The sequence below is a fragment of the Lysobacter soli genome, assembly GCF_009755585.1.
Lineage (GTDB): Bacteria > Pseudomonadota > Gammaproteobacteria > Xanthomonadales > Xanthomonadaceae > Lysobacter_J > Lysobacter_J soli.
Genome location: NZ_CP046603.1, coordinates 286287 through 343957 on the forward strand (window position 1 = coordinate 286287; position 57671 = coordinate 343957).

At 68.8% G+C, this 57671-nt stretch carries 41 protein-coding genes and 2 pseudogenes (2 of these 43 cut by a window edge); 26 read left to right on the top strand and 17 right to left on the bottom strand.

All coding sequences use genetic code 11. The features are described 5' to 3' along the window. Both polA and GOY17_RS01245 read left to right on the top strand, forming a co-directional pair. A protein-coding gene (polA, locus tag GOY17_RS01240) for a DNA polymerase I (protein WP_157028958.1) crosses the window boundary here: on the top strand, window positions 1-419 show its final stretch. The gene continues 2356 nt to the left of window position 1, outside the view; 419 of the gene's 2775 nt are visible here — the last part of the coding sequence; its start codon lies off the left edge, out of view; the stop codon is at window positions 417-419. 556 nt (window positions 420-975) lie between these two features. Next, complete coding sequence (locus GOY17_RS01245) at window positions 976-1467, top strand: DUF421 domain-containing protein (protein WP_157028959.1); 492 nt, start codon at window positions 976-978, stop codon at window positions 1465-1467. Between the two features lie 9 nt (window positions 1468-1476). Here GOY17_RS01245 and hemF read toward each other — a convergent pair whose 3' ends face one another. Beyond that, complete coding sequence (gene hemF / locus GOY17_RS01250) at window positions 1477-2400, bottom strand: oxygen-dependent coproporphyrinogen oxidase (RefSeq protein ID WP_157028960.1); 924 nt, start codon at window positions 2398-2400, stop codon at window positions 1477-1479. Window positions 2401-2517: 117 nt separating this feature from the next. On the opposite strand from hemF, the gene GOY17_RS01255 reads away from it, so the two are divergent. Continuing rightward, a complete protein-coding gene (locus tag GOY17_RS01255; protein WP_157028961.1) occupies window positions 2518-4197 on the top strand; it encodes a DUF3300 domain-containing protein in 1680 nt (559 codons plus the stop codon). A gap of 28 nt (window positions 4198-4225) precedes the next feature. Then, window positions 4226-5122, top strand: a complete 897-nt coding sequence (locus GOY17_RS01260; protein WP_157028962.1) for a DUF2950 domain-containing protein — start codon at window positions 4226-4228, stop codon at window positions 5120-5122. A 217-nt stretch (window positions 5123-5339) separates the two neighbouring features. Here GOY17_RS01260 and GOY17_RS01265 read toward each other — a convergent pair whose 3' ends face one another. After that, a complete protein-coding gene (locus GOY17_RS01265) occupies window positions 5340-7754 on the bottom strand; it encodes a S9 family peptidase (RefSeq protein ID WP_157028963.1) in 2415 nt (804 codons plus the stop codon). A 157-nt stretch (window positions 7755-7911) separates the two neighbouring features. Between GOY17_RS01265 and GOY17_RS01270 the strand changes: the two genes are divergently transcribed. The 4 genes from GOY17_RS01270 (at window position 7912) to GOY17_RS01285 (ending at window position 14485) form a co-directional block, all read left to right on the top strand. Next, on the top strand, window positions 7912-9315 hold the full coding sequence (locus tag GOY17_RS01270) for a cytochrome ubiquinol oxidase subunit I (protein ID WP_157028964.1): 1404 nt from the start codon (window positions 7912-7914) through the stop codon (window positions 9313-9315). After that, complete coding sequence (gene cydB, locus GOY17_RS01275; protein WP_157028965.1) at window positions 9315-10328, top strand: cytochrome d ubiquinol oxidase subunit II; 1014 nt, start codon at window positions 9315-9317, stop codon at window positions 10326-10328. The genes GOY17_RS01270 and cydB overlap by 1 nt, the downstream gene beginning before the upstream one ends. Window positions 10329-10890: 562 nt before the next feature. Then, window positions 10891-11160 (top strand): YcgL domain-containing protein, encoded by a 270-nt coding sequence (locus tag GOY17_RS01280; RefSeq protein WP_157028966.1) that lies wholly within the window; start codon window positions 10891-10893, stop codon window positions 11158-11160. A gap of 37 nt (window positions 11161-11197) precedes the next feature. Continuing rightward, window positions 11198-14485, top strand: coding sequence for an ankyrin repeat domain-containing protein (locus GOY17_RS01285; RefSeq protein WP_157031550.1), 3288 nt, complete (start codon window positions 11198-11200; stop codon window positions 14483-14485). 344 nt (window positions 14486-14829) lie between these two features. Here the strand turns inward: GOY17_RS01285 and GOY17_RS01290 are convergent, their stop codons facing one another. Further along, entirely contained in the window at window positions 14830-16659 is a 1830-nt protein-coding gene (locus GOY17_RS01290; protein ID WP_157028967.1) for a monovalent cation:proton antiporter-2 (CPA2) family protein, read from the bottom strand. A gap of 106 nt (window positions 16660-16765) precedes the next feature. Between GOY17_RS01290 and GOY17_RS01295 the strand changes: the two genes are divergently transcribed. Both GOY17_RS01295 and GOY17_RS01300 read left to right on the top strand, forming a co-directional pair. After that, window positions 16766-17641, top strand: a complete 876-nt coding sequence (locus GOY17_RS01295; protein WP_157028968.1) for an energy transducer TonB — start codon at window positions 16766-16768, stop codon at window positions 17639-17641. A gap of 542 nt (window positions 17642-18183) precedes the next feature. Beyond that, window positions 18184-20112, top strand: coding sequence for a type I restriction-modification system subunit M (locus GOY17_RS01300; RefSeq protein ID WP_198173765.1), 1929 nt, complete (start codon window positions 18184-18186; stop codon window positions 20110-20112). 185 nt (window positions 20113-20297) lie between these two features. Here GOY17_RS01300 and GOY17_RS19110 read toward each other — a convergent pair. From GOY17_RS19110 to trxA, 3 genes and pseudogenes are all read right to left on the bottom strand, one after another. Next, a pseudogene (locus GOY17_RS19110) lies at window positions 20298-21356 on the bottom strand (DUF6538 domain-containing protein); the annotation flags it as partial. 136 nt (window positions 21357-21492) lie between these two features. Continuing rightward, window positions 21493-23160: a transcription termination factor Rho gene (gene rho, locus GOY17_RS01310; protein WP_115842697.1), complete on the bottom strand. Its 1668-nt coding sequence runs from the start codon at window positions 23158-23160 to the stop codon at window positions 21493-21495. A 303-nt stretch (window positions 23161-23463) separates the two neighbouring features. Then, window positions 23464-23790 (bottom strand): thioredoxin TrxA, encoded by a 327-nt coding sequence (gene trxA, locus GOY17_RS01315; RefSeq protein WP_115842696.1) that lies wholly within the window; start codon window positions 23788-23790, stop codon window positions 23464-23466. A gap of 297 nt (window positions 23791-24087) precedes the next feature. Here trxA and rhlB point away from each other — a divergent pair, with 297 nt between their 5' ends. The 7 genes from rhlB to GOY17_RS01350 all read left to right on the top strand — a co-directional run bounded on the left by rhlB (window position 24088) and on the right by GOY17_RS01350 (window position 30899). Then, entirely contained in the window at window positions 24088-25818 is a 1731-nt protein-coding gene (gene rhlB / locus GOY17_RS01320; protein WP_157028970.1) for an ATP-dependent RNA helicase RhlB, read from the top strand. Between the two features lie 139 nt (window positions 25819-25957). Then, window positions 25958-26644, top strand: coding sequence for a cell division ATP-binding protein FtsE (gene ftsE / locus GOY17_RS01325; RefSeq protein ID WP_115842694.1), 687 nt, complete (start codon window positions 25958-25960; stop codon window positions 26642-26644). Further along, a complete protein-coding gene (gene ftsX, locus GOY17_RS01330; RefSeq protein WP_232338497.1) occupies window positions 26641-27594 on the top strand; it encodes a permease-like cell division protein FtsX in 954 nt (317 codons plus the stop codon). Before ftsE ends, ftsX begins: the two co-directional genes overlap by 4 nt. Beyond that, window positions 27591-28430, top strand: a complete 840-nt coding sequence (locus tag GOY17_RS01335; RefSeq protein WP_115842693.1) for a response regulator — start codon at window positions 27591-27593, stop codon at window positions 28428-28430. The genes ftsX and GOY17_RS01335 overlap by 4 nt, the downstream gene beginning before the upstream one ends. After that, window positions 28427-29146 carry a uracil-DNA glycosylase gene (gene ung, locus GOY17_RS01340; protein ID WP_157028971.1) on the top strand — a complete coding sequence of 240 codons (720 nt, stop codon included), beginning with the start codon at window positions 28427-28429 and terminating at the stop codon, window positions 29144-29146. The genes GOY17_RS01335 and ung overlap by 4 nt, the downstream gene beginning before the upstream one ends. Window positions 29147-29413: 267 nt before the next feature. After that, window positions 29414-30289 (top strand): RNA polymerase sigma factor RpoH, encoded by an 876-nt coding sequence (gene rpoH / locus GOY17_RS01345; protein WP_115842691.1) that lies wholly within the window; start codon window positions 29414-29416, stop codon window positions 30287-30289. Between the two features lie 145 nt (window positions 30290-30434). Beyond that, a complete protein-coding gene (locus GOY17_RS01350) occupies window positions 30435-30899 on the top strand; it encodes a DUF1203 domain-containing protein (RefSeq protein ID WP_157028972.1) in 465 nt (154 codons plus the stop codon). On the opposite strand, the gene GOY17_RS01355 is transcribed toward GOY17_RS01350, so the two are convergent. From GOY17_RS01355 to tal, 3 genes are all read right to left on the bottom strand, one after another. Beyond that, the gene (locus GOY17_RS01355) at window positions 30883-32166 is read right to left on the bottom strand and encodes an NAD(P)/FAD-dependent oxidoreductase (RefSeq protein WP_157028973.1); all 1284 of its coding nucleotides are present in this window, start codon (window positions 32164-32166) and stop codon (window positions 30883-30885) included. The two genes, GOY17_RS01350 and GOY17_RS01355, sit on opposite strands and share 17 nt — an antisense overlap. After that, on the bottom strand, window positions 32163-33488 hold the full coding sequence (locus GOY17_RS01360) for an MFS transporter (protein WP_198173766.1): 1326 nt from the start codon (window positions 33486-33488) through the stop codon (window positions 32163-32165). The genes GOY17_RS01355 and GOY17_RS01360 overlap by 4 nt, the downstream gene beginning before the upstream one ends. 108 nt (window positions 33489-33596) lie before the next feature. Next, the gene (gene tal / locus GOY17_RS01365) at window positions 33597-34547 is read right to left on the bottom strand and encodes a transaldolase (RefSeq protein ID WP_115842687.1); all 951 of its coding nucleotides are present in this window, start codon (window positions 34545-34547) and stop codon (window positions 33597-33599) included. Window positions 34548-34716: 169 nt separating this feature from the next. On the opposite strand from tal, the gene GOY17_RS01370 reads away from it, so the two are divergent. The 3 genes from GOY17_RS01370 to GOY17_RS01380 are packed head-to-tail and all read left to right on the top strand — an operon-like array spanning window position 34717 to window position 38804. After that, entirely contained in the window at window positions 34717-35484 is a 768-nt protein-coding gene (locus GOY17_RS01370; RefSeq protein ID WP_157028975.1) for an NYN domain-containing protein, read from the top strand. 48 nt (window positions 35485-35532) lie between these two features. Then, a complete protein-coding gene (locus tag GOY17_RS01375) occupies window positions 35533-36306 on the top strand; it encodes a protein-L-isoaspartate(D-aspartate) O-methyltransferase (RefSeq protein ID WP_157028976.1) in 774 nt (257 codons plus the stop codon). Then, complete coding sequence (locus tag GOY17_RS01380; RefSeq protein WP_157028977.1) at window positions 36303-38804, top strand: polyamine aminopropyltransferase; 2502 nt, start codon at window positions 36303-36305, stop codon at window positions 38802-38804. Before GOY17_RS01375 ends, GOY17_RS01380 begins: the two co-directional genes overlap by 4 nt. Before the next feature lie 78 nt (window positions 38805-38882). Here GOY17_RS01380 and GOY17_RS01385 read toward each other — a convergent pair whose 3' ends face one another. Continuing rightward, window positions 38883-41081 (bottom strand): primosomal protein N', encoded by a 2199-nt coding sequence (locus GOY17_RS01385; RefSeq protein ID WP_157028978.1) that lies wholly within the window; start codon window positions 41079-41081, stop codon window positions 38883-38885. Between the two features lie 444 nt (window positions 41082-41525). On the opposite strand from GOY17_RS01385, the gene GOY17_RS01390 reads away from it, so the two are divergent. Both GOY17_RS01390 and GOY17_RS01395 read left to right on the top strand, forming a co-directional pair. Beyond that, entirely contained in the window at window positions 41526-42518 is a 993-nt protein-coding gene (locus GOY17_RS01390) for a sigma-70 region 4 domain-containing protein (protein WP_157028979.1), read from the top strand. Next, window positions 42508-43143: a DUF3106 domain-containing protein gene (locus tag GOY17_RS01395; RefSeq protein ID WP_198173767.1), complete on the top strand. Its 636-nt coding sequence runs from the start codon at window positions 42508-42510 to the stop codon at window positions 43141-43143. The genes GOY17_RS01390 and GOY17_RS01395 overlap by 11 nt, the downstream gene beginning before the upstream one ends. A 1317-nt stretch (window positions 43144-44460) precedes the next feature. Here GOY17_RS01395 and GOY17_RS19080 read toward each other — a convergent pair. Continuing rightward, window positions 44461-44773, bottom strand: a pseudogene (locus tag GOY17_RS19080) (DUF3667 domain-containing protein); the annotation flags it as partial. Between the two features lie 136 nt (window positions 44774-44909). On the opposite strand from GOY17_RS19080, the gene GOY17_RS01405 reads away from it, so the two are divergent. Next, window positions 44910-46286, top strand: coding sequence for an MATE family efflux transporter (locus GOY17_RS01405; RefSeq protein ID WP_115842681.1), 1377 nt, complete (start codon window positions 44910-44912; stop codon window positions 46284-46286). A gap of 120 nt (window positions 46287-46406) precedes the next feature. Continuing rightward, window positions 46407-48290, top strand: coding sequence for a signal peptide peptidase SppA (sppA, locus tag GOY17_RS01410; protein WP_157028981.1), 1884 nt, complete (start codon window positions 46407-46409; stop codon window positions 48288-48290). Between the two features lie 81 nt (window positions 48291-48371). Here the strand turns inward: sppA and GOY17_RS01415 are convergent, their stop codons facing one another. Next, entirely contained in the window at window positions 48372-48599 is a 228-nt protein-coding gene (locus tag GOY17_RS01415) for a hypothetical protein (protein ID WP_157028982.1), read from the bottom strand. A gap of 94 nt (window positions 48600-48693) precedes the next feature. Here GOY17_RS01415 and GOY17_RS01420 point away from each other — a divergent pair, with 94 nt between their 5' ends. Together GOY17_RS01420 and GOY17_RS01425 are read left to right on the top strand one after the other, a co-directional pair. Further along, complete coding sequence (locus GOY17_RS01420; protein WP_157028983.1) at window positions 48694-49470, top strand: SDR family oxidoreductase; 777 nt, start codon at window positions 48694-48696, stop codon at window positions 49468-49470. Between the two features lie 221 nt (window positions 49471-49691). Beyond that, window positions 49692-51746: a protein-L-isoaspartate(D-aspartate) O-methyltransferase gene (locus tag GOY17_RS01425; RefSeq protein ID WP_198173768.1), complete on the top strand. Its 2055-nt coding sequence runs from the start codon at window positions 49692-49694 to the stop codon at window positions 51744-51746. On the opposite strand, the gene GOY17_RS01430 is transcribed toward GOY17_RS01425, so the two are convergent. The 5 genes from GOY17_RS01430 to GOY17_RS01450 form a co-directional block, all read right to left on the bottom strand. After that, entirely contained in the window at window positions 51743-53620 is a 1878-nt protein-coding gene (locus GOY17_RS01430; RefSeq protein ID WP_232338637.1) for a CocE/NonD family hydrolase, read from the bottom strand. The genes GOY17_RS01425 and GOY17_RS01430 overlap by 4 nt on opposite strands. 149 nt (window positions 53621-53769) lie before the next feature. Next, entirely contained in the window at window positions 53770-54390 is a 621-nt protein-coding gene (locus GOY17_RS01435; RefSeq protein WP_157028985.1) for a DUF4124 domain-containing protein, read from the bottom strand. Beyond that, window positions 54390-55130, bottom strand: a complete 741-nt coding sequence (locus GOY17_RS01440; protein ID WP_157028986.1) for a DUF4124 domain-containing protein — start codon at window positions 55128-55130, stop codon at window positions 54390-54392. The genes GOY17_RS01435 and GOY17_RS01440 overlap by 1 nt, the downstream gene beginning before the upstream one ends. A 76-nt stretch (window positions 55131-55206) precedes the next feature. Then, a complete protein-coding gene (tsaC, locus tag GOY17_RS01445; protein ID WP_157028987.1) occupies window positions 55207-55770 on the bottom strand; it encodes an L-threonylcarbamoyladenylate synthase type 1 TsaC in 564 nt (187 codons plus the stop codon). A 130-nt stretch (window positions 55771-55900) separates the two neighbouring features. Then, a protein-coding gene (locus GOY17_RS01450; protein WP_157028988.1) for a DNA topoisomerase I crosses the window boundary here: on the bottom strand, window positions 55901-57671 show its 3' portion. Its footprint extends 728 nt past the window's final position; the window shows 1771 of its 2499 coding nt (coding positions 729-2499); its start codon lies off the right edge, out of view; it ends in the stop codon at window positions 55901-55903.

Here is a 57671-nt window from a genome sequence, read left to right on the forward strand (position 1 = left end):
TGTACTTCAGCCGATACCCGGGCGTGCGCGATTTCATGGAGCGCACGCGCCAGCAGGCGCGCGAGCAGGGGTACGTGGAAACCGTATTCGGCCGCCGCCTGTACCTGGACAACATCCACGCGCGGAACCAGGGCCTGCGCGCGGGCGCCGAGCGAGCGGCGATCAACGCGCCGATGCAGGGCACCGCCGCGGATATCATCAAGCTGGCGATGATCTCCATCGATGGCTGGCTGGCCGATCACCGCGACCGCGCGCTGATGGTGCTGCAGGTGCACGACGAACTGGTGTTCGAGGTCGAGACCGGTTTCGTAGACACCCTGGTGAACGAGGCGCGCGACCGCATGTCCCGGGTGGCCGGATTGCGGGTTCCGCTGCTGGTCGATAGCGGTATCGGCGCGAACTGGGACGAGGCCCACTGACCGTTCGTCGGAAGCCGGATCCGGCAGTTTTCGTGCCACGGCCGCCGGGAGGCGGATTTCGCGCGGAACGCGGGGAAAAACGTTTCCAATTCGGTGAATGCCTCCTGAATCCAACGAATTGTTAACCCGGATCTTCACGAACCATCCATGTACGGAATGGTCATATAGGTCGCGACAGGTGCAACGCCTGTCGCCGATCTCTCCCTCCCCTGGAGTGATCCCGGAGCGAAGGCCCCTCCCCAGGTCCCGCTCCCCAGCCCCGCCGGCCCCCCCTGCCTGCGGGGCTTTTTATTTCTGGCGTCGCCAGAAATAAACCCAAAGTTTCGCGTCGCAAAACTTTGGGCCCCCGCGCCGATGCTTCCGATCCCCGCGGCTGCCGCCGCGCCCCCTTACCAAGGGGGCTGGATTCTCCGGCTGCCAATCAGCGACTTCATTCCATATTCCCCGTCATCCCGGCGAAAGCCGGGACCCAGGCCGTCACGCCATCCGCTTGCCGTGAGTTCTCCTCCAGACGCTTTACCGCTAGCGTTCCCGCATCGCGGAAGCGGAGGCGGCCATGTTCGAGATGTCGATGCCGTGGTGGGAGTTCATCCTGCGCGCGGTGGTGGTGTACGTCGTGCTGCTGGGGATGATCCGGATCTCGGGCAAGCGGACGATGGGGCAGTTCACCGCTTTCGACATGCTGCTGATCGTGCTGCTCGGCAATGCGGTGCAGAACGCGCTGCTCGGCAAGGACACGTCGATGACGGGCGGGCTGCTGCTCGCGGCCACGCTCATCGTGCTGAACTGGTCGGTGGGCCTGCTCACTTCGCGCAGCCGCAAGATGGAGCGCCTGCTCGAAGGGGTGCCGGTCGTGCTTGCGCACAACGGAAACGTCTATCGCGACGTGCTGCGGCGCGAGCTGGTCAGCCGCTACGACTTCTCCAAGGCCATGCGCGAGGCAGGCTGCAACGACGTGGACCGCATCCACCTCGCGCTGCTGGAAACCGACGGTCGCATCACCATCCTGTTGCGCGAACCGCCGGGCGATGGCGACGAGGACGTCTGAGCTGCGCGATCAGCCCAGCTCGGCGAGCCAGTCGCGCGGGCGCAGGTAATCGGCCAGGCGCGCCTCGGGGCTGCCGTCTTCGGGTTCGAAGCCGTATTCCCATCGCACCAGCGGCGGCAGGCTCATGAGGATCGATTCGGTGCGTCCGCCCGACTGCAGGCCGAACAGCGTTCCGCGATCGAAGACCAGGTTGAACTCGACGTAGCGGCCGCGGCGGTACAGCTGGAACTGCCGCTCGCGTTCGCCGTGCGGCGTGTCCTTGCGACGCTCGACGATGGGCAGGTACGCATCGAGGAAACCGTCGCCCACGGCGCGCAGGTAGGCGAAGTCGGCATCGGCGTCCTCATGCAGGTCGTCGAAGAACAGGCCGCCGACGCCGCGCGTTTCGTTGCGGTGCTTCAGGAAGAAATACTCGTCGCACCAATGCTTGTGCTTCTCGTAGCGCGCCTGGCCGCCGAAGGGTCCGCACAGCTCGCGCGCAGTGCGGTGCCAGTGCAGCACGTCCTCGTCCACCGGATAGAACGGCGTGAGGTCGAAGCCGCCGCCGAACCACCACGCCACCGTTTCGCCATCGCGCACGGCGCGGAAGTGGCGCACGTTCGCGTGCGTGGTCGGCAGGTGCGGATTGCGCGGATGGAACACCAGCGAGACACCGACCGCGCGCCACGACGCGCCGGCCAGTTCCGGCCGCGCGGCGGTGGCCGACGGCGGCAGCTTCGTGCCGGAGACGTCGGAAAAGCCGATCCCCGCCTGTTCGAACACCGCGCCGTCGCGGAGGATGCGCGTACGCCCGCCGCCGCCTTCCGGACGCTGCCACACGTCCTCGCGGAAGCGCGCGCGGCCGTCGGCGTGCTCGATCGCGGCGCAGATGCGGTCCTGCAGGTCGGTGAGGTAGGCGCGGACGTCGTCGAAGGCCGGGGCAGGCGAGCTCATGTTCACAGGGACATAGCGGGGCAGGCGCGCATGATAGCCGCCGCCCGTTCAGGGGGCCGTCGAAGGACCGGCGTTGCGCCGGGGCCATCGACGCTCTTCAGGTGTGGGAGGTGTGTGATGCGCATGCTCCGCCCGTGTGTGCTGTCCGCCGTTCTCGTCGCCGCGCTGTCGGCGACCTCGTGCAAGCGCGAGGCCGCGCCCGCGGCCACCACTGCGCCGGCACCCGCCGCTCCCGCGCCCGCCGCCACGACACCGGCCGCGACGACCGCAGCGCCGGCGCAGCGTGTGTTCGCGCAGGAAGAGCTCGACCAGATGGTCGCGCCGATCGCGCTGTATCCCGATTCGCTGCTGACGCAGGTGCTGATGGCGGCGACGTATCCGGGCAACGTCGCCGACGCCGTCGCGTGGTCGAAGGCGCACCCCGACGCGAAGGGTGACGCCGCGGTGAAGCTGGTCGCGGACCAGCCGTGGGATCCGAGCGTGCAGTCGCTGGTCGCCTTCCCGCAGGTGATGTCGACGCTTTCGCAGGATCCGGGCTGGGTGCAGCGCCTGGGCGATGCGTTCCTCGCGCAGCCGGGCGACGTGATGGACGCCGTGCAGCGGCTGCGTCGCGCCGCGCAGGCCGCCGGCAATCTGCAGAGTTCGGAACAGCAGAAGGTCACGGTCGTGGCGGCACCGCCCGCACCGGCGCCGGTCGTGGTCGAGGGGCAGGCGCCACCTCCGCCGCCGCCGACGCAGATCATCCAGATCGAGCCGGCCAATCCCGAAGTCGTCTACGTGCCCAGCTACAACCCGACCACCGTGTACGGGTCATGGCCGTATCCGTCGTATCCGCCCGCGTACTACCCGCCGGCACCGGCGTGGTATCCGGGCAGCGTGCTCGCCGCCGGCCTCGCGTTCGGCACCGGCGTCGCGGTCGCCGATGCGCTGTGGGGCGACTGGGACTGGCATGGCGGCGACGTCGACATCGACGTGAACCGCTACAACAACATCAACGTCAACCGGCAGATCGACGCGAGCCGCAGCACGTGGCGGCACGACGCGAATTTCCGCGGCGACGTGCCGTATCGCGATGCGCGCAGCCGCGAACAGTTCGGCCAGCAGCGACTGCCCGGCGCCGACCAGCGCCAGCAGTTCCGCGGGAACGATGCGGCGCATCAGGCCAATCGCGATCGCGCGCGGCAGGAGATGGAACGTCGCGGCTTCGAAGCACCGGCGGCCAGCAACCGCCAGGCGCAGGAGCGCGCGCGCGAAGCGGGACGCGACATCCAGAATCGATCCGGGGGGCTCGATTCGCGCCCCGGGCAGGGCGGCGCCGGCGTGCAGCGCGATCCGTCGCGCGAACGCGCCCGCGAGACCGCGCAGGCGCGCACGCGGGATGTTTCGCAACGCGACGCGTCACGCGACCACGCGCGCGAGGTCGCGCAGCAGCGCGGCGATCGCGCGCAGGCAGGCACGCATCGCGACGCCGGCCCGCGCACGACGCACGCCAATGCACAGCAGCGCGACCATGCCCGCAACGAGGCGCGCGGTGCGCAGGCGCAGCACATGCAGCGCTCGCAGGCGAACCAGCCGCGCCTGCAGGATCACGCGCAGCAGCGGCAGACGCACGAGGTGTCGCGCAACAACGCCTTCGAGGGCGCGCGGCACCCGCAGCAGTCACGCCAGCAGCTCGAACGCGGGCAGCAGAGCCGGCAGATGCAGCAGCGGCCGCAATCGCAGCGCTCGGGCGGGCACCAGGTGCAGCGGCAGTCGCGCCCGTCGCACGGCGGCGGTGGCGCGCGTCGCCGCGGTTGATCGCGCAGGTTCGAGGAGGAGTCCTTCGATGAAACTTGCAAACCCCTTGCTGCTGGCCTTGCTGGTCGCGCTGTGCGTTTCGCCGGCCTTCGCGCAGAGCGCCTATCCCACGGCCGACGCCGCGGCCGACGCCTTCGTCGCAGCAGTCGAGAAGCACGACCAGGCCGCGTTGCAGAAGGTGCTCGGCGCGCAGTGGCGCGACTACATCCCGACCGAAGGTATCGACCAGGACGATGTCGACGCGTTCCTTGCGATGTGGAAGCAGTCGCATCGCATCCTCGCCGAGGGCGCGACGGCGAAGCTGGCTGTGGGCGACGGCGGCTGGACGCTGCCGATTCCGCTGAAACAGGACAAGAGCGGCTGGCGCTTCGACCCGAAGGCCGGCGGCGAGGAAATGCGCGTGCGACGCATCGGTCGCAATGAGCTTGCCGTGCTGCAGGCGGTGCAGGCCTACCGCGACGCGCAGCTGGATTACGCCGAGGACGACCACGATGGCGACGGGGTGCTCGAATACGCGCAGCACATCCTCAGCAGCGACGGAAAGCACGACGGGCTCTACTGGCCCGAAGACGGCAGCGCGGACGTGAGCCCGCTCGGCCCGCTGTTCGGCGACGACCTGCCGAAGGGCGATTACCTCGGTTACCGCTACCGCATCCTGACCTCTCAGGGCGCCTCGGCGCCGGGCGGCGCGCGCAACTACCTCGTCGACGGACGCATGACGCGCGGCTTCGCGCTGGTCGCATGGCCGGCGAAATACGGCGATACCGGCGTGATGAGCTTCATGATCGGCCCGGACGGGCAGGTGTTCGAGAAGGATCTCGGGCCGGGCGGCGAAGCGATCGCGAAAGGGATGAAGGGCTTCGATCCGGATTCGAGCTGGAGCGAGGCGAAGATGCCGGCGGTGGAGGCTGCGGCGACGCGGTGATCGCCGCGCCTTCTCAGCTGTCATTCCCGCGAAGGCGGGAATCCATCTGTCAGACGTTGCAAGCTTTCCGGCGAACGTGATGCGCCGGAAGGATGGATTCCCGCCTTCGCGGGAATGACGACCCAGGAACAGCGACGGCTCAAAAACAAAGCCCCTCTCCGGGGAGAGGGGCTCCAATCACATCCGCTGGTTCATTCGACGGATACTTCGGCGTCGCTTACTTCAACGTCCGCTCGAACAGCTCGTAGATGCGGCGGTACTCGTCGTACCAGCTGTCCGAACGCGTGAAGCTGTGGCGTTCCAGCGGGTACGGCGCGATTTCCCACTTGTCCTTGCGCAGTTCGATCAGGCGCTGGCTCAGCATCACCGAATCCTTGAAGAACACGTTTTCGTCGATCATGCCGTGGGCGATCAGCAGGTTGTCCTGCAGCTTGTCGGCGAAGTTGATCGGCGAGGAGACCTGGTAGGCCTCCGGGTCGAGTTCCGGCGTGTTGAGGATGTTGCTGGTGTATTCGTGGTTGTACTGCGACCAGTCGGCGACCGGGCGCAGCGCGGCGCCGGCCTTGAACGTGCCCGGCGAGCGGAACAGCGCCATGAACGTCATGAAGCCGCCGTACGAACCGCCGTAAATGCCGGCGTGGTCCTTGTCGCCCTGCTTGTTGGCGACCAGCCAGTCCAGGCCGTCCAGGTAATCCTCCAGTTCCGGATGACCCATCTGGCGATAGATCGCCGTGCGCCAGTCGCGGCCGTAGCCTTCGGACGCGCGGTAATCCAGGTCGAGCACCACGTAACCCTGCTGCACGAGCAGGTTGTGGAACATCTGCTCGCGGAAGTAGTTCGGATAACGCTCCGACACGTTCTGCAGGTAACCGGCGCCGTGCACGAACATCACGACCGGATACTTGCGGCCCGGCTCGTAGTTCTTCGGGCCGTAGAACTTGCCCCACACCACGCCCGCGCCATGCTTGCTCGGCACCTGCACGTACTCGGGCTGGATCCACTGGCGGCCCTTGAATTCAGGCTTGCGCGTGTCGGTCAGCTGCGTGGCGTTGCCGCCGGCGGCATTCACCACCGACAGCTGCGGCGGCATGTAGCTGGCCGAATGGCGCACGAGCACCTTGCTGCCATCCGGCGAAAGCGTGAAGTCTTCCACGCCGTCGAGCGAGGTCACTTCGCGCACGTCGCCACCGGCGACCGGCACGGCGCAGACTTCGTAATCGCCCGGCCACTTGCGGTTGCAGGTGAAGAAGAACGATGTGCCATCGGCCGAAAGCGTCGGCGCCGAGACCTCCCACTTGCCGCTGGTGAGCTGGCGCGACTTGCCGCCGTCGTTCACGTACAGGTGCGAATAGCCGCCGCGTTCGGACAGGAACCACAGCGAGCCGTCGCGGGTCCAGCCGAAATCGTTGAAGCCCCAGTTGATCCACGCCTTGTCGGTGAGGCGGTCGCGCGTGACCAGCTTCGTGTTCGCCGCGTCGCCGCTCGCCGGCGAGAGCGAGACGATCCAGCGATCCTTGTTGTCGACCGCACGCACGAGCATCGCGACATTGCGCGAATCATCACTCCAGTGGATCGCCGGGCCCGAACCGTCGCCGTCGCTTTCGATGCGGACCGGACGATCGCCCTTCAGCGGATCCTGCTTGGCGGCCTTGCGCATCGCGGCGAGCGGATCGTCCTTGATGCCCGGCAGCGAATCGAACTTCAGTTCGGTCGCCTTCGATGCATTGACGTCCACCAGCCACAGGCGATGCGGCAGCGGATCGTTGCGGCCCACGCGCGTGCGTGCGTCCTCGAATTCCTCGTAACCCGATTCGGTCACGTACTTGGGCATCTTGCCGGCCTGGCCTTCGTCGGCGCCCTTGGCCGTGGTGACGACGAGCAGCCAGCGGCCGTCCGGCGACAGCGCGCTGTCGGCGACGACGACGTCGGTGCCCAGGTACGTCGGCGCGGGTGCGCGCGTGGGATCGGCGCGACGCCAGGCTTCGTTCTGGTCGCGCGCGCCGTCGCGCAGTTCCTTGTCCTTCTTCAGCGTGGCGATCATCGCCAGCTGGCGTTCGCGGAGATCGTCGGCCTTCGGCGGCGCGGCGGGATCCTTTTCGGCCTTCACCACCGCGGCCTGGCTCACGCCGCGACCGGCGCGCCACTGGTACCAGTCGTTGGCCTGGCGGAAGACGAGGTTGCCGTCGCTGCTCCACTGCGGCGTGGCTTCGTCGGCATTGGTGCGCGTGACCTGCGTCAGCGCGCCGGTGCGCAGGTCGCGCACGAAGACATCGCCGTTGCGGACGAACGCCATGCGCTGGCGCGATGCGTCGTACACGGCGCGCGGCGCGTCGAGGTCGGCGCGCGCGGCACCGTCGAGCACGGCGCCGTTGCCGCCCGCAACGGGTTGCTGGTACGTGTCGCGGATCGCAGCCCCTTCACGCTTGAGTTGGTACTGAACACGTTGGCCGTCCCAGGCCCACCAGGCCTGTTCGACCGGCGGACCGATCCAGTCGGGATCGGCCATGGCCTCGGTCAAGGTGACCGGCGTCTGCGCGCAGGCCGCGCTGGCCAGGAAGGCGCCGGTCGAAAGGACGGCGGCAAGGGAAGTCAGGCGCGCAAGGGAAGTAAGGCGGATGGGACGCGATGGCATGAGGTCGTACCGGCACGGTTGGACAAAACCCCCGCAGCCTAGCAGCCCGCCGCTTTGCCGGATCGGGTCATGCGTCATGGGTGGGACGATTTGGCCGAAGACAGCCTGCGCGAGGCGGCACACACTTCGTGCCCGGCCCCACCCGAGGAGCTGAGCCGTGGACCCGCTGCTGCTGTCGCGCATCCAGTTCGGATTCGTCATTTCGTTCCACATCCTGTTCCCGGCCTTCACCATCGGCCTCGCGAGCTGGCTGGCCTTCGTCGAATGGCGCTGGCTGCGCACGCGCGACACGCTCTGGCGCGATCTGTATTTCTTCTGGATCAAGATCTTCGCCGTGTCCTTCGGCATGGGCGTGGTGTCGGGCATCGTGATGAGTTTCCAGTTCGGCACGAACTGGGCGACGCTGAGCGAACAGGCCGGCAACATCCTCGGCCCGCTGCTGAGCTACGAAGTGCTCACCGCGTTCTTCCTGGAAGCGACGTTCCTCGGCGTGATGCTGTTCGGCTGGGGACGCGTGAGCGAGAAGCTGCACTTCCTCAGCACCTCGATGGTCGCGCTGGGCACGCTGATTTCCACGTTCTGGATCATCTCGGCCAACAGCTGGATGCAGACGCCGCAGGGCTACAGCATCGTCGACGGCGTGTTCCACCCGGACGACTGGTTCGCGATCATCTTCAACCCGTCGTTCCCGGTGCGGCTGGCGCACATGGTGCTCGCCGCGTTCATCACGACGTGCTTCGTGATCGGCGGTGTCGGTGCGTCGTACCTGCTGCGCGGCGTGCATGTCGATGCAGGCAAGCGGATGCTCAAGGCCGCCGTGTTGTTCGCGGCGATCACGGTGCCGGCGCAGGTGATCGTCGGCGACCTGCACGGACTGAACGCGCTCGAACACCAGCCGACGAAGGTCGCCGCGCTCGAAGGCCACTGGGAAAGCGAGCCCGAGGGCGAAGGCATGCCGTTCGTGGTGTTCGCGGTGCCGAACGAACGCGCCGAACGCAACGATTTCGAATTCGCCATTCCGCGCGCGGGCAGCATCATCCTCACGCATTCGTGGAACGGCGAGATCCCGCCGCTCAAATCCGTGCCGGCCAGCGAACGTCCGCCGGTGAAACCGGTGTTCTATGCGTTCCGCGTCATGGTCGGGCTCGGCACGCTGATGCTGATCCTCACGCTGTATTCGCTCTACCAGTTCTGGCGCGGACGCCTGTACGAATCGCGCCTGGCGCTGCGCGGCTGGCGCCTGCTGACGCTCGCGGGCTTCGTCTGCATGCTCGCCGGCTGGTACGTCACCGAGATCGGCCGCCAGCCGTACGTGATCTACGGCCTGCTGCGCACCGCGGACGCGGTGAGTCCGACGCTGGCGGCGGCGGCCGTGCTGACGTCGCTGATCGTCTACATGGTCGTCTACGCGATCGTGTTCGGCTCGGGCATGTGGTACCTCACGCGCCTGGTGAAGAAGGGGCCGCTGCCGCACGAACCGCCGCAGCACACGCGCGGCGGCGACAAGACGCCGGCGCGTCCGCTGTCCGCCGCAGGCGAGGATCTTGAGGAGGGCGTGTGATGGACTTGGCCACCGTGCTTCCCGTGATCTGGTTCGGCGTGATCGGCTTCGGCGTGCTGATGTACGTGGTGCTCGACGGCTTCGTGCTCGGGCTCGGCATCCTCGCGCCGTTCGCCGAAACCGAAGCGCAGCTCGATCACATGATGAACACCGCCGCGCCCATCTGGGACGGCAACGAAACCTGGCTGGTGCTCGGCGGCGCGGGCCTGCTCGCGGCGTTTCCGAAGGCGTACGCGGTGGTGTTGTCGGCGCTCTATTTGCCGGTGCTGTTGATGCTCATCGCGCTCGTGTTCCGCGGCGTCGCGTTCGAATTCCGCTTCAAGGCCAATCGCGCGAAGTTCGCATGGGGACTCGCGTTCTCGCTGGGTTCGATGGTGTGCGCGTTCGCGCAGGGCGTGATCCTCGGCGCGCTGGTGGAAGGCATGCCGCTGCAGGACGGCAAGTACATGGCCGGCGCGTTCGGCTGGTTCAGCCCGTTCTCGATGCTGACCGGCATCGCGGTGCTGTTCGGCTACGCGCTGTTGGGGTCCACGTGGCTGATCCTGAAAACCGAAGGCCGCATGCAGGACATCGCGCGCGGCCTGACGCGGCCGCTGGTGCTGGTGGTCGTCGCGTTCATGGGGCTGGTGAGCGCGTGGCTGCCGTTCCTGGACTCGCGGGTGATGGCGCGTTGGTTCGAGGACGGGAATTTCTGGTGGCTCGCGCCGGTGCCGCTGCTGGCGCTCGCCAACGCCTTCGCGCTGTGGCGCGCGGCGATGCGCCGCGGGCGCGATGCGAAGCCGTTCGTGCTGACGCTGTGCTTCTTCGCGCTGGGCTTCGCCGGGCTGGTGCTCGGCATCTGGCCGAACATCGTGCCGCCCGGCCTGACGATCTGGGACGCCGCCTCGCCGCCGTCGTCGCAGGGCTTCGTGCTGGTGGGCCTGATCGTGCTGCTGCCCGCGATCCTGGGCTACACGTACTGGTCCTACAGCGTGTTCAAGGGGAAGGTCGCGGCGGACGCGGGGTATCACTGAATTGGGATTCGGGGCCCGGCGCCCGGGACTTGAAGCTCGGCACGCCGAGCTCTGAGTCCGAAACGTCGGGCTCAAAGCTCGGAGCGTCGAGATTGGAGCTCGGAAGGTCGAGCTCAAAGCCAGGAACGTCGAGTTCGAAGCTCGGGACGCGGAGCTCAAAGCTCGGAGCGTCGAGCTCAAAGCCCGGAATGCCGAGTTCCAAGCTCGGGATGCGGAGCTCGAAGCCCGGGACGCTGAGCTCCAACCTCGGAGCGTCGAGCTCAAAGCTCGGGACGCCGAGCTCAAAGCCCGGAGCGTCGAGCTCAAAGCTCGGGACGCCGAGCTCAAAGCTCGGGCCGTCGGGCTCCAGCCCGGAGCGTCGATCGCGAAGCGCGGGGCGTGCGCCTCGTAGGGCGGATCAAGCCTCCCGGCGCGTGCGGTCCGGGCACGCGCGGGTTCTGCCGCCTTCACACGCGCGCTTTATAAAACCGGAACCAGGAATCCCGAATCCACGCTTTGCGACGTTATGCTGTGGCGAAAATCTCGCCGCGCCGTCCCCCGCGCGCGCCTGCCGCCGGAACCGATGCAAGCCTACGTCTACAAGAGCCTCCGCAAGGCCGACACCTACGTTTACCTCGCGCAGCGCGACGACTTCGCGCGCCTGCCCGAACCGCTGCGCACGCAGCTGGGCACGCTGCACTTCGTGCTGGAAGTCGCACTGACCCCCGAACGCAAGCTGGCCCGCGAGGACGCCGCCGTCGTGCGCGAGAACCTCGCGCTGCGCGGTTTCCACCTGCAATTCCCGCCGAAGGTCGAAGACCCGATGCTGGAGGACTGGGGCACCGATGCCTGAGTCCACGCCTCCCGTCCGGGCCGCCCGCACCGCGTCGATGCCGCTGCGCATCGGCGGCGTGCTGGCCGGTGGTGTCCTGCTGGGCCTGATCGCGGGCGTCGGCGGCCTCGTGGCCGCGATCGCGGGCGTCCTCGCGCAGCCGTTGAACGCACTCGCCGTGCGCGCCTGGCGCGATGGCGGCCTGCCCGCGCGCCGTGAGGCCATCCGCGACGGCATCGCGCTCGCGCTGGTCTGGGGCGGCGCCGTCGCCGTGCTCGCCGCGCTGCTCGCCTGGCCGCTGTCCGCGCTGCTCTCCGGCGGCTCCCTGAGCGCCGCGCTCGGCGTGAGCGCCGTCGTCGGCCTGGCGCTGCTCGGCCTGTGGCGCGTGTGGCCGCTGTGGCTCGGCCTGGAACGCGACGGCGGTCCGGTTCGCGAACACTGGCACGCGCTGGGCGAACTCGAACTGGGCGCCTGGCGCGGCCTCGGTGTCGCGGCGATCGTGCTGGCGATGGCGGTGATCGTGGTGGCGCTGGCGTGGCCGCAGTTGCTCGGCGCCGGCGTCCGCTGGACGCTTGCGGTGCTGCTGGCGCTCGGCGCACCCGCGCTGCATGCGCTGCTCCAGCAGATCGAACCGGCCGACCCGTTGCCGGGCTTCGCCTTCGATGCCGATGAGGACGAGGTCGAACTCGACGAGCCGGTCGCGCTGACCGAAGGCGAACCGCTCGCGCCGCTGCTGTACGCCGCCGCGCGCGCCGGCCGCGTGGAGCGCGCGCTGGAGCTGATCGAACTGGGCGCCGACGTCACCGCGCCGCCGCCGGCCGACGATCGCGACCAGCGCAGCCTTGCCGTGCTCGCCGCGGTGTTGCCTGACCTGCGCCTGCTGCGCGCGCTGATCGCCAACGGCGCCGACCTCAACGCGAGCCACGCCGGCATGACGCCGCTGCTGGCCGCCACGCGCGACAGCTGGCACGGGCGCCCCGACGCGGTGATGACGCTGCTGGCCAACGGCGCCGACCCGCGCCTGACCGACAACGAAGGCAACACGCCGCTGCATCACGCCGCGCGCAGTTCCGATCCGGGGGTCGCCGCGCTGCTGCGCGATGCGGCCGCCGAACTGGATCCGCTCAACCGCGACGGTGTCTCCCCGCTCGGCATGGCCTGCGCGGTCGGCAACTGGCGCCTGGCGAAATTCCTGTTGGAACGCGGCGCGCGTCCGGAGCCCGTCGACGGCCAGCCGGCGCTGCTCGCCGCCGCCGGTGGCGAAGAGGACGACGCGGCCGGCGTCGCGCTGCTGCTCAAGCACAAGGCGAAGGTGGATGCGCGCGATCGCCGCGGCCGCACCGCGCTGCATGAGGCCGCGTTCGCCGGGCACGTGGACATCGCCGCGACGCTGCTCGCCGCGCACGCCGATCCGTCGATCCGCGACCACGACGGCCGCACGCCGTTCCTCGAAGCCGCGCGCGCCTCGCGCGAATCGCTGCTCGACAAGCTGCTGCAGCACCTGCCGCGGGGCGGCGCCGATGCCGCCACCAGCGCCGACGCGCGGGGCCGCACCGCGCTGATCCTGGCGTGCATGGCCGATTCGCCGTCGCCGACGCTGGTGCAGAAGCTCCTCGACCTGGGCAGCGATGCCGAACACCGCGACCCCGACGGCAAGCGCGCGATCGACCGCGCCGCCGAAGCCGGGCGCTGGTCACTGGTCGCCGCGCTCGATCGCGCCTACCCGCTGCCGGCCGCGCTCAGCGAGGACGCCGACGACGACGCGCCGCTGCCTGATCGCGCGCCGACCGTGCTGCTGCGCGATGGCCTGCGCGATGGTCGTGCGGACGAACTCGGCGGTCTCGCGCAACTGCTCAGCGCGAAGGAACGCGGGGCGCTGCTGCACGACGAAGATGCGATCGGCTCGGCCGAACGCGTGCGCTGGCTGCTCGCGCACGGCGCGGATCCGGAAGTGCGCGATCCGCAGCAGGGCGACACGCCGGTGCACGCGATGCTTGCGCGCATGCCCGAAGCGGAAACGTCGTTGCGCGCCCTGCTGGAACGCGCGGTGTCGCCGGCCGGTGCCGGCGGTCTGGCGCGCTTCCTCGCCTCGGCGCAGGGCAGTGCGGGCGACTCCGCATCGCTGGAAGCCCTCGCGCTCGATCTGCTGGAACGCGGCGCCGATCCGTTCGCGCGTTCGCCCGCCGGCGATCCGCCGCTCGCACTCGCCGTCCGCCTCGGCTGGGCCAGTCTGCTCGATCGTCTGCTCGCGATCGGCGTCGACCTCAATGCACGCGACAGCCATGGCATGAGCGCGCTGCATCTCGCCGCCGCGCTCGGACGCGACGGCATGCTGAAGCGGCTGGTCGCGCACGGCGCGGCGCCGGACCTGCTCGCCGCCGACGGCCAGACGCCGCTCGGCGTCGCGCTGTCGTCGGGACGTCGCGACCTCGCCGACTGGCTCGACTGGCGCGGCTGGCCGCTGCCGCGTCGTCTGCTGCAGGCGCAGGACATTCCGGCTGCGGCGATCGTCGGTGATGCGGACGCGGTGCGTCGCCTGCTCGACCTCGGCCTGCCCGTGGATGCCACCGACGCGCAGGGCTGCACCGCGCTGCTACGTGCGGCCGGCGGTGGTCATCGCGCCGTCGTCGACCTGCTACTCGCGCGCGGCGCGGATCCGGAGCGCACCGCGAACTCGGGCGCGACGCCGCTGTCGGCGGCGGTGAGCATGCGCCACGCCGACATCGTCGACCGCCTGCTCGCCGCGGGCGCGCCGCTCGAGCAGCGCCTGCCGGGAGATCTCACCGTGCTGATGGTCGCCTGCGCGCTGGGCCTGACCGATCTGGCCGCGCGCCTGCTCGCCGCGGGCGCCGACGTGCAGGCCTGCGATGCGCAGGGTCGCCAGGCGCTGCATTGCGCGGCGATGTACGGCTTCAACGCGCGCGAGCGTTCGCGCCTGGTCGCGTTGTTCGACACGCTGCTGCTGGCCGGCGTCGATGCCGACCAGCCGGCGGCCGGCGCCACGCCACTGCTGCTGTTGCTGGGCGCGCGCGCCGAACCCGGCAGCGATGCCGACGAGGACGTGCTGGTCGCCGGCCTGCAATTGCTGATCGACCACGACGCCTCGCTCGACGCCAAGGACCCGCGCGGCTTCGGCCCGCTGCATCTGGCGGCGCTGCATGGCCTGCCGCGCGTGGTGCAGTTCCTGCTGCGCGCCGGTGCGGATCCGGATCTGCGTGACGCCCTCAACCGCACGCCGCGCGAGATCGCGGTGATGCGCGGCTTCATCGACATCGCGGCGGAATTCGCACCGGCGACGCCGGGGCAGAACCTGTCGATGGCGAGGTTCCTGCGTGAGCCGCGTTGATTCGTTCGATTGTGGCTTCACACCAGGTATCGAGCCCCTCTCCCGACGGGAGAGGGGTTGGGGTGAGGTGCGGGGCGTGCGATCGCGCTGGCGCGCGCTGAGCCCGAAATCAGACTGGATTCCAGCTTTCGCTGGATGACGAGCGTTTGAGCCCCTCTCCCTCAGGGAGAGGGGTTGGGTGAGGGTCGGGGCGTGCGATCGCGCTGGCGCGCGCGATGCCTGCGTTCAGAGCCCGAGGCGAGCCGGACCGCGTGATGGCCTGGGTCCCGGCTTTCGCCGGGACGACGGGAGTTCGAGGCGACCGACGATACGGAACGCCGGCGACAAAACGCGCGAGCCCCCCCTCACTCCTCCTCATCCACAGACGCCATGTCCTTGCGCGTGGCGTCGGCGATCTCGTTGAGCACGCCGGTGCCGCTGTCGGCGTTGAACAGCTCTTCCAGCTCGCGGCGCGCATCCTGCGTGGATTGCAGCAGCGCGTCCTCGTCGTCGCGGATCAGCGACTGCGCATGCAGCAAACGCAGGTCGTGGTCGCGGAACTGCTCCGCATGGCTGCGCGCTACGTCCTCGGCGATGCCCAGTTCCACCAGCACCTTCTCGCCCATCTTCAGGCTGCTGTAGAAGGTCTCGCGGATCGCGCGCGCACCCAGGTCCATCAGCTCCCACGCATGGCGACGGTCGCGTGCGCGGGCGAAGATCGTCGCATCGGGATACATCCGTCGCATCGTCTCCACCGTGCGCAGGCTTTCCTCCACGCCGTCGATGGCGACGACGAACACCTTCACCTGGTCGGCTCCGCAGGAGCGCAGAAGCTCGGGCTTCGCCGGATCGCCGTAATACACCGGGTTACCGAAGCGGCGCACGAAATCGACCTGGTCGGCGCTGTGCTCGATCGCGATGAAGCGCGTGTGCTGCGCCAGCAGCAGTCGCGCGACGATCTGGCCGAAGCGGCCGAAGCCGGCGATCAGCACTTCCGGCTGGTCGTTGGGAATTGTGTCGAACGCGCGTTCCTGTTTCCGCGGCGTCGCCGACAGCAGGCGAGCGATGGCGATCACCAGCAGCGGCGTGAGCGCCATCGAGATGCCGACCGCGGCGACGAGCCGGTCGCGCGTGGGATCGTCGATCAGGCCGGATTTCACCGCTTCGTTGAAGATCACGAACGCGAACTCGCCGCCGAGCGCGAGCACCGCGCCCAGCCGCAGCGACTCGCGCGTGTCCAGCCCGCCGGGAATGCGGCCGACGAAGTACAGGATCGAGAACTTCACCATCAGCAGCGCGATGGCGAGCCCGGTGATGAGCACCGGTTCGGACAGCACGCGGTCCAGGTCGATGCTCATGCCCACGGCCATGAAGAACAGGCCGAGCAGCAGTCCCTTGAACGGATCGATCTGCGCTTCGAGTTCGTGGCGGAATTCCGAATCGGCCAGCAGCACGCCCGCGAGGAACGCGCCCAGGCCCGCCGACAGCCCTGCGCCCTGCATGATCCACGCGGTGCCGAGCACCACCAGCAGCGCCGCGCCGGTGAAGACTTCCGGCATCTGCACGCGCGCGATGATGCGGAACACCTGACGCAGCGCGAAGCGGCCGCCGATCACCACCACGGCGATCGCGCCGAGCGCCTTGGCGACCTCGTCCCAGCCCAGGTTGTCCGCGGCGCCGGCGCGGCCGAGCAGCGGAATCGCCGCCAGCAGCGGGATCGCCGCGAGATCCTGGAACAGCAGGATCGCGAAGCCGAGGCGACCGTGGTCGGTCGTCATCGCCTTGCGTTCGGACAGCAGCTGCAGGCCGATGGCCGTGGACGAGAACGCCAGGCCCATGCCGATCACCAGCGCCGCCTGCCACGACGCGCCGGCGATCATCGCCGCGGCGCCGATGGCGAGCGCGCTCAACGCGACCTGCGCGCCGCCCGCGCCGAAGATCGGCTTGCGCATGACGCGCAGGCGCGCCGGCGACAGTTCCAGCCCGATCACGAACAGCAGCATCACCACGCCGATTTCCGCCGCGGTCAGCACCGGCTCGGCATTGGCGACGAAACGAAGGCCGTACGGCCCGAGCGTCACGCCCGCCGCGAGATAGCCCAGCACGGCGCCCAGGCCGAAACGACGGAACACCGGCACCGCGATCACCGCGGCCAGCAGGAAGACCAGTGCGAGTTCGAGACCGCCGCCGTGCATGAAACGCCTCCGTTTCCCGGATTATGCCCACCGATACGTGGCTGCGGCGTTTCCTTGCGGACAACAGTGAAACGCGATTTGATGGCGTCCACTAGGGAGGGGTGCCATGGGGAAATTGGAACGGATGTACAGGGCGGCCGGACTGGCCTTCGTATTGGTGGCTTGCGTGCTGCACGGCAGTGCGGTCGCCGGCGGGCGCGACGAGATCCGCAAGCAGGCCGAAATGAGCATGCTGCTCGCCGGAAGCATCGAGATTGACCGCGATGGCAGCGTCGCGAAATACGAGCTCGATAATGCAGGCGACCTGCCACCGGTCGCGGCACGGATCATGGACCGGGCGAGCGCGACGTGGCGCTTCGATCCCGTGATCATCGACGGCAAGCCGGTTCGCGCACGTACCGCGATGAGCGTTCGCCTGGCGGCCAAGCCGCGCGAGAACTCCGAAGGCTTCGACGTACGCATCTCGGCCGCTAACTTCGGCGAGCCGGGCGAAGGCGAATGGGTGACTAGCAAGGGCCGGCTCCTGCGGCCGAAGTATCCGCCGCAGGCGGCTGCTGGCGGCGTGCGCGGCACGGTCTACGTCGTGGTACGCATCGGACGCGATGGAAAGGTGGAGGACGCGATGGCCGAGCAGGTCAACCTGGGCGCCGTCGACCGTACCGAAGCCGCGATGCAGCGCTGGCGGGACACGCTGGCCGATGCATCCCTGCAGGCGGCACGCCGCTGGACGTTCGTGCCGCCGACGCGAGGCGAAGAAGCCGATGCGCCGTTCTGGCTGGCGCGCGTTCCCGTCTCGTACCTGCTCCCGGGCGACAAGGTGCCGGTCCCAGGCAAATGGGAAACCTACATCCCCGGTCCGCGCCAGAGCGCGCCCTGGCTCGGCGGCATTGACACCTCCCTCGGCGCCGACGCGGTGGCTGGCGACGGCATCTTTCCGCTCAAGGGCGGCCCGCGTTTGCTGACGCCGCTCAACGGAAGCTGAGGCACGCGCCGCGTTGCGAGTCCGGTGTGACAAACAAAACGCCCCGCAATGCGGGGCGTTTCGTTGATGCGACCTGCGAGTGCGATCAGCGCTTCATCGAGCTGAAGAACTCGTCGTTCGACTTGGTCGTCTTCATCTTGTCCAGCAGGAACTCCATCGCACCGATCTCGTCCATGCCGTGCAGCAAAAAGCCCTTGTTTCAAAGGGTTTCCACAATTCCTCGGCCCGGGTGGGGGTCAAGGTTGGGGGTCAAGAATCTGCTCTCGCTCCCCTCCGGTCAACCCTTGCTTCCGTGACTCCGGGGCGGGGATAGTTCCGCTGGCTCCCGCCAGCCTGTGTCGGGTTTCGTCGGGATCTGTCGGGTTTGCAATCAATTGCACGCGCATCCCAGCCGCCCCGCGAGCCCAGGATGCCGCCGCGCCCGGTCATTCGCCCCCCCGGGGGCCCCAGAGCGAATCTGCCTGGGGTAACGGATCACCCGCCGGTATCATCCAAGGTCGCCCCGAGAACGGCCCCGCAGTTGGTCTAGGACCCCAGAATCGATGCCCCTGACGCTTCCCCAGCTCGAACGCCACCTCTTTACGGCCGCCGACATCCTGCGCGGCAAGATGGACGCCTCCGAATTCAAGGAATACATCTTCGGCATGCTGTTCCTGAAACGCTGCTCCGACGTGTTCGAGCAGCGCCGCGAGGAGGTCATCAAGTCGGAGAAAGAGGCGGGCAAGAGCCAGACCGAAGCCGAGAAGTCCGCCGAAAACCCCCGCTGGTACAAGGTAGATGGCTCCTTCTGGGTGCCGCCGCAATCCCGCTACGCGACGCTGGTCAACGATGCCCACCATAACGTTGGCGACTACCTCAACAAGGCCCTGACTGGCATCGAGGCGGGCAACACCAACCTCCACGATGTGCTGGAGCACATCGACTTCACCCGCAAGGTTGGCCAGAGCAAGATCCCGGACATCAAGCTGCGCCAGCTGATCACCCACTTCGGCCTCCACCGCCTGCGCAACGAGGACTTCGAGTTCCCTGACCTGCTCGGAGCCGCCTACGAGTACCTGATTGGTAACTTCGCCGACTCCGCCGGCAAGAAGGGTGGCGAGTTCTACACCCCGCGCTCGGTGGTGCGCATGATGGTGCGGCTGCTCAAGCCAGAGTTGCAGCACGACGTCTACGACCCCTGCTGTGGCTCTGGCGGCATGCTGATCGCCGCCAAGGAGTACATCGACGAGCACGGCGCCGACGGCCGCAAGGCCAATCTGTTCGGCCAGGAGTTCAACGGCACGGTCTGGTCCATCGCCAAGATGAACATGCTGCTGCATGGCATCAGCGCCGCCGATCTGCAGAACGAGGACACCCTGGCCGACCCACAGCACGTGGAAGGCGGTGAGCTGCGCCGCTTCGACCGCGTGCTCACCAACCCTCCGTTCTCGATCAACTGGGGCAACACTGAGAAGAACGCCGACGGCACGCCCGCCTGGGTGCCCAAGTTCTCCGAGCGCTTCAAGTACGGCCAGGTCCCGCTGGGCGCCAAGAAGGCCGACCTGATGTTCCTGCAGCACATGGTGGCCGTCACCCGCGACGGCGGTCGGATCGCGACCGTCATGCCGCACGGCGTGCTGTTCCGCGGCGGCGACGAGGCCCGCATCCGCGCCGGCCTGATCGAGGAAGACCTGCTCGAAGCCGTGATCGGCGTGGCCCCCAACTTGTTCTACGGTACCGGCATCCCTGCCTGCATCCTGGTGTTGCGCCAGCGCGTGCAGCAGGGCGCCAACCGCGTAAGCGGCAAGCCCGCCGAGCGTCAGGGCAAGGTGCTCTTCATCAACGCCGACCGCGAGTACTTCGAGGGCCGCGCCCAGAACTACCTGCTGCCCGAGCACATCGAGAAGATCGTCAGCACCTTCGACGCCTTCCAGCCGGTCGATGCCTTCTCGGTCATCGTCGACAACGCCACCCTCAAGGCCAACAACTACAACCTCAACATCCGTCGTTACGCCGACAACGCCCCCGCACCCGAGCCACACGACGTGCGCGCCCACCTAGTCGGTGGTGTGCCCAAGGCCGAAGTGGCGGACCAGGTCGCACTGTTCGCCGCCCACGGCCTCAACCCGCTGGACCTGTTGGTCGAACGCGACGCCAAGTACTACGACTTCGCGCCAATGCTGACCGGGCGCCAGGACATCAAGCCTGCAATCGAAGCCAACGCCGGCATCACCACGCGCGAGGCCGCGCTGCGCGATGCTTTCGAGCACTGGTGGAGTGCGCACGGCCCGCGCATCGTGCAGTTGCACGGCGCCGCCAACGTTGTGGCCACGCGCGAGGACCTGCTCACCAGCTTCGCCGCCGCACTGGCGCCGATCGGCCTGCTCGACGTGTTCCAGGTGCAGGGCATCAGTGCCGGTTTTTGGTACGACAACATCAACGACTTCAAGGCGGTGATGGCACGCGGCGGCGCGGCAAGTCTGGTCGCTTGATCGATCACGCCGTGGAGGAAGCGGCGTACCGCGGCCTCTACATCGCGGGGATAGGAAATCGCTCGCCCGGTCGCTTTTTGCGTGAGCTCCGTGCTGCCGCCTGAGTAAACCTTGAAAGCCAGGGTAGGTAGAGCATGGCCGACGTAGCGGGCGATATGGACCTGGTCCACACCCAGGTTCTCCAGTCGGGTGATGAAGCTACGGCGCAGTGAATGAAAGTCGGTCTCGCCCCCAAGCGCTTGCTTGTCGCGGTAGTAGCGGAACGCCTGCCCCACGTGCCACGACAGCTTCTTGTCATAGCCACCACCCTTGAGTTCGGGAAAGAGTAGGGAGGTCGCTGCGTTGCTCTTGCACCACCGCGCACGCAAGACTGCGACGGGTATAGGGTGAAGGACGGCCAGGGTGCGCGCACCTGCATGCGTCTTGCTCTTCGAGATGCGCACGAAGGCGGCGTTCCGGTCCCAGCGGATGTCACCTTGGGTTAGGGAGCACAGCTCATCAATCCGGGCTCCGGTGTACAGGCCAAGCGCCATGACCTCCCGCAGAGCGGGATAGGTCGGGGCACCAGAGAACAGGCGGACCAACTCCGCAATTGTGTAGGGGCGTTTCTTCGCCCGCATGCCCTCGTCCCTGCTAGCGAGTCGGAATCCCTTCCAAGGATTCACCCCTTTGGCAACGAAGCGCCTCGAAGCCATCCACTCCCAGAACGCGCCGAGCGCGCTCAACTTGCGCCGTCGCGTGCTCGGGCTATCGGGGGACTTCTTCAGCCGCTCGTCCACGTACTCGGCTGCCAAGGCCTCGGTGACGAATTGAGGTGAGCAGTCACCATCCAAGAACGCACGCAGCTCCCGATACGCTTGCTGCCGTTGGAAGCGGGTCGTTTTCAGGCAGCCGGAGCTATCCAGCCACCGCTCCAGAAGGGAGTCCAGGCTGGCGGCCGGTCGAGCGTCTGCATTTGCAATTAATTGCAGATCGAACGGGGGGGCTGGATTGCAATTAATTGCAATCGCGTTGAGCGGGCGTGGTGCAGCCGGTCGGGAGGAGGAAACCGCCGATAGCTCTTCTAGATACGCGCGGACCTGTGCCAGCGCGCTCCACTTCCGGCGCACGGCCTCATCGAGGTCTCGGGTGCCCAGCGCGCGTCGTATATGGGTGTTCCCAACGCGCCCTTGCAGCGCTCGGGGGACCTTCACCCGCAGATACCAAGACTGCCCCAGGCGCTGGAGGTACTGGGTCTTGCTCATTTGCCCCTACCGTCATGGTTAGAGGGCTTTTGGCTGCTTGGTGGTCAAACCTGGGGGTCAAACTCCGGTCTGACCCCTTCGAAGGTCCGGGCCCTCGCGATGCGGCGGAGGGCCCGAAAGCCTTGGCCCGTAGGCCTCAGCGCTTCATCGAGCTGAAGAACTCGTCGTTCGACTTGGTCGTCTTCATCTTGTCCAGCAGGAACTCCATCGCACCGATCTCGTCCATGCCGTGCAGCAGCTTGCGCAGGATCCAGATCTTCTGCAGCAGTTCCGGCTCGATCAGCAGGTCTTCGCGACGCGTGCCGGAGCGGTTGATGTTGATGGCCGGATAGACGCGCTTCTCGGCGATGCGGCGGTCCAGGTGCACTTCGGAGTTGCCGGTGCCCTTGAATTCCTCGTAGATCACCTCGTCCATCTTGCTGCCGGTGTCGATCAGCGCGGTGGCGATGATGGTCAGCGAGCCGCCTTCCTCGACGTTGCGCGCGGCGCCGAAGAAACGCTTCGGGCGATGCAGCGCGTTCGCGTCGACACCGCCGGTGAGCACCTTGCCCGAGGACGGCACGACGTTGTTGTACGCGCGCGCCAGTCGGGTGATGGAGTCGAGCAGGATCACGACGTCCTTCTTGTGCTCGACCAGGCGCTTGGCGCGCTCGATCACCATTTCGGCGACCTGCACGTGACGGCCGGCGGGTTCGTCGAAGGTCGAGGAGACCACTTCGCCGCGCACGGTGCGCTGCATTTCGGTCACTTCTTCCGGGCGCTCGTCGACGAGCAGCACGATCAGGTGCACGTCCGGATGATTGCTGGTGATGGCGGTGGCCACCTGCTGCATCATCATCGTCTTGCCCGCCTTGGGCGGCGAGACGATCAGCGCGCGCTGGCCTTTGCCCTGCGGCGCCATCAGGTCGAGGATGCGGCCGGTGATGTCCTCGGTGGAACCGTCGCCGCGTTCCAGGCGGAAGCGCTTGCGCGGGAACAGAGGGGTCAGGTTCTCGAACAGGACCTTGTTCTTCGACGCTTCCAGCGGCTCGCCGTTGATCGTGTCGACTACGGCCAGCGCGAAGTAGCGTTCGCCATCCTTCGGCCAGCGGATGCGGCCGGACAGGTGGTCGCCGGTGCGCAGGTTGAAGCGGCGGATCTGGCTCGGCGAGATGTACACGTCGTCCGGGCCAGCCAGGTAGCTGGCCTCGGCGGCGCGCAGGAAGCCGAAGCCGTCGGGGAGGATTTCCAGCACGCCGTCGGCAGCGACGCCTTCGCCATGGCGGGTCAGCACCTTCAGGACGGCGAAGATGACGTCCTGCTTGCGGGCGCGGGCGACGCCTTCCTGGATCTGCAGCTGGTCGGCCACGTCCAGCAGCTTCGGCGTGGGCATGCGCTTGAGGTCGCCCAGCGAGTACTGCGGGAAGCCTTCCGGGACCTGCGGGTGCGGGCGGGGAACGAAGTTCTCGCCATTGCCGCCGTCGTCCTGCATGCCGCCGTTCTGGTCGCGGTAGCGCTCGCGCTGGCGTTCGCGGCGGTTGCGGAAACGATCGCGACGGTTGTTGCCGCCACGGTTGTCGTCGCGGCCCTCGCGGTGCTGGCCGCCTTCGCCGCCCTGGGCGGCGGCGCCTTCGGCGCGCGGTTCGGAAGAGGAGGAGGCAGGCGCTTCGGCGGCCGGGGCCGGCGCTTCGGCGCGCGGCGCGGGTGCCTGGGTGGGAGCCGGTGCGGAGTCGGCGGCCGGCGCGTTGTCGGCGGCCTTGCTCACGCGTGCCTTGCGCACGCGCTTCTCGGCGACTTCGCCGGCGTCAGGGGTGTTATCGGACAAGCAGGGAATCCTCGCTAAGCGGCGAGCGCTCGCAGAGGGCGAGCGGAACGTCAGGGACGATGGTTTCGAAAGTGGGGTGCGGCGGCAGACGGGTCCGGATGGTGAGGTCGCGGAAGGTCAGCAACGCCGGGTGGAATGAAACTAGCACTGCCATCGCGCGGCGGCAAGCGCCGGGACAGGGCTGGTTCAGATGGCCGGGGCCGGCGGGAAACCGTGCGGCGACGGGCCTTTGGGGCAGGGCGGGCGGGAATGGAGGCGTCCCGCAAACCCTCTCCCGGGCGGGAGAGGGCGGTGCGACAGGCGTCAGATCGCCTTGTCGATCATCTGGCTCAGCTGGGCCTTGCCGACGGCGCCGATCTGGGTCGCCTGGACCTGGCCGTTCTTGAACAGCAGCAGCATCGGGATCGAGCGCACGTGGTACTTCATCGCCGTGGCGCGGTTGTGGTCCACGTTGACCTTGGCGATCTTGACCTTGCCGTCGTACGCGGCGGCCAGTTCGTCCAGCGCGGGGGCGATCATCTTGCAGGGACCGCACCATTCGGCCCAGAAATCGACCAGCACCGGTTCGGACGACTGCAGCACGGCGGCGTCGAAGTCGGCATCGCCAACGTGCAAAATTTTCTCGCTCACGGGACTCTCCTGCGGATGGGGCATGGCGGACGACCCCCGGAGGGCCGTCCCACGGACGGGTGAACGACCCGGCGGCGCCCACGGGCGTGCCGGATCGGTCGTTACGGTAAACTGGGGCGTTTCGCGGGGACTTCAAGCCCGGACCAGCGGTCCGATCGGCCGGTTCCCGACCCCTTTCCGAGCCGGCGCCCGAGCGGGCCCGGCCCCGGCAGTCTGCGATGCGGACGCCACCCACGCAAGCGCGCCAACGCAACATTGCATGCTGCAACTGCACGGCGCGCGCGGACTTCGAATCTGATGAGCGACAAGCCTCTAACCGACGTTTCCTTTTCTTCTTTCGACCTGCATCCGAGCCTGCTGGCCGGGCTCGAAGCCGCCGGCTTCACCCGCTGCACGCCGATCCAGGCGCTGACGCTTCCCATCGCGCTGCAGGGCCGCGATGTCGCCGGCCAGGCGCAGACCGGCACGGGCAAGACGCTGGCCTTCCTGGTCGCGGTGATGAACCGCCTGCTGACGCGTCCGGCGCTGGCCGAGCGCAAGCCGGAAGACCCGCGCGCGCTGATCCTGGCGCCGACGCGCGAACTCGCCATCCAGATCCACAAGGACGCGGTGAAGTTCGGTTCCGACCTCGGCCTGAAGTTCGCCCTGGTCTACGGCGGCGTCGACTACGACAAGCAGCGCGAGCTGCTGCAGAAGGGTGCCGACATCATCATCGCCACGCCCGGCCGCCTGATCGACTACGTCAAGCAGCACAAGGTCGTGTCGCTGCACGCCTGCGAGATCTGCGTGCTCGACGAAGCCGACCGCATGTTCGACCTGGGCTTCATCAAGGACATCCGCTTCCTGCTGCGCCGCATGCCGATCCGCACCGAGCGCCAGACGCTGCTGTTCAGCGCGACGCTCAGCCATCGCGTGCTGGAGCTCGCGTACGAGCACATGAACGAGCCGGAGAAGCTCGTCGTCGAGGCCGAGACCGTCACCGCGGCGCGCGTGCGGCAGAAGGTGTTCTTCCCGGCCGACGACGAGAAGATCCCGCTGCTGCTCGGCCTGCTCTCGCGCAGCGAGGGCGCGCGGACGATGGTGTTCGTCAACACCAAGGCGTTCGTCGAACGCGTCGCGCGTGCGCTGGAAAAGGGCGGTTACCGCGTCGGCGTGCTGTCCGGCGACGTGCCGCAGAAGAAGCGCGAGACGCTGCTCAACCGCTTCCAGAAGGGCCAGCTGGAAATCCTCGTCGCCACCGACGTGGCCGCGCGCGGCCTGCACATCGACGGCGTCTCGCACGTCTACAACTACGACCTGCCGTTCGACGCGGAAGACTACGTCCACCGCATCGGCCGCACGGCGCGCCTGGGCGCGGAAGGCGACGCGATCAGCTTCGCCTGCGAGCGCTATGCGATGTCGCTGCCGGACATCGAGGCCTACATCGAGCAGAAGCTGCCGGTGGCGGCGGTCGAGGCCGACCTGCTGGTCGCCATCCCGCGTCCGCCGCGCGAAGTGCCGGAAGGCGCCGAAGGCGAGGGCGAGAACGAAAGCATCGGTTCGATCTTCAAGGAAGCGCGCGAACAGCGTGCGGCCGACGAAGAGCGTCGTGGCGGTGGCCGCAGCCGTGGCGGCAAGCCGGGCGGCGGTCGCAGCGAGGGCCGTCGTGAAGGCGGTCGTCGTGAAGGTGGCCGTGCGGAAAGCCGCGACGGCGCGCCGCGCGGCGAGCGCAAGCCGCGTCCGCAGCCGGTGGTCGATGCCGCCGCGCAGGCGCACCAGGCCGTCGAGGCCGCGACGCCGCCGACCGGCGATGCCGAACGCGCGCCGCGCAAGCGCCGTCGCCGTCGTGGCGGTCGCCGCATCGAGGGTGCCGAAGCCGCCACGCAGGCCGCCGCGCCCGCACCGGCCGCACCGAAGTCGCCGACCCAGGTCCACGCGCAGAAGGCCGCCAAGGCCGCTGCGAAGGACGGCGACAAGCTCGGCCTGCTGCATCGCATCGGCCGCGGCCTGAAGTCGCTGATCTCGCGTTCGCCGCGCAGCCAGCACTGAGTTCCACGCTGGCGCCGCACGCATCCGGCGCCAGCCTCGCGAACCGCGTCGCGGTTTGCGCGCCTGCCGCGGATTTCGCCCTAGCCAGCGCCGCCCGTGCCGCCGATACTGGGCGGCACGAGTGGGAACACGGTGAGCGATGAGCGTCCTGCGCTTCGACAACGTCAGCAAGCGGTACGACGGCGGCCACGACGCGTTGAGCGAAGTGAGCTTCGACGTCGCGCAGGGCGAAATGCTGTTCGTCACCGGCCATTCGGGCGCGGGCAAGAGCACGCTGCTCAAGCTGATCCATCTTTCCGAACGCCCCAGCCGCGGCGCCGTCGTCTTCGGCGACCGCAACCTGTTGAAGGTACGCGGCCGCCGCATCGCGTTGCATCGACGCGAGGTCGGCGTGGTGTTCCAGGACCATCGCCTGCTCGGCGACCGCAGCGTCGCCGATAACGTCGCGTTGCCGCTGATCCTGCGCGGCATGCGTCGCGCCGACATCGGCAAGCGCGTGCGCGCGGTGCTCGACAAGGTCTCCCTCGGCGCCCGCGCCAACGCACTGCCGTCGCAGCTGTCGGCCGGTGAACAGCAGCGCGTCGGCATCGCCCGTGCGATCGTCGGCGAACCGCGCCTGCTGGTTGCCGACGAACCTACCGGCAACCTCGATCCCACGCTGTCGGCCGAGATCATGGCGCTGTTCGAATCGCTGCCGGAGCTCGGCACCAGCGTGCTCGTCGCCAGCCATGACCTCGCGCTGGTCAAGCGCATGAAGAAGCGCGTGCTGGTGCTCAATCAGGGGCGCCTGGTCGACGACATCTCGCCACAGGACCTCGCCCAGTGAGCGCGCCGACCGCCAACGCCTCGACCCGCCCGGCGCGTCCGAATTCGCGTCTTGGCACGTGGTTCGACCATCACGTCTACAGCCTCGTCGCCAGCGTCGGCCGCATGCTTCGCAAGCCGTGGGCGACCGCTCTGACCATCGGCGTGATGGCGGTCGCGATCACGCTGCCGCTCGGGCTGTGGGCCGCGCTCGGCAACGTCGAACGCTTCACCGGAACGGTGGAACAGTCGCGGCAGATCAGCCTGTTTCTGAAGCCGCAGGTGACGGTCGATCGCGCCCGCGCGCTGGCCGAGCAACTCCGCGGTCGCGGCGACATCGCCACGCTCGACCTGCGCACGCCCGAGCAGGGCATGGAAGAACTGCGCCGCAGCAGCGGCCTGGGCGAAGCGATCAGCGCGGTGGACGGCAATCCGCTGCCGAGCGTGCTGGTCGTGACGCCGAAGGGCGACGAGACGACGCTCGCCGAATCGCTGCGCACGTTGCCGGACGTCGATGTCGTGCAGCACGACGCCGCATGGCGTCAGCGCCTGGACCAGTGGTTGCGCTTCGGCGTGCGGCTGGCGTGGGTGCTGGCGGCGCTGCTCGGCGTGGGCGCGCTGCTCGTGGTCGGCAATACCGTCCGGCTCGACATCCAGTCGCGTCGCGATGAAATCGCGGTGCTGCAGCAGCTCGGCGCCACCGACGGCTTCATCCGCCGCCCGTTCCTGTACCTGGGCCTGAGCTACGGACTGGCCGCCGGCCTGATCGCGCTCGGCCTGCTGACCGCCGCCGACCGCGCGCTGCGCGAACCGCTCGCCGCGCTAGCGCAGAGTTACGGAAGCCAGTTCGCGCTGCACGGCTTCGACCTGCTCGACGCCGTCGCCATCGTGATCGGCTCGGGCGTGCTCGGCTGGATCGGCGCCGGCCTCGTCGCCGGCCACTACCTGCGCCAGACGCGCCCGACGACATGAGCCAGGACCTTCGCCATCTCGCCAACGCCGCGCCCCGGATCATGGTGGTCGACGGCTCCAAGCTGGTGCGCAAGCTCATCGGCGACGTGCTGACGCGCGAGCTGAGCGACGCCGTCGTCGTGCCGTGCGCCGGTATCGCTGAAGCGCGTGCCGCACTCGCCAGCGGCGCGGTCGACCTGGTCACCACGTCGCTCGTGCTGCCCGACGGGGACGGCATCGCGCTGGCGCGCGCCGTTCGCGAATCGGCGGGGCAGGCGTACGTGCCGATCATCGTCGTCTCCGGCGACGCGCAGTCGCACCTGGAATCGCGCCGTTTCACCGAAGATGTCACAGACTACTTCGACAAGGCGCTCGGCCACACCGCGCTGGCAGCGTTCATCCGTGGCTACGTGCAGCCGCAGCCGATCCCGGGCGCGCGCGTGCTCTACGTCGAAGACAGCAAGGTCGTTGCGCTGGCGACCAAGCGCATGCTCGAACGCCATGGCCTGACGGTGCTGCACTTCGTCGGCGTGGAAGAGGCGCTGGAATTCCTTGAAGCGCGCCGTGGGCAGGACGACGTTGGCTGCGACCTCGTGCTGACCGACGTCTACCTGAAAGGCGCACTGAGCGGCAACGACCTGCTTGCCAGGCTGCGCGAGGACTTCGGCTACGGCAAGCGCCGCCTGCCCGTGCTCGTGATGACCGGCGACGGCAATGCCGACAACCAGAGCGCGCTGATCCGCGCGGGCGCCAACGACCTGGTGCTCAAGCCGATCGAGGAGCGCCTGCTGGTCACTAAGACGCTGTTCCAGCTGCGGCTGGCGCGGCTGCCCGAGCCGACGACGCTGGACGCATGAACGACGCGGCGGACAGCGGCGATCGCATCCGGCTGGACCCGTCATGGAAGGCGAAAGTCGGCGATTACCTGCAACGTCCGGACATGCAGCAGCTGTCGGGCTTCCTGCGCGACCGCAAGGCCGCCGGCGCGCGGATCTTCCCGCCGGGGCCGAACATCTTCGCCGCCTTCGACGCCACGCCGTTCGACGAGGTGAAGGTGGTGATCCTCGGCCAGGACCCGTACCACGGGGCCGGGCAGGCCCACGGGCTGTGCTTCTCGGTGCAACCGGGCGTGCCCGTGCCGCCGTCGCTGGACAACATCTTCAAGGAAATCGAGCGCGACCTCGGTGTCGCCCGCCCGGACCACGGCTGCCTGTTGCCATGGGCGAGGCAGGGCGTGCTGATGCTCAACGCCGTGCTGACCGTCGAGGAGGGCCGCGCCGGCGCGCATCAAGGCAAGGGCTGGGAAGGCTTTACCGACCACGTCGTCGACGTACTGAATCGCGAGCGCGAGGGCCTGGTCTTCATGCTCTGGGGCAGCTATGCGCAGGCCAAGGGCAAGGTCATCGACCCGCGCCGGCATAGGGTGCTGAAGGCGCCGCACCCCTCGCCCCTGTCGGCCTACCGGGGCTTCATCGGCTCCGGCCACTTCTCGGCCGCCAACGAGTATCTCGCCCGCCACGGCAAGACGCCCATCGACTGGTCCTTGCCCGGGCGCGCTGGCCTGACCCCCTGAACGCCCGCTGGGCGGCCTCATCGGTCTTGCGGAAAACGATTTCGGCCCAATGAACTTCCGAGGCTCGTTCGGGTCTATGAACCGGTGCGCGGGAACGTTCCGGTCATGCAATCCAGACACTCCGCTCACGCACCAAGTGATTGATTTGCAAGCCTTGCATGGCGCGCGCTCGACGATTGAGCCCGTCCGGGGTTTGTCCCACCCATGAAACACTGAGGCCCTTTCGACCTTTAGCAGAGCCCTATTTCGACTGCTAAGATGACCCCCATGACCCAGAACACGCTCACCCTCCCGCTGGTCTCCAACAACCTTCCGGTGCCGAGTGCGCTCGGTTCGCTGGACGCCTACGTCAACGCCGTGCACCGCATCCCGGTGCTCACCGCGGAAGACGAGCAGGCGCTGGCGCGTCGATTCCGCGACGGCGAGGACCTCGATGCTGCCCGCGAGCTGGTGCATTCGCACCTGCGCTTCGTGGTGCACGTCGCGCGTGGCTACAACGGCTACGGCCTGCAGCTGGGCGACCTTATCCAGGAAGGCAACATCGGCCTGATGAAGGCGGTCAAGCGCTTCGACCCCGACCAGGGCGTGCGCCTGGTGTCCTTCGCCGTGCACTGGATCCGTGCCGAGATGCACGAGTTCATCTTGAAGAACTGGCGCATCGTGAAGGTCGCCACGACCAAGGCGCAGCGCAAGCTGTTCTTCAACCTGCGCAAGTCCAAGACCCGCCTGGGCTGGATGAACGCAGAGGAAGTCCGCGCCGTCGCCCAGGACCTCAACGTGTCCGAGCGCGAAGTGCTGGAGATGGAATCGCGCCTGTCGGGCCGCGACATCGGCTTCGATGCGCCGGACGATGACGACGACAACGCTCCGCCGTCACCGGTCGCGTACCTGCGTACCGATGCCGAGGATCCGTCGCAGACCTACGAGCGCGAGGACGAGGAAGACAACCATCTCGCCCTGCTGCGCGAAGGCCTGTCGGGCCTGGACCAGCGTTCGCGCGACATCGTCAAGCGCCGCTGGCTGGATTCGGAAAGCAAGATCACGCTGCAGGAACTGGCCGACGAATACGGCGTCAGCGCCGAGCGCATCCGCCAGATCGAAGCCAACGCGCTGAAGAAGATGCGCGCGCTTTTCGCGGCGTAAGCTTCCAGCGACACGATGCGTCGAAACGGCCCGGGAAACCGGGCCGTTTTCTTTTCCGCGCCGACAAGCGCCGCTCGCCACAAGGATCGGATATCGAGCCGCGCGCGATGCGCCGAACATGGCCGCATCCAACGGGAGCCCTGCCATGTTCCGCATCCACGCGCTGCCAGCCGCGCAGTTCCAGCCCTTGTTCGCGCTGTCTGACGATGCGCTCGCAACGCGCGACATCCGCTCCGGTGTCGCCGACGCAGCGCACTCGTTCCCGTGTCGCGTGAGCCTGCGCGATGCAGAGCCCGGCGAGCGCCTGCTCCTGCTGCCGTACGAACACCACGCGGTGGCGACGCCGTATCGAGCGTCGGGTCCGATCTTCGTTCGCGAAGCCGCCACCGACGCGGTCTTCGACGTCGGCGAAGTGCCGGACCAGCTGCGTCGCCGCCTGCTGTCGGTCCGTGCGTACGGAGACGGCCTGATGCGCATCGCCGACGTGGTCGAAGGCAAGGAGATCGAAACGCTCCTGGCGAAGTTCCTCGCGCGGCCCGACGTCGACACGCTGCACGTGCACTTCGCGCGCTACGGCTGCTACGCGTGCCGTGTCACTCGCGCGGACTGACCGCTCCGCGGGGTGGATCGCGACCCAGGATGATCCGCGCGTGGCGCTGGTAGCTCCAGTACGACCATGCCCAGTTGAGCAGCACGATCAGGCGGTTGCGGAAGCCGATCAGGAAGAACACGTGCGCGGCGAGCCAGAACCACCACGCGAGCAGGCCCGAGATCTTGAAGCCGTGCAGGTCGACGACGGCCGCCATGCGGCCGATCGTCGCGAGGTTGCCGAAGTCGCGATAGCGGAACGCGGGCGTCGGCTTGCCGCCAAGCCGCGCCTTGATCGCCGCCGCCACGTGCGCGCCCATCTGCTTCGCCGCCGGCGCGACGCCGGGCACGGGCTTGCCGTCCTGCTGCACGCTGGCGAGGTCGCCGGCGACGAATATTTCCGGGTGCCCGGGCACGCTCAGGTCGGCTTCCACCGGCACGCGGCCCGCGCGATCGCGCGGCACGCCCAGCAGCGCGCCCAGCGGCGACGCGGCGACGCCCGCCGCCCACAGCACCGTGCGCGATGGCACGAAGGTGTCGCCAAGCGTGTAGCCGTTCGCGTCGATGGCGTTGACCGGCGTGCCGGTGACGACCTCGACGCCGAGCTTCTGCAACTGCCTGCGCGCCTTCTCCGACAGCGATTCGGGGAATGACGCCAGCACGCGCGGCCCGGCCTCGATCAAGCGCACGCGTGCGTGCGACGGATCGATGTTGCGGAATTCGCGCGTGAGCGTGTGGCGCGCGATCTCGGCGAGTGTCCCGGCAAGTTCGACGCCCGTCGGACCGCCGCCGACGACGGCGAAGTTCAGCCATGCATCGCGTTCGGCGGGATCGTCGCAGGCTTCAGCGCGTTCGAACGCGAGCAGCAGGCGGCGACGGATCGCCAGCGCGTCGTCCAGCGTCTTCAGCCCGGGCGCGTCGGCGCTCCATTCGTCGTGGCCGAAGTACGCATGCGTCGCGCCGCTCGCGAGCAGCAGATAGTCGTACGACATCGCGTCGCCATCGGCGAGCGACACCGTGCGCGCCTGCGTGTCGATGCCGACCACTTCGCCCAGCCGCACTTCGACATTGCGCTGGTTGCGCAGGATGTGGCGCAGGGGCGCGGCGATGTCCGGCGACGACAAACCCGCGGTCGCGACCTGGTACAGCAACGGCTGGAAGAGATGATGGTTGCGGCGATCGATCAGCGTGATGCGCACGTTGCTGCCGGCGAGCGCGCGCGTCGCCCACAGGCCGCCAAATCCGCCGCCGACGATGATCACGTGCGGGCGCGGATCGGGCGAGGTCATGCGTGCTCTCCGGCGTCGGGAATGTCGTGGTCGCGGTCGATGCGCGAATGCAGCTTCGTGTCGCGCATCAGCGCATACACGCTCAGCGAGACCGCGACGCACGCGGTCACGTAGACGTAGAACCACGATTCGTGGCCGATCTGCTTGAACCACAGCGCGATGTACTCGGCCGTGCCGCCGAAGACCGACACGGTCAGCGCGTACGGCAGCCCGACACCGAGCGCGCGGATGTGCGCGGGGAAGAGTTCGGCCTTCACCAGCGCATTGATCGAGGTGTAGCCGCTGACAATCAACAGGCCCGACATCACCCAGACGAACGCATCCATCACCGTGCGCGACGCGGCGATGCCGCTGAGGATGGTGTAGGTGAACAGCGTGCCGAGCACGCCGAAGGCGATCAGGATCGGCCGGCGTCCGGTGCGGTCGGACAGCGCGCCCACGATCGGCTGCAGCAGCATGAACACGAACAGCGACACTGCGGAAAGCAGCGTCGCGTCGGCCTTGCTGAAACCGCCGGTGTTCACCAGGAATTTCTGCGGGTACGTCGTGAACGTGTAGAACGACAGCGTGCCGCCCATCGTCAGGCCGATCACCGTGAGCACTTCGCGCGGATGCTGCATCAGCACGCGCAGGCTCCCGCGCTGCTTCGTGTCGCGCGTGCGGGCGACCGCGAAGGATTCGGTTTCCTGCATGCCGCGCCGCAGCCACAGCGCCGTCACCGCGCACAGCGCGCCGACGACGAACGGAATGCGCCAGCCCCAGTCGTGCAGCTGTTCTTCGGTGAGCAACGCGCGCTGCAACAGGACCAGCAGCGCGAGCGCGAGCAGCTGGCCCATCACGAGCGTCACGTACTGGAAGCTCGACCAGAAGCCGCGATGCTTCGATTGCGCCATCTCGCTCAGGTACGTCGCCGACGTTCCGTATTCCCCGCCGACGCTCAGGCCTTGCAGCAATCGCGCGAACACCAGGAGCGCGGGCGCCGCGATGCCGATGCGCTCATAGCCGGGCGCCACCGCGATCAGCAGCGATCCGGCGCACATCAGCAGCACGGACAGCATCAACGCGGCCTTGCGGCCATGGCGATCGGCGTACAGGCCCATGAGCCAGCCGCCGACCGGGCGCATCAGGAAGCCCACCGCGAACACCGCCGCGGTGTCGAGCAGCTGCGCCGTGGTGTCGCCCTTGGGGAAGAAGTGCGGCGCGAAATAGATCGCGAAGGCGGAGTAGGCGTACCAGTCGTACCACTCGACCAGGTTGCCGACCGAACCGCTGAAGATGCTGCGCAGGCGCTGGGTGGGTGTCATCGGGGCGGTGGCATCCATGCGCATAGTCTGCCCGAAGCGGTGGAATCGCGCGTTGACGCGTCCGCAAAAACAAGAAGCCCGGCCAATGCCGGGCTTCGTTGCAACGCAGGCCGCAGGCGGACCTGCTTACCCCAGTCGCGCCGCCAGCATCGCCTCCAGCTTGCGCTGGTCGGCGGCGAACTTGCGGATACCGTCGGCGAGCTTGTCGGTCGCCATCGCGTCCTCGTTGTGCTCCCAGCGGAAGACGGGCTCGTCCATGCGGGCCGGAGCCGGCGCGCGTTCGCCGGTGTCGACCAGCGCACGCGGCACGTCGCCAGTGCCTTCGGCCAGCGCCTGCAGCAGGTCCGGCGAGATCGTCAGGCGATCGCAACCGGCCAGCGCCAGCACCTGCCCGGTGTTGCGGAAGCTCGCGCCCATCACGACGGTATTGAAGCCGTGGCGCTTGTAGTGGTGCCAGATGCGCGTGACCGACTGCACGCCCGGATCGTCCTGCGGCGTCGCCGGCTTCTCGGCGCCGTTAGCCAGGTGCCAGTCCAGGATGCGACCCACGAACGGCGAAATCAGGAACACACCCGCTTCCGCGCACGCCACGGCCTGGGCGAAGGAGAACAGCAGGGTGAGGTTGCAGTTGACGCCTTCGCGCTCGAGCTGCTCGGCGGCGCGGATGCCTTCCCACGTCGAGGCGATCTTGATCAGCAGCCGCTCGCGACCGATGCCGACCTGTTCGTACAGCGCCACGAGCTTGCGCGCCTGCGCGAGCGTGGCCTGCGTGTCGAAGCTGTGGCGCGCGTCCACTTCGGTGGAGACGCGGCCCGGGATGAGCTTGAGGATTTCCACGCCCACCGTGACGGCGAGCAGGTCGGCGGCGTCGGCCACGCGCGCGGTGAGGTCGGTGCCGCGGGCCTGCGAGATCGCCGAATCGATCAGCGGCGCGTAGCGCGGAAGCGAGGCGGCCTTGAGCAGCAGCGACGGATTGGTCGTGGCGTCGAGCGGGTGGAAACGTGCGATGGCGTCGATGTCGCCCGTGTCGGCGACGACCGCCGAATAGGCGCGGAGTTGTTCGAGCTGGCTGGTCATGTGGGGTTCGTCGGTTTCGTCGTGAATGCCGCCCCATTGTGGAGGATCGGGCGTGTACGGGGTAGCGCTAACCGGGCTCGCACGTCGGCGGCCCCAGCGGTCGTCATCCCCGCGCGAGCCGCCTGCGCTAGGCTCGGCGAACCTGCCGAGAGCCGCTTCCGGAGCCGCCATGTCCGAACCCGAGCGCCGCATCGCCCTGCTCATCGACGCCGACAACGCGCCCGCCGCGAAGATCGACGTCATCCTGGCCGAGGTCGCCCGCCACGGCATCGCCAACGTGCGGCGCGCCTACGGGAACTGGAAGAGCCCGCACCTGAAAGGCTGGGAAGCGACGCTGCACGAGTACGCGATCCGGCCCATGCAGCAGTTCGCCTACAGCACCGGCAAGAACGCGTCCGACATGGCGATGGTCATCGACGCGATGGACCTGCTGTATGCGCGCAACCTGGACGGCTTCGCCATCGTGTCCAGCGATGCCGACTTCACGCCGCTGGTGATGCGCCTGCTGACCGACGGCATGAAGGTCTACGGCTTCGGCGAGAAGAAGACGCCCGAGGCCTTCCGCAATGCGTGCTCGAAGTTCACCTACCTGGAAGCGCTCGGCGGCGAGGCGCTGCCCGACAGCGCCGCGGCGACCCGGCCGAAGACCTCGCAGGAGCTCCGCAACGACACACGCCTGCTGCAGATGCTGCGCAGCGCGGTGGAAGCGGCCAGCGACGAGGACGGCTGGGCGCGCCTGAGCACGGTGGGTAGCCAGATTGGCAACCAGGCGTCGTTCGACCCGCGCAACTACGGCTACGGGAAACTCAGCGACCTGGTCGAGGCCATCGGTCTGTTCGAGAGCCGCCGCGAGAACCTGAACATCTGGGTCCGCAACCCGCCCAGGGGCGGTACCAAGAAAGCGGCGAAGAAGGCGGCGAAAAAGGTCGCCGGCTAGCCGTTCCGTTGCCCGCGCCGTAACGCCGGCGGTCCTACACTCGCCGGCATGTCCGGCGCCGACGCCCGTGCAGGCTTCCTGCATCGTCGCGCGATCGTGGAGGCGATCGTGCTGTCGCCCGGCCTCACCCTGCCGCTCGGCGCCGCTGCGCGACAGACGCAGCCACGCGGCGACGTTTACGCGACACCGCGCGCCGCGCTGATCGCCGAGTTGCGCGCGCAGTCGCGCGACGACGCCGGAACCTCGAGGCAACTCGACCCCGCCGTGTTGTCGATCCTCGCGCGCGTGCCGCGCCACGAGTACGTGCCCGCTTCCGAGCGCGGCAACGCCTACGAGAACCGGCCGCTCGGCATCGGCCATGGCCAGACGATCTCGCAGCCGTACATCGTCGCGCTGATGACGACGCTGGCGGCGCCGCGTGCGGGGCAGAAGATCCTCGAAATCGGCACCGGCTCGGGCTACCAGGCCGCGGTGCTCGCCGAAGCGCAGGCGAAGGTCTACACGATCGAGATCGTCGAACCGCTCGCGAAACAGGCGGCGCTGCGCCTTCGTCGCTATTCCAACGTGCAGGCGCGGATTGGCGACGGTTACTACGGCTGGAAGGAACACGCGCCGTTCGATGCGATCGTCGTCACCGCGGCGGCGTCGTCGATCCCGCCGCCGCTGGTGGCGCAGCTGAAGCCGGGCGGGCGCATGGTGATTCCCGTCGGCAGCAGCTTCTTCACGCAGACGCTGCTGCTCGTGGAGAAAGACGCCGGCGGCCGCGTGCGTACGCGCCACGTGTTGCCGGTCCGGTTCGTGCCGCTGACGGGTGGGCCGTGAGCGTGGCCGACCCGGACGCGGTCGAACACGCGTCATCGGCGCGCGAAACATCGAGCGCGACGCACGCTGCCACGCTGCCGGTCGCGATCGCGCTCGTCTCCGCCGCCGCGCTGGCATGGCAGTTGCTGCTCATGCGGTGGCTGGCCATCGCGCACTGGCATCCCTTCGCGGTGATGATCATCAGCCTCGCGTTGCTGGGCCACGGCGCGAGTGGCACATGGCTAAGCCTATGGCTGCGCGGCGAACGACAGGCGCGTCTCGCACGCGATTTCGATGCTGCCTTCGCGACGTGCGCGCTGCTGTTCGCGATCAGTGCGGCCGCGACGCTCCTGATCGCGCGCGACATTCCGTTCAACGGGGTGGAGCTGGTGTGGAATCCGCGCCAGGTGCTGTGGCTCGCGCTGCTGTATCTCACGTTGTCGATCCCGTTCTTCTTCGCGGCGGCCTGCTTCGGCCTCGCGTTCGCGGGGCACGGCTCGCGCATTCCCGCGTTGTATGGCGCGGACCTGATCGGCGCGGCGATGGGCGCACTTGCCGCATTGGCTGCGAGTGCGTTGCCCGTGCAGCGCGGACTGCTGCTTGCGGCGATATGTGGACCGATCGCAGCGTGGCTGGTAACGCGACGCGCGCCATTCCGTGTCGCGTGCATCATCTTCGCCGTCGCACTGGCGATGCTCTGGCCGACGCAAGCCTTCGCACCGCGTGCGAACGAGTTCAAGGGCTTGAGCAAGACGTTGCTGCTCCCGGGCGCGCGCGTGATCGCGCGTGGCGCTGATCCGTACGGAAGTTTCACGCTGGTCGAAAGCACGCGAGTTCCGCTGCGATTCGCACCGGGCTTGAGCCTGTCGCACACGGACGAGCTGCCGCAGCAGCTGGCCATCTACACGGACGGCGACGCGATGTCGCCCATCGTGCGCGACGACGGACACGCGAACTGGCAATGGCTCGACGACATGACGTCGGCACTTCCATATCGCCTGCGGCTGCCCGATCGCGTGCTGGTGCTCGGTACGGGCGGCGGGCTGGACGTACTGCAGGCGCTCACGCTGGGCGCACGGCGCGTCGATGCGGTCGAACAGTCCGCGCTGCGCGCGCGATGGGCGCGAGACGATTTCGGCGCGTACTCGGGCCACCTGCTCGACGATCGACGCGTGAACAGTTTCATCGCCGATCCCCGCGCATTCGTACGCGCGACGGCCCACCGGTACGAGCTGATCGTGCTCGCCGGCGGCGAGTCCTTCGCCAGTGGCGGCGCGGGCGTGCAGTCGGCGAGCGAGCAGTACGCGCTGACCGTCGAAGCGCTGCGCGACTACCTGCGCACGCTCTCGCCGCGGGGCATGCTCGTGGTGACGCAGTGGAGCAAGCAGCCGCCGCGCGATGAACTGAAACTCTTCGCGACGGCGGTGGAGGCGTTGCGCGCCGAAGGCGTGCGCGATCCGGTGCGCAACGTCGCGGCGATCCGCAACTGGGACGCGAGCACCTGGCTGTTCGCGCGTTCCGCGTTCGATGCGCACGCCGTGGCCGCGTTGACGCGCTTCGCCGAGCGCCGCGGCTTCGATGTCGTGCATGCGCCCGGTGCACGTGCCGACGCGCAGGAACGCTTCCATCAACTCGATCCGCCGACGGTGTACGACGGCGTGCAGGCGCTGCTGTCGCCGCAGTCGCGGGAATACATTCGGGCTTATCAATTCGACATCGAGCCGGTTTGCGACGACCGGCCGTACTTCGGGCACTTCTTCCGCTGGCGCAGCCTGCCCGAACTGTGGCGGCTGCGCGCGCAGGGCGGTGCCGTGCTGCTGGATTCGGGCTATCTCGTGCTCGTGGCGACGCTGGTGCAGGCCGTCGTCCTCGCGCTTGTGCTCGTGCTGCTGCCGTTGCGCGCGCTCGGGCGCGGAGATCGCGGTTCATCGCACTCCAGGCTGCGCATCGGCGCGTACTTCGTCTCGCTCGGACTGGCGTTCCTGTTGATCGAGATCGCGATGCTGTCGCGCCTGACGCTGCTGCTGGGCCATCCGTGGATCGCGGCGAACGTGGGGCTCGCGGCGATGCTGCTGTGCGCAGGGCTGGGAAGCCTGCACGCCCAGCGGTGGGTATCGGCGTCGGACGTGGACGATGCCGCGCTCGACAGGCGCATCGCGTGGGCCGTCCGCGCGATCGTGCTCGGCCTCGCGTGGCAGTTCGTCGTGCTGGTGGCAGCGCATGCGATGACCGCATCGTGGCCGCTGGCCTGGCGCGCGTTCGTCGGATTCATCGGCATCGCGCCGCTGGCGTTCGCGATGGGCATGCCGTTTCCGCTCGGCCTTGCGCGCCTGTCACGCAGCGCGCCGGCATTCGTGCCGTGGGCGTGGGGACTCAACGGTTGCGCGTCGGTGGTGGCGGCGATCCTCGCGCTGCTGCTGGCGATCGAGGTCGGCCTGCGCGCGACGCTGGTGATCGCGCTGGCGCTGTACGTGTTCGCGGCGTGGGTGTGGCGGCCTGCGACGGGTGAACGTGGTTAACCGTTGCCCGTGCGCTACGGGCCTGGATCCCGGCCTTCGCCGGGATGACGGCTTCGAAGAAGCTCCTCCCGAATCCCGTCAGTAAAGATCCACCGGATCCACATCCAGCGACCAGCGCACCTTGCGCGCTTCGGTGGACGCATGGATGGCCGACAGCGCGGCGTCGAGCGCCGCGTGCAGGCTTCGGCGATCGGCGGCGGACAGCAACAGCTGCATGCGTTGGAAGCCGGCGCGACGCGGCATCGGCGCCGGCAGCGGGCCGTGCAGGTCGAGCGGCGCGTGCACGTCGCGCAGCGCTTCGCGTGCCATGCGCAGGAAAGCGTCGCAGGCATCGACCTGTTGCGCCTCGGCGCGGAACATCGCCATGTGCGCGAACGGCGGGAACCCCGCGATCTCGCGCTGTTCGAGTTCCGCTTCGGCAAAGGCGTGGTAGCCGCCGGCAAGCAGCGTCGCCAGCAGCGGATGGCCCGGGTGGTGCGTCTGCAGCAGCACTTCGCCCTTGCGCTGCGCGCGGCCGGCGCGGCCAGCGACCTGGATCAGCAACTGCGCGAGCTTCTCCGGCGCGCGGAAATCGGCCGAAAACAGGCCTTCGTCGACGCCAACCACGGCCACCAGCGTCAGGTTCGGAAGATCGTGCCCCTTCGCCAGCATCTGCGTGCCGACCAGGATGCCGCGCTGCGTGCCGAACTTCGCCAGCGCGTGCTCCAGCGCATCGCGGCGCTGCGTCGTGCCGCGGTCGATACGCATCACTGGCACGTCGGGAAAGCGCGCGGCGAGCACTTCCTCGATGCGCTCGGTGCCAGCGCCCTGCGGTTGCAGCGCGAGGCCGCCGCAGTCGGGGCAGGCGTTCGGGGCGGGGCGTCGCGCGCCGCAGTGATGGCATTGCAGGCGACGGCCGCCGGCATGCACGGTCATCGGCGCGTCGCAGCGCTGGCATTGCGCGCTCCAGCCGCAGTCGTGGCACAGCAGCACCGGCGCGTAGCCACGCCGATTCTTGAAGACCAGCACCTGGCCGTCGGCGTCGAGCGCGTGGCCGATGGTGTCGAGCATCTCCGGCGACAACCCGGCCTCGAGCGGGCGCTTGCGCACGTCGCACACGCGCACCGACGGCGGCTGCGCGTTGCCGGCGCGCTGTTGCAGGCGCAGGTGTTCGTAGCGGCCGGCCTGCGCGTTGCGCAGCGATTCGAGCGATGGCGTGGCGCTGCCCAGCAGCACCGGCACGCCGAGCGCCTTGCCGCGCACCAGCGCGAAATCGCGCGCGTGATAGCGGATGCCATCGAGTTGCTTGAAGCTGCCGTCGTGTTCCTCGTCGATGACGATGAGCCCGGCCTCGGGCAGCGGCAGGAACACCGCCGAGCGCGTGCCGACCACGACCCGCGCCTCGCCGCGCGCGAAGGCCGTCCAGGTCCGGGCGCGTTCGTTGTCGCTCAAACCCGAATGCAGCGCGTGGACCGGCACGCCCAGACGCGCCCGGAAGCGCGCCAGCGTCTGCGGCGTCAGGCCGATCTCCGGCACCAGCACCAGCGCCTGCCTGCCGCGCGCGAGGCAGTCGGCGATGGCGTGCAGGTAGACCTCGGTCTTGCCGCTGCCGGTGACGCCGTCGAGCAGCAGCGCGGCGAAGCCGTCACGGGCGGCGAGGATCGCGTCGACAGCGGCCTGCTGTTCGGCGTGGAGCGCCGGCCCGGGGCGCGGGTCGATGGCGTGGGCGACGGCCGGGATGGCGACGCGTTCGACCAGCTCGCGCTTGGCGAGCGCCCGGGCGGCGGCGCGCCAGTCATCGAGCTCGAGATCCAGGCGGTCTTCGTCCAGTGGCCCCGCGTGGAGCAGGTCCGCCAGCCGGCGCGGCTTGCCGGCGCGCAGGCGTTCGCGACCGGTCTGCCCGGCTTCGGTCAGCCGCCAGGCCCAGGCGTGGGTATCCGGCAGCGGCTCGCCACGGCGCAGCGAGGCCGGTAGTGCCGTCGCCAGCACCTCGCCGAGCGGCGCGTGGGTGTAGCGGGCGAGCCAGTGGAGGGATTCGAGCAGCTCGCCCTCCAGGACCGGCTCCGGGTCGAGGCGGGCGAGGGCGGGTTTCGCTTCGGGCGCGTCGGGGTCGGCGGACCCGGTTTCGACGACGATCCCGATGAGTTCACGGCTGCCGAACGGCACCCGCACCCGCAGGCCAACGTCGCCCGTCTCGACCGCCTCGCCGACCGGCGGCCGGTAGTCGAACAGGCGCGGCAGCGGCACGGGGAGGGCCACTCGCCAGACGGCGGGCGGGGTCGGAGGGGCGTCGGGCATCGGCGAAGTCTACCGGGCGTCCGGTGGCACGAAAGCGGCCGGTGAGCTTGCCGCGCATTGCTGCCCCATCTGTGACAAAAATCACGCAAGTGCCCGACCGCATTGGGAAAACGCCCTTATCCACACGAGCTGTGGATAAATCTGTGCATGGCGTGTTGCGAGCAGGGTCCCATCGCAGGAAATAAGGCCTCCCAGCTAGGTTGGTGAAAAAAGTGCCAAAGCCTATATTCCCTTTAAGATCATGCACTTGTGCGTGAAACACAGTTGTCACCCGGCTGAAGGGCGCGTTCAGGAAGCCCTGCATGACGGCGGCGTTACTGCTGTGCACAACCGGTTTTCCGGTGCAGGCCGCGTCCCGCTTGGCGGAGCACGTGACTCAGCGTTGTCAAGGGCTTTTTCACGGATCTGCCTCGCTATCATGCGGCGCATGGTGATGCAGTTCCGATGAGCGTTCCGACCGCTTCTTCACGCCCTTCCGGGCCCCCCGCGCTGTCCGCCTTCCTGCGCGGTGTCGAACGTCGGGGGGCGGTCCTGGCCGAACTCCAGGCGGGCGATGCCGCCGCCGGCGACGCCGCCCTGACCGAGGCGATGCGGCAGTTCCGTCCCGAGGCCGGGAGCCTGCCGATGGCCGACTGGCCGGGGCGCTTCTGGGCGCTCCTCCTGGCGCAGCCGCGCCTCGGGCAGCGCACCGCGGTGGCGGTTCCCATCGAGGCCACCGATCGCCTTGGCGAGCTCGGCAGTGGGCCTCGTGCCGCGCTGCTGCTGCGGGTCGCCGCCGGCCTGTCCGAGGAGGAGGCGGCCGGCGTGCTCGGCGTGAGCCTGGCCGGCTACCGGCTCGCCCTGCAGCGCGCCCTGCCGCACCACGCCGACGGCCGCGCCGACCCGCTCGCCTGGCAGCAGCTGCGCGAGCAGATCCACCGCCGCATCAAGACCCTGCCGCCCGACCGCCTCGTCCGCCTGAGCTCGGCCCGCGAGGCCGTGCTGCGCGGCGACGGGGCCGCGGTCTCCGCCGAAGCCGACGGAGCCACGACGGCGCGCCCGCGCTGGCTGATGCCGTTGCTGTGGGGCCTGCTCGCGCTGTGTGTACTCGCGATGGCCGCGACCTTCCTCCCGTTCGGGCGCGGGAACGTCGATGGCGTTGGAAGCAACCGTCGGGTCGACGTCGAACCGCTGCCCGAGGCCGATTCGCCCGCCTCGACCTACGGCGACGAGGCCGCGATGGTCACGCACCGCGACTTCGCGCTGCTGGCCGACCCCCACGGCGAGGCCGCGGCGCAGGACATGGAATTCAACAGCTGGCTGGCCGCGCAGCAGGCCGCCGGCGTGACCGCGCCGACTCCGCCGCCGGATATCCCGGTGCAGGAGAACGTCGCGCCGTCGCCGGTGGCGCACGGCATCGCGGCCGAAACGCAGGCGGAGACCGAAGATGCGCCGTAACGCGAGCCGCTCGCGCTGGATGCTCGTGTCGCTGGCGATGATCGCCGCCGTCGCGGGCTCGACGCCGCCGGAACTGGCGGACCTGCTCGAACGCCTGCCGCCCGCCACGAAGGCAACGTTGCGCGCCAACGCGAAGCGCTGGGACGCGTGGTCGCCCGCGGAGCAGAAGCTGTTCCGCGAGCGCGCCGCGCAGTGGGATGCCCTGCCGCGCGCCGAACGCGACGAGCGCCGCGAGCGCTGGCTCGCCTGGCAGGCGCTGTCGCCGGGCGAACGCGCGCAGGCGCAGTCGGCCGCCGTGCAGTACGCGTCGATGCCGCCGGACCTGCAAGGCGCATGGCGCGCGCAGTTCGACGCGATGGATCGCAGCGAGCGTCGCGGGTGGCTGCTCGGCCCGTCGCTCGGCGCCGACTACGCGATCCTCCAGCCGTTGCTGGCGCAGGTGCCGGAGGCCGAACACGCCGCGATGCTGCGCACGCTGCGTTCGATGACGCCGCAGCAGCGGCGCGACCTGGGCGTGCTCGCGCAGCGCACGCCGCCGGATGCGCGTGCGGCGCTGCGCCGCGAACTGGTGTCGGTCAGCGCGCAGGAGCGCGGCGACTGGTTGTGGCGGCGGCTGCAGCACTAAGCCGCTAAAGGGCAGGGTCGAGGCCTGTGCATCACGGCCGGGGCCGTTCGTCGCCTTCCCTTCGTTACCCCTCACCCCAACCCCTCTCCGGGTGGGCGAGGGGCTGACTGCGTCACATCCGCACGATGCTCGCGATCGTGATGAACACCACCGCGAAGCCGAGCAGCACGAAGTAGAGATTGCCGATCACGAAGTAGCGCAGCGACGTCAGCAGCCAGCCATTGCCGTAGACGCGCTTCTGCATGATCCACAGGTAGATCGGCATCCACATCCAGATCAGGAATTCCAGCGTGCCGGTGATCCAGCCGAAACCGGCCCACTTCGGCGTGATCGCGTTGTCCAACGCCATCAGCAGGAAGAACGTCAGGATCGCCAGGCACAGGTAGGCGTGGCTGTAGAGCGCGACGACCAGGTGCTCCAGGTACAGCCGCTTCGATCCGACGTACGCCAGCTTGAGCAGCAGCGCGAACACCGGCACCAGCAGGAACAGCGCCGACGGCACCGCGCCGAGCATCGCCTTCACGAACAGGCCGGGATCGTGCTGCAGGCGCGCCACGTTGTCCTTGCCGTGCGCGATCTGCCGGTTGATCCACTTGTTGACGAAGTCCGGCACCCACGAGACCACCAGCGGGTTGAGTTCCTCGTCCCACGGTTCGGCGCTGCCGAACAACGTCAGGCGACCGTCGCAATTGGTTTCGCCGTAGATGCGCGCGTCGGCGGCGGCCTTTCGCGTGCGCATGCCTTCGCTGCCGCGCGCGGCGGCGATCTGCAGCTGCGCGGCGCGGCAGCCGGCCGCTTCGTTGGTCTCGCGGATTTCGACCTGCAAGCGGCGGCGCTCGGCCGTCTGCGTCGGCTTGAGCGCCGCGAGCTCCGCCTGCTGCTTGCGCACCTGCTCGTCGCGCAGCGTTTCGACGTCCGCCAGCGTCTTCGCCTTGTCCATCTCGGGCGTCGACTTCGTCTCGCTGCGCTCGGCCTCGATCTCTTTCCGCGCCGCGGCCTTTTCCTTCTCGACCTCATTCGCGGTGAGGTCCTGCGTCTTCACCAGTTGCTGGATGCGCTTGTCGGCGGCCGTGTTGACGTCGACCATCGCGACCTCGAACGGCTTGCGCACGTGCGGCAGCATCGTGGACACCGCATCGCGACCTTCAGCAAGTTCGGCCAATTGCGTGGCGCGGATGCGTTCGACCTGTTCGATCGTCGTTGCCGTGGCAAAGCGCTTGTTCTCGCGATTGACGTTCTGCGTGCGGCCGGGATTGCCCACGCCCTCGTCGAGCAGTTCGACCGTCGTGTCCTGCGATTCGACGTGGATCACCAGCTGCGCGACGAAGAAGGTCAGCACGCTCAGCACCACGAACAACCGCAGCGGCGCGACGTACTTCGCGCGCTGGCCGGACAGGTAGTTGATGGCGACGCGGCCTGGCGAGACGAGGTCGCGCAACGTGCGGAAGATGCGGCCGTCCAGGTGCCAGAACGCCTCGAACACTTCCTCCATCGCGTGCGCGGCGTGGCGGATCGGGTTCACCACCGACTGGCCGCAGTCGTGGCAGTAGTGCCCCTGCAGCGCGGCGCCGCAGTTCTCGCAATGGGTCGGATGGACGTCGTGCGACGCGTGGCCGGTGCTGGAACTCATGTGTCAACGCTCTCCCCGGCGCACGACGACAGTCGGTTCATTTCAAGGGGTTAAGATAACGGGCCGCCGCGACCCGGCGCCAGCGCCCGACATTGGATGCGGTCGCGCGGCCGCAGTCGTACGTCTGGTTTCCACGATGTCCCTTTCCTCCGTCTCGCCCGGCCGCAACGGCCTGTCCGGCGAAATCCGCACCACCGCCATCCTCGCCGCGCCGCTGGTGGGCGGGCATGTGTCCACGGGCCTGATCGGCTTCGTCGACAACGTGCTCGCCGGGCACCACGGCACGACCACGCTCGCGTCAGTGACCATCGGCACCGCGCTGTGGTGGCTGCCGATGATGGTGCCGATCGGCACGCTGCTGTCGGTGCCGCCGTCGGTGTCGCAGCTGGATGGTGCCGGTCGCCGTGAGGACATCGGCGGCCTGTTCCGCCAGGCGTTGTGGCTCGCGCTGGGCCTGGGGCTGGTGCTGTTCGCCTTCCTCACGCTGATCCCGCACGCGCTCGGGCCGATGGGCATCGCGCCGGAGATCATCCCGGGCGCGACCGACTTCCTGCACGGCATCCGCTGGGGCGTGATCGCGCTGACGCTGTTCTTCTGCATGCGCTACCTCAGCGAGGGACTGCACTGGACCTTGCCGACGCTGGTACTGAGCGCGGGCGGCCTGCTGATCCTGTTGCCCATCGGTTACACGCTGACGTTCGGAAAGTTCGGCTTCCCGGAAATGGGCGCCGGCGGGCTCGGTATCGCGTCGGCGATCATGCTGTGGGCGCAGGCGATCGGCTTCTTCATCGTGCTCAAGCGGTCGCGTCGCTTTGCCGACCTGAAGCTGTTCGAGCGCTTCGACGCGCCGCACTGGCCGACCATCCGGGGTTTGCTCGCCACCGGCTTGCCGATCGGCGTGACGGTGCTGATGGAAGGCGGGTTGTTCATCGCCACCGCGCTGCTGATGGGTCGCCTGGGACAGGTGCCGGCGGCGGCGCACCAGATCGCCATCAACCTCTCGGCGCTGTGCTTCATGGTGCCGATGGGCCTGGCCGAGGCGACGACCGTGCGCGTCGGGCATGCCTTGGGTCGTGCGGACTTCCACGGTGTGCGCCGTGCGGCGAAGGCCGGCTACGCGATCGTGATCGGCACGCAGCTGTTCTCCGGCATCGTGCTGCTGACCTGCAACGACCTGCTGGTCGGCTTCTACACGCGCGATGCGGCGGTCGCGACGCTGGCCGCCTCGTTGCTGCTGTACGCCGCGGCGTTCCAGTTCCCCGACGGCGTGCAGGTGCTCTCCGCCGGCGCGCTGCGCGGGCTGAAGGACACGCGCGTGCCGATGCTGCTGGCGGCCGTCGCCTACTGGGGCATCGGCATGCCGCTGGGCGCCGGGCTCGGACTGGGCCTGGGCTGGGGCCCGCGCGGGATGTGGATCGGCCTGATCGCCGGCCTGACCTTCGCCTCGGTGCTGCTGTGCGTGCGGTTCGTCCGGTCGAGCCATCCGGACCGCCTGATGATGCGGGGACCGTAGGTCGCGAGCCGCCCTTCCCGGCCCCGCGGATCACGAACCCCCCATACGGTCCGTGTTACGAATGGCGGGTGATTCCACGCCCGCCCGCGTTTAGGCTGGCCGCGTGATCCAGGAGAACGTATGAACGACATGCCGCGTCGCGGCCCCATCGCCCGCTTCTTCGTGGGCGTGTGGGATGCGATGAACTTCACCCGCCGTCTGATCCTCAACCTGCTGTTCCTGCTGCTGCTGTTCGTGTTCCTCGCCATCCTCATGGCCGGCCCCCGCAACAAGCCGCTGCTGGATCGCACGACGCTGGTGATCGCGCCCGAAGGCAACCTGGTCGAGCAGTTCAGCAGCGATCCGCTGACCCGCGCGCTGGAACGCGCCCTGGGCGAGAAGGGCGGCGAAGTGCAGCTGCGCGACCTGGTGCGCGCGCTGGATGCCGCCGCCAAGGACAAGCGCGTCGAACGCGTGGTGCTCAACCTCGACAAGCTGCAGGCCGCCGGAATGGCGTCGCTGCGCGAGACCGCCGGCGCGATCGCGCGCGTGAAGGCCAGCGGCAAGCAGGTCGTCGCGTTCTCCGAAATGATGGACCAGAAGCAGTACCTGCTCGCCTCGCAGGCGAGCGAGGTCTATCTCGACCCGATGGGCGGGATGCTGCTGGAAGGCCTCGGCCGCTATCGCACGTATTACCGCGAAGGCCTGCAGGACAAGCTAGGCGTCGACGTGCACCTGTTCAAGGTCGGCGAGTACAAGTCGGCCGCCGAACCGTACGTGCTCGATGCCGCTTCGCCGGAGGCGAAGGAAGCCGACCTGTACTGGATGAACGACGTGTGGCAGCGCTACCTCGCCGACGTGGCGAAGGCGCGCAAGCTCGACGCGGCGAAGCTGTCGCAGCAGATCGACCAGATGCCCGAAGGCATCGAGGCCGCCAATGGCGACCTGGCGAAGTTCGCCGTCGAGACGAAGCTGGTGGACGGCCTGAAGACGCACGAGGAAGTCGACGACCTGCTGCGGCAGCGCGGCGTCGCCGACGACGACGCGCCGGGCGGCTATCGCCAGGCGTCGTTCGATGAGTACCTCACGCAGATCGACAGCGGCCTCAGCGCGGTCGATCCGCGCCCGCAGGTCGCCGTGGTCGTGGCCGAAGGCGAGATCCGCGGCGGCGAGCAGCCGCCGGGCACCGTCGGCGGCGTGTCCACCGCCGAGCTGCTGCGCGAAGCGCGCGACGACGACAACGTGAAGGCGGTCGTGCTGCGCGTGGATTCGCCGGGCGGCGAAGTGTTCGCCTCCGAGCAGATCCGCCGCGAGATCGTCGGCCTGAAGAAGGCCGGCAAGCCGGTGGCGGTGTCGATGGGCGATCTCGCCGCATCGGGCGGTTACTGGATCTCGATGGACGCCGACCGCATCTACGCCGACGCCTCGACGATCACCGGTTCCATCGGCATCTTCGGTCTGATCCCGACGATCCCACGCGCGCTGGAGAAGATCGGCGTGCGCAGCGACGGCGTCGGCACGACGCGTTTCGCCGGCGCGTTCGACATCACGCGACCGCTGCAGCCGGAAGTCGGGCAGGTGATCCAGTCGGTGATCGAGAAGGGCTACCGCGATTTCACCGGCCGCGTCGCCACGGCGCGCAAGAAGCCGGTCGAGCAGGTCGACGCCATCGCACGCGGCCGCGTGTGGACCGGCGCGCAGGCGAAGGAGCGCGGCCTGGTCGACGAACTCGGCGGCCTGCACCAGGCGATCGAGTTCGCGGCCAAGCGCGCCGAGCTCGGCCAGCAGGGCGACTACCAGGTGCGTTACATCGAGAAGGCGGCGACGCCGTTCGAGCGTTTCTTCACCGGTTTCATCGCCAGCCGCGCCGGCGGTGCGCTGATGCGCGATTCGGATCTGGCGCGCAGCCTGATCGCCAAGGCTTCGCCGCAGACGGCGAAGGACCTGCGCTTCCTGGAAAGCTCGATCACGCCCACGCGCGGCGTGCCGGTGAAGGCGCTGGCGTACTGCTTCTGCGGGTTCTGACCGGCGAAGCTCGCGCAGAGGCGCAGTGACGAAAAGGCCCGCCAATGGCGGGCCTTCTTGTTTCCACGTGGTCGATCGTGATCAACCGCCCGCGGCCTGCTCCTGCGCCTCGATCGCAGCGCGTTGCGCCTCGGCGGCGTCCTGCACCTGCTTCTCGACGTCCTTCGCCTTGTCGATCGGCGCCTTGATCGCATCGCGCAACTGCGTCGCCTGCGGTTCCACGGGCCGCTCCTTCTCCGGCGGCTGCGGTTTGGAGCAACCCGCGAACAACGCCATCACCGTCATTGCCAACAGCAGCTTCCGCAACATCCGTGCATCCTCGTGGCCGGGTCTGCGGGCTATGCTACGCCGGCCGCCGCGCGCGGCAAGCGACCGGCATGTGCCCCCAATCACGGAGACGGCGATGGATCCCAAGCGTTGGCGCCTCGACGGCCAGCTGGCCCTGGTCACCGGCGGCAGCGCCGGCATCGGCCGCGCGGTCGCACGCGAGCTGCTGGGTTTCGGCGCCGACGTCCTGCTCGCCGCGCGCGATGTCGCCGGGCTCGACGCGGTGCGCGCCGAGCTCATGGAAGATTTCCCCGAACGCGACGTACAGGCCTTCGTCGCCGACGTCGCCGACGACGAACAGCGCCGCGAACTGCTCGACTGGGTCGAGGATTTCGGCGAAGGCCTGCACATCCTGGTGAACAACGCCGGCGGCAACCTCACCAAGGCCGCCACCGACTACACCGAGGACGAGTGGCGGCAGGTGTTCGAAGTGAACGTGTTTTCCGCGTTCGAACTGTCGCGTTACGCGCATCCGCTGCTGACGAAGCATGCGTCGTCGAGCATCGTGAACGTCGGCAGCGTGTCGGGCACCACGCACGTGCGCACCGGCGCGCCGTACGGCATGAGCAAGGCGGCGATGCACCAGATGACGCGCAACCTCGCCGTCGAATGGGCCGAAGACGGGGTGCGCGTAAACGCCGTGGCGCCGTGGTACATCCGCACGCGCCGCACGTCGGACAAGCTCGCCGATCCTGATTACCTGGACGAAGTCCTGCTGCGCACGCCGCTCGGGCGCATCGGGGAACCGGAAGAAGTCGCCGCGGCGATCGCGTTCCTGTGCCTGCCGGCCGCGGGCTACATCACCGGCGAATGCATCGCGGTGGACGGCGGCTTCCTGCGTTACGGCTTCTGAATGCGCGCGACATCGCGCCTGCGGAAAAACACACGCATTAAAAAACCGCCAGGCGGTGCTGAATCGCCTGGCGGTCGTGACAAGCGGAACGCTTGTCGGTTGCCTGTCGAGGATCATGAACTTTCGTTCGTGGGACCTCCTTTCCAGGCACGTGTAGCCTACCGCGCGCGACGGAACGAACAGGTGAAGGGTTCGCGCCGCGCGCGTGACCGGCGCATAACATGCGCGTGGGCATCAATGGGCCAGCCCACACGCGACAGGACGAGATGGCCGCATTCGATGCCGCGCGCATGCGCATGGTGCGCAGCCACCTGGCAGCGCGTGGATTGCGCGATGCACGCGTGCTCGCCGCGATGGCGGAGGTGCCGCGCGAACGCTTCGTCGAGGCCGGCATGGAGGAGTTCGCCTACGAGGACAGCCCGCTGCCCATCGGCGAGGGCCAGACGATCTCGCAGCCGTACATCGTCGCGTTGATGCTGGAAGCCGCGCACATCGAACCCGGCGATCGCGTGCTCGAAGTCGGCACCGGATCGGGGTATGCCGCGGCCGTGATGTCGCGCCTCGCGCGCGAAGTGCACACCGTCGAACGCCATGCCTCGCTCGCCGACGAAGCGCGTGCGCGATTCGCCCAGCTGGGCTACGACAACATCGAGGTCCACACTGGCGACGGCAGTCGCGGCTGGCCCGACGCCGCGCCATTCGACGCCATCGTCGTCGCCGCGGGCGCGCCCTCGCCGCCGCAGGCGTTACAGGCGCAGCTCGCCATCGGCGGACGACTCGTCATTCCCGTCGGCGACGATGGCGACGTGCAGGAACTGACGAAGATCGTACGCACCGGCGAGGACACGTTCGAACGCGAAGACCTCGGCGCGGTGATGTTCGTGCCGCTGGTGGGCGAGCAGGGCTGGACCGAGGATGGCCGCCGCTCGGCGAGCCGTCGCGCGGCGAGCCGTCGCATAGCCCCAACGCGCGCGGACGATGCCGCATCGCTCGTGGCCGAACACGCCATCCCGCTGCCCGGTATCGACGAGGAAGCCTTCGCCGACGCGTTCGAACGGTTCGCCGACGCGCGCGTCGTGCTGCTCGGCGAATGCAGCCATGGCACCTCGGAGTTCTACGCCGCGCGGGCGGCGATCACGCAGCGGCTGATCGAGCGGCATGGCTTCACGCTGGTCGCGGTGGAAGCCGACTGGCCCGACGCATCGGTCGTCAACCGCCACGTACGGCACCTGCCGCCGCGGCCGCATGGTGCGGTGTTCGCACGCTTTCCGACGTGGATGTGGCGCAACCGCGAAGTCGCCGCGCTCGCCGGCTGGATGCGCCGCTACAACCGGGGACGCGACTACATCGAGCAGGTCGGCTTCTACGGCCTCGACATCTACAGCCTCGACGCATCGATCGAGGCGGTGCTCGACTATCTCGATCGCACCGATCCGGACGCAGCCGCCGTCGCGCGCGAACGTTACGGTTGCCTCACGCCCTGGCAGAGTTCGCCCGAGGTCTACGGTCGCGCAGCGCTGCGCGCCGGACACGCGATGTGCGAGGAAGCGGTGGTGCGGCAGTGTCGCGACCTGCTCGACGAGCGGCTGGGCGATATCGACGAACTGGAGCTTGACCATCTCGACGCCGCGCAGAACGCGCGCCTGGTCGCGTCGGCCGAACGCTATTACCGCGTGATGTACTACGGCGGCGCGGAAAGCTGGAACCTACGCGACGAGCACATGGCCGACACGCTCGACCTGCTGCTGCGCGCCCACGGCCCGCGTTCGCGCGCGGTGGTGTGGGCGCACAACTCGCACATCGGCGACGCGCGCCACACCGACATGGGCCAGTCGCGCGGGGAGCACAACATCGGCCAGCTCGTTCGCCAGCGGCATTCCGGCGAAGCGGCGCTGATCGGCTTCGGTACGCACGCCGGCACCGTCGCCGCCGCGCAGGACTGGGGCGACGAGATGGAAGTGATGGACGTACGTCCGTCGCGCGCTGGCAGCGTGGAGCGGCTGAGCCACGACAGCGGCATCGAACGCTTCCTCCTGGACCTGCGCGAAGGCCATGGCGAAGCGCTGCGGCACGCGTTGTCCGAACCGCGCCTGCAGCGCTTCATCGGCGTGATCTACCGCCCCGACACCGAGCTGCAGAGCCATTACGCACGCGCATCGCTCGCGCGGCAGTACGACGGTTACGTCTGGTTCGACAAGACGCAGGCGGTGCATGCGATCGCCGCGCCGGAACGCGACGACACGCAGGTGCCGGAGACGTATCCGTTCGGCGTCTAGCGCGGGCCCGGGAACGTCCTTTCGTCCGGCACCGGCAGATCCAGCACGGGAATCTCGACGAAGCTCACCGCATCGCCGCCGTGGAAGACGCGGTTCAGCGCTTTCGACGGGACGCTTTCGTCGTAGTTGCGACCTCCCGTGCCGAGATTGCGCTCCAGTCGCGGAAAGCTGGAACTGCTGATGTCCAGCCGGATGCGATGGCCACGGGGAACGAGGTAGGCGATCGACCGCATCGGCACGTCCAGCACGTAACGCTGGCCGGGCGTCATCAGGCTCGGCCGTTCGACGCCGTCGCGATAACGCGCCCGCAACGCGCCTTCCTGGATGTTCGTCGCGCGACCATCGGGCCACACGTGCACCAGGCGCGCGACGAAGTCGGTATCGGGCGCGGTCGACGACACGACCAGCTGCGCGCTCAGCTTGCCGACGATGCGCAGCGGCTGCTGCAGCGGCGCGGAGGTGTAGACGAGCACGTCCTTGCGCGTCTCGACGTCGCGCTGGTCGACCGGGCCGGAGCGCTGGTTCGGATCGCCCGTGCAGCACAGCGGGCCGCCGCGCGAGGGAACCGGATCCGTCGGATCGTGGATGAAGTCGTCGGAGCGGATCTCGCGCGCGGCTTCCAGCGCGAGCACGCCGTCGCCGTCGCGACTGTTCGCGTGGCCGTTGCTCGACAGGTACCACGACTGCGGCCGTGCTTCGGCCGGCGGCCATTGCGTCGCGTCCAGCCAGCGCTGTTCGTTGAGCACGAAATACCGGTACGGCGGCAGCGTCTTCAGGCCGTCGCCGCGCCCGCGCAGCCAGTGGTCGAACCATGCGAGGTAGTAGTCGCGATACGGCTGCGCCGCGTTGCGCACCGGCAGTTCGCCGAACTTTCCCATGCCGACGACGAGTTCCTGTTCGCAATGGTTGCCCGGCGCGATCAGCACGTGCTGCGCACGCGCCGCGTCTGGCGAATGCCGGCGCACGGATTCGGTCAGCGCGAGCGTGCCGGCGAGGCTGGGATCGCCCCAGGTATCGACCACGAGTGCCGGGGTGGTCGGCCGGTCGTCGGAGAACACGTAATCCAGCGCGCGCCAGCGTGCGTCGCCGAGTGGCGTCTGCAGGAAGTCCTGGAAGCCGTTCGCCCCGGGCCGCACGCGCTTGACGACGTCGATCGCCGGCAGTGTCGGCAGCGCCGATGCCATGTCGAGGTCGTTCGGCCACGTGCGGTGGTCGGCCTTCATACCGTGCTTGGCGAACCAGCCCGCCGCACCCGCCAGCTGGAAGACGCCGCCTTCGAATGCGCCGAAGTAGCCGGCCTGGCCATCCACGTCGCCGGCCGCGCCGCCGGCGGCAATCGGGATCATCGCCGCGTGCGCGGGATGGTTCGCTCGCGCGAGCGCGTATTGCAGTTCGCCCAGCGCCGAGCAGCCGATCGTGCCTACCTTTCCGTTCGACCACGGCTGGCGGACGATCCAGTCGAGCGTGGCGACGCCGTCGGCGGTGGCGTGCCGCCACGGCAGGAAGTCGTCGCCTTCGGATTCGAACTTGCCGCGTACGTCCTGCAACAACACCGCGTAGCCGTTGCGCGCGAAGAACAGGCCCTCGCCGATGGCCTCGCCGTAACGGCGGCGGTCGTAGGGGAGGCGGACGTAGACCGTGGGCAGCGAACCGTCGACGTTGCGCGGGCGATACAGCGTGCCGGCCAGGTGCGTGCCGTCGGGCATCGCGATGCGGACGTCGTCGTCGATCTTCACGCCGAAGACGAGCGCGCGCACCGGCTGCTGCCAGTGCGCGGGGATGCGTTCTCGCAGGACGAACAGTGCGGCCGCGGCAAGCAGCAGCGCGGCCACGATCAGGGCCGACACCGTCCACCAGCCGAGCGCGGGGCGCACTGCGGACAAGTCCATCTCCAAGAGTCTTCCCTTGCGCTCGTGGCGGCCTCGGGACGGCCGTCCGGACGTGCGGCGGGGCCGCCGCTTCGCCCTGAGTTCAAACGCGTGCGGGGCGCGCCGGCGGCCAGCGCTGCGGCGTCACGACGCCGTCAGGGCATGCAGGTGCTGTCGGCGAGGACGCGTCGGATGCGTTCGGCTTCTTCCGGCGGGACGGCGTCGCCGCCGCCGAACGTCGCGCGCGCATCGAGCTCGCGCACGCGCTGCCTCCACGCGTCGCACAGCGCGGTCTCGGCGACGGGCTGGCACTGGTCGTCCATCATCTGGCACGCGGCGCCGCCGGCCATCGCGTTGGAACCGTCGAGCCCGGTCACCTGCATCGGCGCGCAACGCGGTGGCGGTTGCGGGTTCTCGCCGAGGTAACGCGTGTTGTCCCAGGTGCGGCATTCGAACAGCGCCGGCGGCGGTTGCTTCGGCGTGGCGACGGCTTGCGGCGGTGGCGCGGGTGCGGGCGCGGGCGCGACGACGGGCGCGGGTTGCGGTGTCGGGGGTGGCGGCACCACCGGTGGCGCGATCGATGGAGGCGCGAGGGTGGACGCCGGCGTCTCCATTACTTTCTTCTGCTGCTTGCTGCCTTTGGGGCAGGGCGTGCCGTTCTGGAGCGTGACCGCGCCAGACGCATCCGTGCAGCGATAGATGACGAGCTGCGCGTGCGCGGCGGGTATCGCCAGGACGAACGACAACGCGAGCGCGCCGATGTGCAGTCGCCGCATCAACCGCCCCCGCAGTCGCTGGCCAGGCGCGCATCAATGCCGCGCTGTCGGCGATCGATGTCGCCGCGTTCGCTCTGCAGCGCGCTGTTGTAGCGACGGCCGAGTTCCCAGCGTTCGTCGCGAAGGCGCGCGCAGACTTCTTCCTGCGGCAGCGCATGGCATTCGTCGTACACCCACGTGCCGGCGCCGTAGGAATCGACCGCGTAACCCGGCGGCGGCACGTCGTGCGGCGGACGCGGCGGCGGGCGATCGCCGATGCTCACCGAATAGCGGCCGTCGCCACCGTTGAACTGGCCTTGCACGTTCGCCTGCACGCTACCCGGATAGAACTCGCGGCGCGGCGGCAGCAGGCCCGCATAGCCGGGATAGCCCAGCGTCCACAGCGGCACCCAGCGCGGATTGCCGGCGCTGGTGTCGCTCAGATAACGGTTGCCGTCGGGCGTGACGCATTCGTACATCGGCCGCGCGGGCGCGCTGACGAGATAGCGCGTCGCGGGTTCCGCCGCGGCCGGCGTCGCCTTCGGTGCGGAAGCGGCGCGGCGCCCGGCGGGCGGCGCGTCCTTCGGGCGCTGCATTTCCTTGGTCTGCTGCGTCTCGCCCTTTTTGCAGGGCGTGTCGCGCAAGGCGAGCTGGCCGTTCGCATCGGTGCAGCGGTAGATCGTGATCTCCGCCGCGGACGCAGCCGCCGTCGCGAGCAGCAGCGGGAAGGACAGGGTCACGATGCGGAGGGCCGGGCGCATGGGCGCATCTTGCGTCGGCCGGGGTGACGAAGGAAGCGCGATGCGCGGAGGCGGCGGGTCCGGCGCTGCCGTGCGTTCAGGCGCGGATCTGGGCGCCGGTGCGAGCGTCGCGGATGGCGGTCGGCGAGGCGAGGCCGCCTGTTTCGCCGGTCGTGACACCGTCCAGCAGCGCGAGCACGCGTGGATCCAGCGCCTCGCGCGTGAACGCCGGCGGCTCGCCGGCCAGGTTCGCGCTCGTCGACACCAGCGGCCCGCGGAACGCTTCGCAGAGCGCGATCACGTCCGGATGCGCGCTCACGCGCACGGCCACGCCGTCGTGCGAGCCGGTGATCCAGCGCGGCACGCGCGGCAGGGTGGGGACGATCCAGGTGTTCGGGCCCGGCCAGCTGGCGAGCACCGTTTCGCGCTGCGGCGCGGTAAGGGCGTCCCAGTTGAGCAGCCCGTCGAACTGCGAACGCGCGCTGGCGATGAGGATGACGCCCTTGTCGACCGGCCGCTGCTTGATGGCGAGCAGCCGCGTCACCGCCGCTTCGTCGAACGGGTCGCAGCCCAGCCCCCAGACGGCTTCGGTCGGATATGCGACGACGCCGCCCCGGCGTAGCGCGGCGGCGGCCTCCGTGAAGGTCAGCGGCGTGGACATGGCGCGAGGATAACGCGTGCGTCGAGGCGTGCCAGGGACAGCCTCGGCCGCACCGACGCTGCCAGCCTGGATCCCGGCTTTCGCCGGGATGACATCAGAAGGGATGAGGTTGGAGAGAAGACGAAGGCGTTTACGCCTTCGCCTTCTTCACGACCTTCTTGGCGGGCGTTTTCGCCGGCGCCTTGGCCGCCGTCTTCTTCGCAGCCTTCTTGGCGGTCTTCTTGGCTGCGGCCTTCTTCGCCGGCGCCTTCTTGGCGGCAGGCGCCTTCTTCGCGGCGGCTTCCTTCTTCACCTTCACCGCCGGTTCCTTCTTCGCGGCCTTCTTGCCGAAGCCGCGACGAACCGGCTTGCCGGTGTCGGCGAGGAACTGCGTGGCTTCCTCCAGCGACAGCGAGGCCGGCTCGCGATCCTTCGGGATCTTGCCGTTGAGCTTGCCGTCGCTGATGTACGGCCCGAAGCGGCCGTTGAGCACCTGCACGTCGCTGCCATCCCACTGGCGGATGATGCGGTTGCGCGCGATCTCTTCCTTCTGCTCGATCAGGAACACCGCGCGCGCCAGGTCGATCGTGTACGGATCGTCTTCCTTGGTCAGCGACGCGTACGTCGTGCCGCGCTTGGCGAACGGACCGAAGCGGCCGATGCCGACGCTGACCTCGTGGCCCGCGTTCTCGCCGAGCTTGCGCGGCAGCTTGAACAGCTCCAGCGCGTCTTCCAGCGTGATGGTGTGCATCGACTGGCCCGGACGCAGCGACGCGAATTCGAGCTTCTCGTCGGTGTCCTTGTCGCCGATCTGCGCGTACGGCCCGAAGCGGCCCAGGCGCACGCTCACCGGCTTGCCGCTCTTGGGATCGGTGCCCAGTTCGCGCGCGCCGGTGGCCTCGGAGCGGTCGACCGATTCGGTCTTGTCCTCGACCAGTTCCTTGAACGGGCCCCAGAACTTCTCCATCAGCGGGACCCATTCCTCCTCGCCGCGCGACACCGCATCGAGTTCGTCCTCGAGCTTGGCCGTGAAGTCGTAGTCGACGTAACGCGTGAAGTGCGAGGACAGGAACTTCGACACCGCGCGGCCAACGTCGGACGGACGGAAGCTGCGGCCTTCCATCTCGACGTACTTGCGGAACAGCAGCGTCTGGATGATCGAGGCGTAGGTGGACGGACGGCCGATGCCGTATTCCTCCAGCGCCTTCACCAGCGCCGCTTCGGTGTAGCGCGGCGGCGGCTGGGTGAAGTGCTGGTCGGCGTGGATGCGATCCAGTGGCACGCGGTCGCCGGTCTTCATCGCCGGCAGCTTGCGGCCTTCGTCTTCGTCGTCCGCGGTCCTGGTGTCCTTGCCTTCCTCGTACGCGGCGAGGAAGCCCGGGTCGACGACCGTCGTGCCCGACGCGCGGAAGGCATGCTCGCTGCCGGCAGCCAGGTCGACCGAGACGGTGTTGAGCGTCGCCGGCACCATCTGCGAGGCGACGGCGCGCTTCCACACCAGTTCGTAGAGCTTGCGCTCGTCGTCGCTAAGGTAACGCGCGACCGACGATGGCGTGCGCAGCGCGGAGGTCGGGCGCACGGCTTCGTGCGCTTCCTGCGCGTTCTTCGACTTGTTCTGGTACGTGTTGGGCTTGTCGGGCAGCGCGCGCGTGCCGTAATCGCGGGCGATGACGTCGCGAATCTCGCCGATGGCGTCCTGCGACAGCGTCACCGAGTCGGTACGCATGTAGGTGATCAGGCCGACCGTGCCTTCCTCGCCGATCGCTACGCCTTCGTACAGCTTCTGCGCGACCTGCATCGTCTTGCGCGTGGTGAAGCCGAGCTTGCGCGAGGCTTCCTGCTGCAGCGTGGAGGTGGTGAACGGCGCGGCCGGGCGGCGCTTGCGCTCCTTCGACGCGACGTCGGTGACGTGCAGCGCGCCG

Bases quoted from the DNA above. Each gene is read 5' to 3' on its own strand.
- GOY17_RS01285 (WP_157031550.1), top strand. From the start codon at position 11,198: ATGCCGCTGCGCATCGGCGGCGTGCTGGCCGGTGGTGTCCTGCTGGGC.
- cydB (WP_157028965.1), top strand. From the start codon at position 9,315: ATGGACTTGGCCACCGTGCTTCCCGTGATCTGGTTCGGCGTGATCGGC.
- GOY17_RS01335 (WP_115842693.1), top strand. From the start codon at position 27,591: ATGAGCCAGGACCTTCGCCATCTCGCCAACGCCGCGCCCCGGATCATG.
- GOY17_RS01425 (WP_198173768.1), top strand. From the start codon at position 49,692: ATGCGCGTGGGCATCAATGGGCCAGCCCACACGCGACAGGACGAGATG.
- GOY17_RS01265 (WP_157028963.1), bottom strand. From the start codon at position 7,754: ATGCCATCGCGTCCCATCCGCCTTACTTCCCTTGCGCGCCTGACTTCC.
- GOY17_RS01350 (WP_157028972.1), top strand. From the start codon at position 30,435: ATGTTCCGCATCCACGCGCTGCCAGCCGCGCAGTTCCAGCCCTTGTTC.
- GOY17_RS01355 (WP_157028973.1), bottom strand. From the start codon at position 32,166: ATGACCTCGCCCGATCCGCGCCCGCACGTGATCATCGTCGGCGGCGGA.
- rpoH (WP_115842691.1), top strand. From the start codon at position 29,414: ATGACCCAGAACACGCTCACCCTCCCGCTGGTCTCCAACAACCTTCCG.
- GOY17_RS01405 (WP_115842681.1), top strand. From the start codon at position 44,910: ATGTCCCTTTCCTCCGTCTCGCCCGGCCGCAACGGCCTGTCCGGCGAA.
- GOY17_RS01360 (WP_198173766.1), bottom strand. From the start codon at position 33,488: ATGGATGCCACCGCCCCGATGACACCCACCCAGCGCCTGCGCAGCATC.
- GOY17_RS01295 (WP_157028968.1), top strand. From the start codon at position 16,766: ATGGGGAAATTGGAACGGATGTACAGGGCGGCCGGACTGGCCTTCGTA.
- GOY17_RS01300 (WP_198173765.1), top strand. From the start codon at position 18,184: ATGCCCCTGACGCTTCCCCAGCTCGAACGCCACCTCTTTACGGCCGCC.
- ung (WP_157028971.1), top strand. From the start codon at position 28,427: ATGAACGACGCGGCGGACAGCGGCGATCGCATCCGGCTGGACCCGTCA.
- tal (WP_115842687.1), bottom strand. From the start codon at position 34,547: ATGACCAGCCAGCTCGAACAACTCCGCGCCTATTCGGCGGTCGTCGCC.
- hemF (WP_157028960.1), bottom strand. From the start codon at position 2,400: ATGAGCTCGCCTGCCCCGGCCTTCGACGACGTCCGCGCCTACCTCACC.
- rhlB (WP_157028970.1), top strand. From the start codon at position 24,088: ATGAGCGACAAGCCTCTAACCGACGTTTCCTTTTCTTCTTTCGACCTG.
- GOY17_RS01260 (WP_157028962.1), top strand. From the start codon at position 4,226: ATGAAACTTGCAAACCCCTTGCTGCTGGCCTTGCTGGTCGCGCTGTGC.
- sppA (WP_157028981.1), top strand. From the start codon at position 46,407: ATGAACGACATGCCGCGTCGCGGCCCCATCGCCCGCTTCTTCGTGGGC.
- GOY17_RS01385 (WP_157028978.1), bottom strand. From the start codon at position 41,081: ATGCCCGACGCCCCTCCGACCCCGCCCGCCGTCTGGCGAGTGGCCCTC.
- GOY17_RS01290 (WP_157028967.1), bottom strand. From the start codon at position 16,659: ATGCACGGCGGCGGTCTCGAACTCGCACTGGTCTTCCTGCTGGCCGCG.
- GOY17_RS01370 (WP_157028975.1), top strand. From the start codon at position 34,717: ATGTCCGAACCCGAGCGCCGCATCGCCCTGCTCATCGACGCCGACAAC.
- GOY17_RS01280 (WP_157028966.1), top strand. From the start codon at position 10,891: ATGCAAGCCTACGTCTACAAGAGCCTCCGCAAGGCCGACACCTACGTT.
- GOY17_RS01440 (WP_157028986.1), bottom strand. From the start codon at position 55,130: ATGCGCCCGGCCCTCCGCATCGTGACCCTGTCCTTCCCGCTGCTGCTC.
- GOY17_RS01245 (WP_157028959.1), top strand. From the start codon at position 976: ATGTTCGAGATGTCGATGCCGTGGTGGGAGTTCATCCTGCGCGCGGTG.
- GOY17_RS01375 (WP_157028976.1), top strand. From the start codon at position 35,533: ATGTCCGGCGCCGACGCCCGTGCAGGCTTCCTGCATCGTCGCGCGATC.
- GOY17_RS01390 (WP_157028979.1), top strand. From the start codon at position 41,526: ATGAGCGTTCCGACCGCTTCTTCACGCCCTTCCGGGCCCCCCGCGCTG.
- GOY17_RS01435 (WP_157028985.1), bottom strand. From the start codon at position 54,390: ATGCGGCGACTGCACATCGGCGCGCTCGCGTTGTCGTTCGTCCTGGCG.
- GOY17_RS01420 (WP_157028983.1), top strand. From the start codon at position 48,694: ATGGATCCCAAGCGTTGGCGCCTCGACGGCCAGCTGGCCCTGGTCACC.
- tsaC (WP_157028987.1), bottom strand. From the start codon at position 55,770: ATGTCCACGCCGCTGACCTTCACGGAGGCCGCCGCCGCGCTACGCCGG.
- GOY17_RS01395 (WP_198173767.1), top strand. From the start codon at position 42,508: ATGCGCCGTAACGCGAGCCGCTCGCGCTGGATGCTCGTGTCGCTGGCG.
- ftsE (WP_115842694.1), top strand. From the start codon at position 25,958: ATGAGCGTCCTGCGCTTCGACAACGTCAGCAAGCGGTACGACGGCGGC.
- GOY17_RS01415 (WP_157028982.1), bottom strand. From the start codon at position 48,599: ATGTTGCGGAAGCTGCTGTTGGCAATGACGGTGATGGCGTTGTTCGCG.
- GOY17_RS01255 (WP_157028961.1), top strand. From the start codon at position 2,518: ATGCGCATGCTCCGCCCGTGTGTGCTGTCCGCCGTTCTCGTCGCCGCG.